Genomic DNA, 57,671 nt, shown 5'->3' with positions numbered 1-57,671 from the left:
AGGACATCGCATGACTCTTTTGTCCCGAAGACATGAATAAACGCCCACTTCTCCGCTCTCTCTTTAAGGGAAGTGGGCTGCTAGCATTCACTTTTTGGTTTTACCTACCTCTGTTATTCCATACGTCTAGCACATCTCTTGCGACCCGATCCCACGTAAATCTTTGCTCGGCAAGCTGTCGTCCGTTTCTCCCCATTTGTCGTTGGAGGTCGCGGCTAGACAATAATTGTTTTAGCTGTACAGCAAACGCTTGAGGGTCCTCCGGCTGCTCGACCAACAGTCCATTGCCTCCGATGATCACCTCAGCATTTCCACCCCGTTTTGTCGTGACAAAAGGCAGGCCGGCAGCCATTGCTTCATAATGGACACGAGCCAGTGGTTCCTCCCATTGCGAAGGACAGACAAAAACGTCCCCCGTCCAAAACCAGTGGTGAATCTGATCTGCTGGAACAAAGCCCGTAGTAATAACCGGAACAGGCGAACGATTCGCTAATGAGCGTACATATGCTGCATAATCACTTATTTTATTTTCACCGTACCAGGACCCTCCAACCAAAACGAGAGCGATGTTGGAATGGTAGGAGCGGAGTTCATTCATCGCACGAACCAGAATATCGGCCCCTTTTTTCGGCGTCAATCGTCCTACAAACAAGATCACTTGTTTGTTGCCCAGATTGTGCGTCGCCCGAAGTTCCTGACGAATTTTTTGGGCCGTTTTGGATCCTTCTACCGGAACGAATGTGTCCAAGTTCACACCTGAATAAATCGTACGAAGCTTGTTAGCGGCTTCGGGATACAGGGAGGCAATGACTCGGCCGACATAATCACTAATGGTAATGATGCGTTCTGTTTCAGCAACGGCTCTAGCAGCTTCCGCTTGCCCTATTTTTACCGGATCAAACATATCATTGTGCATACTTAGAATGATACGTGCGTTCGGGCATACTTCACGAATGATGGGAACCATTCGCGGTCGGTTAAAAACATGGATGACATCATAGTGGTTCGCACTCAGGAAAGCGGCTACTTCGCGTGCGTAAATCTCGAACACACCTTGACCATCTACTCGCACATATCGCGTATTGTGAACTTTTTCATCCTGCGGTAGCGTGGGATCCGACGTTCCCAGGATAGTCAGCTCGTGATGTCTCCCTAAAATATCTGCAATCCCTGCAATATAAGTCTGGATCGCTCCCCCTCGTATAGGAGGGACTGGCAATTTTTCTGTACAGACCATGATAACTTTCATCCGTATTCTCCTTTCCCGTTCCGACTTCTTACATTAGTTGCCTTTTGTCTTTTTTGATTTTGGACGCTGCTTCTTCAACTGATTGTTGATGAGTTTACGGCTTAGTTTCGCCGCCTTGGCAACCTTCTTGTTCTTGTTGGAAGTGTCGGTCCGGGACTGCTGTTTAGACGTCCACACAGTTGCTTTTTTGTTTTTCTCTGCTTGACTTGCAGGTTTTGCTTTTGGTGATTTGGTCTTTACCTCGATAGATATCTTTACTTTGCTTTGAAGCTTACTCGACTTTTTGCTGCTGTTTTTTGAAACGGCAGAGCTGGTTCCCCGCTTTTTGCTTCGACGAACGAGTTTTCGTGGTTCACCTGTAGCGAATGGCGCTGATGGCGTAAAAGGAACATTTCCCGAAAATGCAATTCGAGTTCTGCGGGTAGTGCCACCTTGTTCTGCCTCTGCCCCTTTTTGCTGGCTTTCTTCCCGTGTAACTGGCTTTTGCTGGGAAGTCGGAAGTGAAGCGGCTACCTTATCGCTTGCAGCCTCCTTGACTTTGGACTCTTTGTCTTTAGATCCCTTCACTTTCGAATCTTTATCCTTGGATACCTTGACCTTGGACTCTTTATCCTTAGACACCTTGATCTTGGTAGACTTTTTGTCTTTCGGTTCCTCGACCAAAGACTCTGTTGCTGGAGTGGATACCGCACCAGGTATGAACTCCTTGATACCGGATGCCAACCTTTGCGGTTCAACCACTTCCGTTATTTGGTCATAGTTGCCCGGTTGATATTTGCTGATGTCTTTTGCGAGCTCTGCCAAAGCAGCATCTTTCGTTTTATCCCCCGTCAAAACTCGCTGCAGAATGCCTTCCGCTTCCGTAGACAGAAAGATTTCGGGATCATAAAACATCTCTTTGAGATGCTTATAAAATTCGTTTGGTACTGCCATATCATTTAAGAGCACCTCAAACGATTCGCGATCCAGTGGATTTGCCTTATGATAGGCTTCGATCATGCCGCGCATCCAGGTAACATCCCAGACGCCCATATCATCCATCGTACTGGTTATGAGCTTGCGCAAATCCCGAAACGGCAAATCGTACGACACGCCATCCAGGTCAATGACCCAAAGCCCTCCGGGACCATTTTGCCCATTTGACCAGCCGTAATCTTGGTGCACCAATCCCCAGTGCGCCTCTCCCATTTTGATCATTTTCGGATAGGCAGACGCTTTTAATTTCTCTAAGGCTGCCCATGCCTGCTGTTCATAGTGATCAACGACCGCCAAAATGGATTTACTTGCTGGGGCTTCACTGTAGGCTTTCGCTACTTCCCTCATCCATCCGATTTTTTTGGCAATCTTTTGATAATGATTGGGCCAACGATATAAACGGGAAGAGTTTTTGGCTCCTGCGGGCGGAACATAGCCTTTTGAATGACGATGGAATTCACCGAGACCGTAGCAAAGCTCTTGGGCGCCTACCAAATCTACTTTTGTTGCCGGTTGCAAGGCAATCCAATCGGTAACAATCCAGAGTTTCCCGCCCTTTTCCACATAAAGACTACCATTTCGGGCAGGAATCAGGGCTGGTACCCTTGCCCCCTGTTTAACGACGTATTCTTGGAAAGCCACACTAAAGAGACTACGTTCAGGCGTACGGTGCAGTACCTTTAGGCTACGCGGACCTTTATCTGTCTCGATGCGCCAAATAGCCCCGCCTTTGTCTGGCTTGGAAGTAATGAGCGTACGACTCTTCACCGACATGTCATACTCTTTGATCACTTGTTCTGCGATCGCATCTACTTCCGGTGGCACTGTCAAATCCCAGTCAGCCGGCGTTTCCACATTCCCTTCTCGGGTATCCCATGGCTTAATCACATATTGTTCCATTCCATTCCCCCCACACTTCTGTGGTGATGCCTTCGTCCTTCTCCATAAGCTATTCGCTATGTCCTTTTCTCGAACCGGACAAATATCATTGGGAGTCAGCCAATTCGTTATTCGCACAGGGGGTATAGTCTCGCAAAAAAACAGCTTGACCCCTCGCATGGTAGCGACAGTCAAGCTGTTCATATTAAATCATCAGTAATTCACGTATTTCTTGCTCGGTTAAAGAAGAGATTGCCTCTTGTCCCGGTGTAATGATTTCCTCGATCAAGTTTTTCTTTTTTTGTTGCAGCTCGTACATCTTCTCTTCGACCGTTCCCTCTGCAACAAGCCTGATCACTTGGACGACGTTCTTTTGTCCGATACGATGGGCACGATCAGCCGCCTGTTGTTCGACGGCGGGATTCCACCACAGATCATACAAGATTACGGTGTCCGCACCCGTCACATTCAATCCTGTTCCCCCAGCCTTCAAAGACATGAGAAACAAATCTCGCTCTCCCTCGTTAAATCGGTTACACAAATCCAGTCTCTCTGCTACTGGTGTCTGTCCATCCAGATAGAAAAACGGGACACCATGATACCCCAGCTCGCGTCCGATTATCCCCAGCATCTCCGTGAATTGAGAAAAGAGCAAAACGCGCTTCCCAGCGTTTTTGCATTCACCGATGATCTCGAATAGCTGTTCGAGCTTGGCTGACCCTCCGTCATACTCTTTGACGAACAGGGCTGGATGACAACATATCTGGCGCAGTCTCGTCAAGCCTGCGAGAATTTTGATCCGATTTTTTTGAAAGCCTTTATTGTACAGGTGCTTCACTGTTTCCTGTTGGAGCTGCGCCAAATAGGCGACATACAACTTTTTCTGCTCTGGCAACAGCCTTGCGCTTTGGAGTGTTTCAATTTTGGCCGGTAATTCCTTCAGCACCTCCGCCTTGAGCCTGCGCAATAAAAATGGACGCGTCCGTTTCGCAATCGTATCTCGCGGCAAGTCGAGAAATTCCTTTCGTGCCGGAAAAAGCTCTGGGAAAACAACATCATAGATAGACCACAGCTCCTCTACTCTGTTTTCCACAGGTGTTCCTGTAAGGGCAAAGCGATGTTTAGCTTTTATTCGTTTGACTGTCTGAGCTGTTTGGGTGACATAGTTTTTGAAGGTCTGCGCTTCATCCAAGATCAAGGTGTGGAAGGAATGCTCCTCGAACTTGGCATGATCACGACGCAAGAGCGGATATGAAGTAATGAGCACATCGACTTCTGACAGCTCGTTTACGATCTGATTCCGCTCTTCCTTCGTGCCATCCACAATAACACTCCGGATATTTGGCGCGAACTTTTTGATTTCATTTTGCCAATTGTATAAAAGAGAGGCAGGAGCCACGATAATCGCTGGGAGCTTTTGTTCTCGGATTTCGGGCAGAACGGAGTGAAGAAAGGTAATACTTTGCAATGTCTTCCCCAGCCCCATATCGTCTGCGAGAATTCCCCCAAAGCCGTAGTGTGCCAGTGTTTTCATCCATTGATAGCCAAACTTCTGATAATCTCGAAGTATCCCCTGCAAAGATTCGGGTACGGGAAAGTCCAGATTATCAGGGTTACGCATATTCTCCAAAACCTGGCGCAACGATTTGCCTAGCTGAACAGACTGTCCCTGCATGGGTATATCAAGCAAGCGCAGCCCCCGAAAAGCAGGCAGTTGAAAACCACTTCCCATTTGCTCAGCGTATTGCATGCCCATCTCGTCCAGGAAACGATTGATTTGCTCAAATTCCTTTGTCTCAAGCGGCAGAAGCGCTCCATTTGACAGCCGGTGATATCTGCGCTTTTCTTCTACCGATTGGATAACACTTCGAATCTCTGACTCGGGTATCCCATCCATATCAAAACGAAAATCCAGCCAATTTGTTCGCTCATCGACATCCACTTTTACTTTTGGTGGTAGGTGGAGAGGCTGAATCCTGATTTTTACGGAAGTGGTCGCGAATACCGTTAACAGCTTTTCCAGCTTAGGGACGACGTGGTAAAGGAAGTCATACTCAGCTTCCTCGTCATCTAGGAAGTACCCTCCTTCCGTTCGGGTAAAGGCACTTTCCTCCATTAGCTCTAAAATCTGCCGCTCCTTCTCCCCGTCGCGCATCAAAATCAGCTCACTGCCACGCTGCCCGCCTCCCTCATAGCCTTCCAATGGATTGATGACGATATCGCCATATTGAAACTCAAGCCCCGCCAGCAGCCGGTCTCTTACCCTGTCCAAATACAACTTGGCTTTTAACTGGAATTGCACGACTCGTTCCGAGACGGCCTTTGCAATTTGTACGTTCCCCAGTTTCATCAAAGCCGGAACAATCTGCACCATGAATGGCTCGATTTTTTCTGCTGGAATGTGAATCCGTTCACTGCTGTGAGATTCTAACAAGTGCTTCAGCTCTGCCAAACTGTGGCATTGTTCCTTTGGCAGTCTGTGCCATTTGCCATCTACGAGCAACAATCCGTAAGCTTCCAAGACAGTGATTTGCTTGAATCCTAGGACTTCCAGCTGATATTGATCGGTTTTTGTCTGGTTAAATTCGAAGTGGAGCGGCGGCGGCTCATCTATACAGGCAAACGCTGAATACATTTGGTCATGATGCTGAATGTGAACAGATGGTGCTGTAAGTAGCAAAGCAAATAATCGCTCCCAGGTAAATGGTGGAACTAGAAGAACCCGTTCCCCACCCACATGCTTCTGTTCCTGATAATGGTAGCTTGCAGTCTCTCGATAAATTTTTTCCGTGCGGTAAATTTGCACAAGTTCACGAAGGATGGCTTCATGCTCTGGCAAAAAGCGATGCAAATTTGGATCATAGGTAAATTGGCTAGAGAAACCATACACTTGCTGCTTATCCACCCGGTCTAAAAACGCGCGAATGTCCTTTACGATGTACAATCTCTTTGGCCCTAGCCTCAGCTCTATTCCGATCATGCTTTTGCGAAAGCCGTACGGTACGATTTTACATATGATTTCCAAGGCAAGCGTTGTTCGTGAATCTAGCAACACGCGATTATGGCTTGTCCGAATCGGTCGGTCCACGAACAATCCGAACAGTCCTTCTGTTAGTTGGGGATCAGGCTGTGTTGTTATGCCTTCTTGTTTCGTTGCAAAGGAAGGGGAATAGCTGCCAGGATGCTCGTCTAGTTGCAGATCACGCATGGTTAACAACGAGGCTGCGATATGTTGGCAGTATTGATCGTACGACGCCAAAGTAGGACAACTACACACGGCTGCCATACCAGACTCGTCCAGTTCAATGGTGACTTGATAGTTATTTTTCCCTGCGTTCACTGTCGTTTTGATCCAAGCAGGTTCCGGTTGAAAATGCTCCACGAGCACGTTCCCAGAACGGTAAAAGGCCTTTCCTCTCTCATAAGAAAGGCGACCACACCATTCTTTTATCAATTGATGGCTCACTTGAAAGCTCATTTTCTGTTCCATCCTCATCTTGAAATATGTTTAATATTACAGAATACAACTGAAAAAAGATACGCATGAAAGCGTATCTTTTCCCACACCTATAAGAATCAATTAGGCTTCATCGGAATCTTCGTCGTCAGAATCTTCGTCATCGGATTCTTCGTCATCGGAGTCTTCTCCGGCATAGTCTCCGTCTTCATCTTCTTCATCATCTTCATCGTCGTCATTATTGCCAAAGTATAATTTTTTCGTAGTACCATCCTCGTATTCGATTTTTACTTCCATTTCTTCTGCACCTTCACCGAGTGCCTGACGTAATTGCTCCAACCATTCGTCCATGTTAACCACACCTCCTGGGTATAGATGATCCCTTGGCAGCATTTGCCAACAGGTTTACTGTCGACATTGATACTATATGAAGAGTTTCTTTTTCATGTATGGACAGTTGTCCCGTTCCACACAGTAGACTTTTACACACCTTGTCATTGCAGTTACGCATGTACCTAACAAGCTACTGTTGCCTACGTAACGTTTACATATTTGGAAGTAGACTGGACAAACTTTTGAGGAAATCGACTTGCCTACATCATGACTTCGCTTCGGAAGGGAGAGCTCGTTTTTGAAAAGACGATGGATCAAAAGCTTGTTGATCGGGATTAGCTTGCTGCTTACAAGTGCGTTGTCAGTTGACTCGATTATGGCCTCACCAGATCACCCGTACCATTTTGGTTTTAAAAAGAGCAAGAATGGACAATTACCCTCTATCAATGAGGAAGGTTTTAAAGGCATTGTGGATCGTCACGGCGCGGTTTTTTTAGGGGATACCACGAAAAAAGAGCTTTACTTGACGTTTGATAACGGTTATGAGAATGGCTTTACGCCAAAGATTTTAGACACACTTCTCGCAAAAAAAGTCCCTGCTATTTTCTTTGTGACAGGTCATTTTGTGAAGGAACAGCCCGAGTTGTTAAAGCGAATGGCACAAGAGGGACATCTGATCGGCAACCATTCCTGGAGCCATCCCGATATGACGACCGTATCGAATCAAAAAATCAAAGATGAACTGACGAAAGTAAGCGATGCGGTCCAGCAAGTGACCGGACAAGGTAACATGCGTTACTTGCGACCTCCTAGAGGAATTTTCAGTGATCGCACCCTTGCTGTAACCAAAGATTTGGGCTATACCAATGTCTTTTGGTCGGTCGCCTATAAAGATTGGGATACCAAAGTCCAGCGTGGGGCAAAATATGCCTATGATAGCGTGATGGCCCAATTGCATCCCGGCGCTGTTATTCTGCTTCATTCTGTCTCCAAAGACAATGCAGAGGCTCTCGGGATGATGATCGATGAAGCACGCAAGCAAGGCTATGAATTCAAGAGCTTGGATCAGCTTCCGAAAAAGTAGCGCAAATCCTTCCTTTTGCAAGCAAAAACTCCCGCTGCTTCGCATGTGCAAAGCGCGGGAGTTTTTGGTTTAGTCGCGATCCAGCAAGGATGCTCCAGCAATACCTGGATGCGTCATTTCAAACGGATCGAGAATCAGATCCAGTTCTTCTTCTGTCAGTACATTGTGTTGCAAGCACAGCTCACGTACAGACTTTCCTGTCAAAATAGCTTCGCGGGCAATGCGTGCAGCAGTCTCATATCCGAGATGAGGATTCACCGCAGTGATGACGCCTACGCTTTTTTCTACGTATTCTTTCATGCGCTCGCGGTTTGCTTCGATTCCTTCCAGGCAGTGACGCGTAAAGACATCGAATGCATTGTCCATAATGCTGATCGATTGCAGCAAGTTGAAGACAAGCACAGGCTCCATAACGTTCAGTTCTAGCTGACCTGCCTCGGATGCCAAACAAATTGTGTGGTCGTTTCCGATGACCTGAAAGGCTACTTGGTTGATGAGTTCTGCCATGACAGGATTGACTTTTCCTGGCATAATCGAGGAGCCTGGCTGACGTGCTGGCAAGGAGATTTCTCCCAGTCCAGCTCGAGGTCCTGATGCCATCAAACGCAAGTCATTCGCGATTTTAGACATATTCATCATGCAAACCTTTAGTGCGGCTGAAACTTCTGTATACGCATCTGTGTTTTGTGTAGCATCCACGAGATGCTCTGCACCTGTCAGCGGGAAGCCTGTGATATCGGCAAGATGCTTGACTACTGTTGTAATATAGCGAGGGTCAGCATTCAAACCCGTTCCTACCGCAGTCGCTCCCATATTCACTTCGTACAAATGCTGACGAGATTGCTTAATACGCTTGATGTCGCGCTCAAGCACTCGACGGTATGCTTCGAATTCTTGGCCCAAGCGAATCGGAACCGCATCCTGCAAATGCGTTCTGCCCATTTTAATGACATCATCGAATTCTTTTGCTTTTTGGCCAAATGCATCATGCATCTTATCCATCGTCGCGAGCAGCTTTTCCAACAGGGTGAGTGTAGCAATATGAATCGCTGTCGGGAAAGCATCATTGGTAGACTGAGACATGTTGACATGTGTATTTGGGCTCAAGTGGAAATAATCGCCTTTTTTCTCACCAAGCATCTCAAGACCGCGGTTCGCAATCACTTCGTTGGCGTTCATATTAATAGAAGTACCTGCTCCGCCCTGGATCGGATCGACGATAAATTGATCATGCCATTTTCCTTGCATGATTTCTTCCGCCGCAGCAACAATCGCATTTCCTAACCGCGGATTCAATCTGGAAACTTCCATATTTGCCATCGCAGCTGCTTTTTTTACCATTGCCATTGCATTGATGAGGGAAAAATGAAGACGATACCCGGTGATTGGGAAGTTTTCCGTTGCTCGCATCGTTTGCACGCCATAATAAGCATCTACTGGAATTTGCTTCTCGCCAAGAAAGTCTTTTTCCACTCGAAACGTCTGTTGTTCCATTCTTATCAGACCAGCCTTCTAGGAATAATGGTTGCTACTTCCCCTCCATTCTACCACAGTTTTACGCAGGAAGACTCATCCACCTGAAACACTATTATTTGTTTTTACGTCTTATTATTTGTAGGTACCATCTCATACCAGACAGAATCGAGGGATACCATGAAAAAAATGCTTTTGCTGCTGTTGACGATCGGCTTGCTGCAAGGATGCACGAGTGGCACAGATAGCCCTTCCACTCCAACAGAACAACAGAAGCCACCCGTTGCAGCAAAGCCCGAGACACCTGCTTCTGAGCCGCCTATAACCACGCAGCCACCTACAACGCCTGAGAAGCCATTAACGGAACAACCAGCTCAACAGGAGACTGTCTATGCCAATGACATTTTCCGCAATGTCACTGTGAAGAAAACCGGGCAGGACACGTTTGAAATCAAGGGACAGGCGCGCGTGTTCGAAGCTGTACTCAATTATGTCGTAGAAGATGGTCATAACGAGCTAACGCAAGGTTTCGTGCAGGCTACGACCGCTGCTCCTGATTGGGGAGATTTTACCCATACACTGAAAGTGAAAAAAGCAGAGCCGAACAGCACACTGACACTGATCTTGTTTGAAACTAGCATGAAAGACGGCAGCCGAAGAATGGAACTCATCATTCCGCTCCCGGAATAAGGCCTAATAAAAATCAGACCCTCTCTATGAAAAGAGAGGGCCTGATTGAAAGGGTCTATTATTAGATAGCAGTAGACAGTCAGTTGCCGTATGCCTTGCTGTTACTATTACTCGCTTTGTTCTTCCTTGAAGCATTCCATGCAGAGTGCACCATTGTTCTCGATTTCATACTCAGTCAAGCGAGCCTGACAAGACTTGCATGTTTTTTCCGTGAGCACTAAGTTCAAGACTATATCTCCTCTCAATGATGTAACGTAGTCTATTTATATTATAACCAAAGATTTATATCATACATATAGCTATCTGTTAAAATTTCGTGAATTTTCAAATATAAAAAATAATAAACAAAGAGGAGATCATCATGACCTCATCCTATTTTTCACTTGTCTTGACAGGGGAGCCGTTTCGGCTGTTTTCCCCTTCTCACGTTATCACCTTGATTCTTGTACTCTGTCTGGTCGTGCTCACCTATTTATTTCGGCAAAAGCTCCAAGCCCCGGCAAATCGACTCGCCACTCGTTACGCACTTGCTGGTGTCTTGCTTTTGTCAGAGGTTTGTTATCAGCTTTGGCATGTTTATACCGGCAGCTGGACGTCTGCTTACACATTGCCCTTGCAGCTGTGTAGCGTGACCCTCCTGCTTTCTGCCGTGATGCTGATGACAAGAAGCTACGGGCTGTATGAGATTACGTTTTTTGCCGGGATTGGCGGCGCTATGCAGGCATTGCTTACCCCCGAGTTGTTTTATCCATTTCCGCATTTTCGCTTTGTGCATTTTTTTGTAGCTCACGCGGGAATCGTCCTTGCTTGCCTGTACATGACGTGGGTAGAAGGCTACCGTCCGACTGTCCGTTCGATTTGGAAAACAATGGGCTTTTTAAACCTGCTCTTGCTCGTCGCACTTTTCGTCAACCAATGGACGGGTGGAAATTACTTATTTGTCTCGCGCAAACCGGACAATCCCAGTCTGATTGACTTTTTAGGCCCGTATCCGTGGTACATCGTATCGTTGGAAGGAGTAGCGATTGCGTTGTTTTTCTTGTTGTACCTGCCCTTTGTTCGAAAGCAGCCGCTGGCGAAGGAAGTCAGGAGCGATTTGTCTGTCTGAATTACGCTTGCTGCTCATTTACCCAATCGGTTACAAACTGCAAGAAGCGTTTGGCAGCCGGTGACTGCTTGGAAAAAGAGGTTGCTGCCACCCCGAGCGAACGATAATGCTCCCCTTCAAGCGGGATCATCCGGATATTTGCAGGCAAGCGGAACAAAATCATTTCTGGAAGGATGCTGATCCCGAGCCCATTTTGCACCATCGCAATAATCGCGTGATCATCTCCCACCTCATATTTGATGCGCGGTTCAATCTGATACTGGGCCAGCAAGCGCTGTATATCATTGTCACAGCCCGTCTTTGGCATGATAAATGTCTCTTCGGCTAATCGGCTCACATGCACCCGCTCCTCTTTGTAGAGCGGGTGTTCCTCTGTCACCAGTAAATACATCTGATCCTTTTTCAAAGGAATACATTCCAAATCCTCTGTTGTCGGTAAGGAGACGAAGCCGAAATCAATCTCTCCGCTTTGAATCCAGCTCTCAATTCCATCGTAATACCCTTCCATCAGCTTAATCTCGATCGCCGGATACTGGTCTTGGAACCGCTTGAGGATTCCCGGAAGCCATTGTGTGGATACACTCGTGAACGTTCCAATTCTCACCGTCCCGACCTCCAAGCCATTGATGGCAAACACCTCTTGTTTCATCCGTTCATGACAGCGCAAGGTCTCGCGCATGAATGGAAGCAGTCGCTCCCCATTGCTTGTGAGGCTAATACCTGACCGTCCTCTGGTCAACAGGGTGAAGCCAAACTCCCGCTCCAGACTCGCAATCGTATGGCTGATCGCTGATTGTGTTAGACCTAGTATTTCTCCAGCTTTGGTTAAGCTGCCCGACTCTATGACAGTGATCACTACCTCAAACTTGTTCAAGCTCACTCTTCTTCCTCCCCCTTTACATGAATCTGATTCATGAAAATCATCACAAACATTCATTTTTCTTATTTAAACGATACTCGTATACTGTTTATGGCGCAACACTGATTTGGACCCGCTTCTTCCCGGGCAAGGAGGCTTATCCCATCATGAAACCGCAAGTGAAAGCCGATTTGGCTATGATTTTGGTCACCCTGTTTTGGGGAACGTCGTATGTGTTTATGCAGATGGGATTGAAGGATTTGGAGACTTTCAATCTGATCGGCATCCGCTTTGGCATTGCTTTTCTACTGGCAGCTGCCTTGTTTCATAAACGCTTGCGTGGCACGAATCGAAAAACATTGCATCATGCATTCGTACTCGGTGTTCTCCTTTTCGGGGTTTTTGCCACCATCACGAACGGAGTGAAATCTACGACAGCTTCTCAGGCAGGCTTTCTCGTTAGCTTGACCGTTATCTTTGTTCCGCTCTTATCTATTCTTTTAAGAAACCGTCCGGAAAAAAGAGTCTTTGTCGGCGCTGGACTGGCCATGATCGGTATCGGTCTGCTCACACTAAGCGCTGAATTTCGCATCAGCCAAGGAGACCTTTTGTGCATCGCTGGGGCCCTCTTTTACGCTACACATATCACCGTAACAGGTCGGTGGGCCAATCAATCGGACACGATTCAGTTGGGGATTTACCAGCTTGGCTTTACCGCGCTGCTGGGCATTGTTTTTTCATTCGCACTGGAGACTCCCACATTGCCGCAGACTACAGAGGCTTGGATCGCCGTTCTCGCCCTTAGTGTATTATGCAGCGCAATAGGCTTTGTCGTTCAAACGGTAGCCCAAAAATATACGACCGCCACACACACGGGTGTTATTTTTTCCTTGGAGCCAGTCTTTGCTGCCCTGTTTGCCTTCTTGGTCACAGGCGAAACACTGTCTGTTCGCGGGTACATAGGCGCAGGTCTCGTTTTGATCAGTGTGCTGATTGCAGAAATTGATGTGAAGAGCTTGCTGCGCGGAAAGCAGCTGACAAAAAAACCGACTCACTTATCCTGAGTCGGGTTTTGCGTATGGGTTAGACCAAACTCACTTATCGCACCGTTTTTGAAGAAACGGCCGCTGCATTCGATAAGGTGAAAACCTATGCCGTTCCAGGTGCCGAGCAGACCATGGATCGTCTTGAAGAGCATCTCGCAAGTATGTCTTAACAGTATATCGTTTCAGAAAACAGCGGCGTCCAGGACTTCGCTTTCTTGTCCAGACAGCCGCTGCTCTGATTTGCGGGCTATGTTTTCAAGACGTGTAGCAAACTTTCCCGCCAATGATGGTCATCATGACCTTTGTCGAGAGCAGCTCGTCTGGATCGATAGTAAACAGGTCTTTGGAATAGACTGTCATATCCGCATATTTTCCACGAGACAACGTGCCTTTGACATGATCCTCGTTCGTCACCTGTGCACTGCCCAATGTAAACAGATGAATCGCTTCCTCCATCGTCAGCTTTTCTTGCGGGAAGTATCCTTCGTGGGTTTCTCCCGGTGCTTTGCGCGTGACGGCTGCGTGAATCCCCAACAGAGGATCGATGGGTTCTACCGGTGTATCCGAGCCCGCAGCGCAAATGATTCCATGATCCATCATCGTCTTCCAGATGTACGAGTGTTGAATCCGCTCCTGTCCTACTCGATCCATCACCCATGGGAAGTCTCCTGCGAGAAAACGCGGTTGGATATCTGCGATCCGATGAGGATGCTTCAAGCGGTCCAGCAGGTCCGGCCGCAAGATTTGTGTGTGTATGAGGCGATCCCGATAGGCGACTGCCGGGAACTGATCCAAGCTGTCCAGCACCATTTCCAGTGCTTTGTCGCCAATGGTGTGTACGGCTATGGGCATCCCGAGTCCACGTGCTTGTCGAACCAGCTCTGTCAGCTCGTCTTGCTCATGCACGGGATAACCGCTCGTGCTCGGATCGTCAGCGTACGGAGCTGACAGGTAAGCCGTCCTGCGTCCTAATGCCCCATCTGCAAAAATTTTCACCGCACCGATTTGCACATGAGCGTTGCCATAACCTGCCGTCATGTTTAAGTCGCACAGCTCATGCATATGCGGATAGTAGACAAGCAAATTGCTGCGTAGCGCAAGCTCTTCGCCATTGATGAGCTCATCATAAAGCCGATACGTTTGCGCCAGTCCGCCCAATTCACGCAAATCCTCCGTATGTGCTCCTGTCAATCCATGCGCCATTGCATAGTGAATCGAGCTGCGCAGGCTTTGCTTCAACTGATCGTAGTCAGGTCTTGGAATATGCTTCGTAATCAGGTTGGAGGCAGTTTCTAATAGCATACCCGTTGGCTTTCCGCTCACAGGATCATGTACAATGACTCCCCCCGCAGGCACTTCCATGTCACGATGATAGCCGCATAGCTCCAATGCCTTGCTGTTTACCAAATTTGCATGACCGCATATTCGTGCCAGAAGAATCGGGCAATGTGGTGCAGCTTGATCTAGCTCTTCGATGGCAGGAATACCGCCGCCATCCGCGAACAGATTCTCATCCCAGCCGTAGCCCTGTATCCACGTATTTTCTGGTGTGGCTTGCGCTTTTTCTTTCAAGAGAACCAGCATCTCGTCCTTGGAACGAGCTTTGCTCAAATCCAGCTGCAAAAAGGTGAGACCGAGCCATCCCAAGTGCAGGTGGCTGTCAATCAATCCCGGTGTAGCGGTATATCCTTGCAGATCAATGATCGTTGCATCTGTGCCTCCGTATTGAAGAAGCATGTCCGTATCGCTGCCCAAGTCATGCACAATTCCATCTCGAACGACCAGCGCTTGTACGAACAAATGCCTGGAATCTCCTGTGTAAATGCGTCCGTTCCTAAAAATAGTTGTCGCCATCTCGTAACCTCTTTTCTGTTCGCTTCTGTATTTTCGTATGCCTATCCTCTCTTAATTTGTTTGCTGCTAGTCGTTTTCCTCCCTGAAATGAAATAACGTTCAAAAAATTGCGACCTTCGCTTTCCATTTGGGAAAACATGGTGTTTACCCACTTCCCTGTTGAAAGCGGCAACGGTAGGGCACGTTATGTTCATGTCCTATTTTTGCGCGGAGGGAACGTATGCAACAAAAAACAAAAAAACGCCTTCCACCCTTCCTTCAAATTCAGGAGTCCCCTGGTCTGAAAATGTCGCGCCACGAGCCGTCTCAGCAAAAGCCATCAGGTCGTCTGGACAATCAAGCCAAGCTGCTGCTCCTGGTCAACGCTGTATTCATTGCCGCCGGCGCCCTTTCTGGCACGTTTGTCAACGTTTATTTGTGGAAGGTAAAAAGTCAATTTGCACCGATCGCTTGGTTTACTTTTGCCGCCCATCTCGCGGGTGCTCTGACCTTCTGGCTTGCGGGCTGGTACGTGAAGCGTCTGAACAAAATGAATGTCCTGCGTGCTGGCATGGCCGTTTCTGCCCTTTTTTATTTGCTCGTTCTTCTGGCTGGTCCCAAAGCTGTCTCTTACGCCGTACCGCTTGGGCTCGTTCAGGGTATGGCGAGTGGTTTTTTCTGGCTTTCCTTTAATGTGGTATACTTCGAAATCACGAATGCTGATAACCGCGACCTTTTCAACAGTTGGGCAGGGTTGCTTGCTTCACTTGGCGGCATGCTCGCTCCATGGATATCGGGGTTGCTCATTACGCGGCTACCGGGCAACAACGGCTACTCCCTTATTTTCGGGATCTCTCTTGCGCTATTTGTCGTCGGCGTATTCATCAGCTTTTTTCTGAAAAAGCGCCAATCGGAAGGGACGTATGCCTGGAGCTTTTCCTTGCGTTGTTTGCGGGAGGAGCCCCAGTGGCGCTGGGCGGCAGGCGCTTTGGCTGGTCAAGGACTGCGTGAAGGCGTATTCGGTTTTGTGATCGGTCTACTCGTCTACATTTCCACAAGAAGCGAGATGACTCTCGGCAATTACTGGTTGACTACATCTGCCGTCGGACTTGTGAGCTACTTCCTGATCGCCAAATGGTTCTCTCCTCGCTATCGGAAGTGGGGAATGCTCACTGGTTCTGTCATCATGTGGGGGATTCTCTTCGTATTTTTTTGGCAGGTGAGCTTTACGACACTGCTTATTTTCGGGATTGCCGTGTCCATCGCTTATCCGCTGTTTTCTGTGCCTATGCTCTCCACGATTTTTGATCTGATTGGCACTAACGAAGAGAGCGCACGCAATCGGGTCGAGTATGTCGTGCTCCGAGAGTTCTCTCTGGACGTTGGGCGGCTGGTGGGGATTCTGATCTTTCTGCTGGTAACATCCTTGAGTGTCTCTCCTCTTACACTGAACTGGTTGATTCTGTGTATCGGAATCGGCCCGCTCATCGCGTGGGTGTGCATGACCAAGCTATTCCGTCACGTCCCTGCTGCTAAAAAAACAGACAACTGAACGAAGAGCGCCCCCAAAACAAAACCCGCTTCGGCTGACTTGCCTAGCGGGTTTTGGCACTGATTTATGAAGACAGTCTCCAACCGCCTGTCGCTTGTTGTAGCTTCCACAGCCTTGCATACAAACCGTTTTTCTTCACAAGCTCATCATGTTGTCCCGATTCGACGACCGTGCCATTTTCCAGCACGTAGATGTTGTCAGCATTACGGATGGTTTTCAGGCGATGAGCAATGGCAATAACCGTTCTTCCCTCGATAAGCGTATCGATCGCTTTCTGAATTTGCGCCTCGTTTTCCGGGTCGAGTGAGGCTGTTGCTTCATCCAAAAGAATGATCGGCGCATTTTTCAAGATCGCTCGGGCAATGGAAATACGCTGTTTCTCGCCGCCTGACAGCGTGCTTCCCCCTTCTCCTACGAGCGTATCATAGCCATCGGGCAGCTTCATGATAAAATCATGGCAGCACGCTTGCTTGGCCGCCTCCTCGACCTCAGCTTGGGTCGCATCCCTTTTTCCGAAGCGAATGTTGTTTGCAATCGTGTCCTGGAATAAATACACGTCCTGAAACACCATCGACACGCGAGAGAGGAGTGCCTCTGGGTCCATGTCAACAAGTGGTTGATTGCCCAGCAGAACAGTGCCTTGCGACGGGTCATAAAATCTGGCAATCAGCCGCATCACAGTGCTTTTTCCACTGCCGGACGGCCCGACCAACGCTGTAAATGAACCGACTGGCATGTGCATGCTCACGTTGTTCAGGACATTCTTTTCGAGATAGCCAAAAGAGACGCCTGTAAGCTTCACGTCGTTTTCCGCAGACGGTTGCTGCTCGCCTGTCATGATCGGCTCCGCCAACAACTGGACAATCCGCTCCCCCGCTTGCTCGTGGTAACGGAATTCCGCATAGTTGACGAGTGCAGCAGTCAATGGATCAAAGATGCGCGTTCCAACCAGCAGAAACATGACAAACGTGATCAGGTCTATTCTACCCGCTACGAGCAAATACACGCCGACCATGACCATAAGGGTGAGACCAGCTCTGATAAAAGCAATGGCGGCGAGCACAATCGGTCCCAGCAGGCCTTCGATTCGTATACTCTGCCGCATGAACTCGCGAAAGGATTGCTCCAGCCGTACAAAGCGTTCGCCGGTCAAATTGTACGCCTTGATGACGCGAATGCCGTTCAAATATTCCTGGAAGCGATTGGCGGCGTCAATTTTTGCCCGCATATGCGTCGCTCCGAGCCTGCGTTGAAGTCCCGATGTCATCAGCACCAAGAGAATCGCTATAGGGAACGCAGCAAACAGGGCCAGCGCCATGCGCCAATCCATGAAAGAAAGACCTACGATCGCCATGACAGGCATGATGATCGCCCCCAGCATTTGCGGTACGAGATGGGAAATCCCGTGCTCCACCATCGTGAAATCTCCCATCATCATATTGGCCAAATCCCCTGGGTCTCTTTTGTTCAAGTAACCGAGTGACAGCCTTCGAAGGTGCTCTGCGAGCTTGGTTCGCCCTTCTGCCGCCGTGCTGTAGGCACCGCGAAACTGTGTACGATACGCTGGAATTTCGCATAGAAACAAAAGAAGCAACGAGACTGCCATCCATCCGCATACCCACCAGAGTCGCTCGATGTTCAATAGGGCACCTGGCTGGGCAAACGGCTCAAAAATCAATCGGGCAGCCTCCACGAGCAAGGCAAACGGCACTATTTGCGCAAGGTTGGCAAGTGTCGTGTAAATAACGGGTCTGATTAGCGCCCTTGGTTTACCTGCTGTGATATTGTTCAGCATACTCACCTGCATCCACACTCCCCTTTCCCTCGCCCATTTGCCAGTCCTGCGCATTGGTGTAAGCCTTCCACATCCGGGCATATAGCCCATTTGCCTCTACCAATGATTGATGCTTGCCTCGTTCGATCAGCTTCCCTTTTTCCAGCACCAAAATTTGATCTGCATCCCGAATCGTTGACAGACGATGCGCGATAACAATGACGGTTTTGCCCTTCATCAGCTCTGCCAGAGCCAGTTGCATCTCATACTCATTTTCAGGATCAGCAAAGGCAGTCGCCTCGTCGAGGACAAGAATCGGTGCGTTTTTCAGAATCGCCCGTGCGACCGCCACACGCTGTTCTTCTCCCCCGGACAAGTAGACTCCCCCTTCTCCGATCAGGGTGTCATAGCCTTGCGGGAGCTTTTGAATAAATTCATGGCACTGGGCTGCCTTCGCCGCTGCATAGACCTTCTCTGGCGTTGCATCTGGCAAACCGATAGCAATGTTGTTGTAAACCGTGTCGTAAAACAAAAACGTATCCTGAAAAACGAATGCTACGGTGTTCATCAAATCGGTGCTCGACAGCTCCCGGACATCTACCTGGCCAATGCGAATCGCTCCCTCCGACACATCCCAAAATCTCGGAATGAGATTTGCTACCGTAGACTTCCCTGCACCAGACGGTCCGACCAGAGCTGTCACCTGCCCGTGCTTCGCCAAAAAAGATAGGCGAGAAAGTGCCTCGCCTCCTGTTTTCCCCTCTGCTGCATAAGAAAAAGAGACGTTTTCAAATGCGACATCAAAGCTCTGTGGACGCTGGGAGCTCAGCGGTTCGGCAACGGGCTGCTCTGCCAATATCCGATCCATCCGCTCCACTCCCTCGCCAATGTCACGCAGGGTAGAAGTCAAAAACAAGAGCTTAAACATCGGGGCAGATACACCAGGCGCCATTACGAGGAAAAACAGCAGAACAGACGCAAACGCAACATTTTGCGGGTCTTGACTCAGCATGAACACCCCTACCGGGAGAATGAAGGCCGCAAATGAACTGAGGATCACCTTGAACACCAAAAATCCGTTTTGAAAATCATCCGTATGCTTGACGCAATAGTCCCGATAGGTGATCATATCCGCATAAAAGCGCCGGAAGGAATGAACCGTCTGCCCGAATACCTTGATCGCTGGCATTCCGCGTACATACTGGACCGCAGATCCGTTCATCCGTTCTAGCGAATCGTAGTACCTCTTGATATTTTCTTTCGTTTTCGCCCCGGAAAAGGTAATGATCTGCACGATTAGTCCCAGTATGATCGGCACGACGCAGGCCAGCGCCAACCAGACGTTCAAGTAAAACATCACGCCGACCATGAGCACCGTTGTCACGACTACATGCACCAAATCCGGAAGCTGATGCGCGACAAACGTCTCGACCTTTTCCACATTTTGCTCCAATGTTTTTTTGACGGCACCGGTAGATGTTCCGTTGAGCCAGCCAAGCGGCAAACGGCCGATATGCGAAGCCAATTTGACCCGCATTCCGTATAAAATGCGAAACGCTGCGATATGAGACACCATCCCGCCTGCATACATCATGACCAGACTTCCCACGAGTCCCAAAAGCGCAATAACTCCCCACTGAATCATGTATGCCCCGTCTGCCATAGCGGGAGACGCTGCATGCGTTAACAGCTCGCGTAAAATGAAGTAGACGGATGCATAAGGCACCAGCATGCATATTGCGCTTAAGGAAGACAATATTGCCGAGATGACGAGCAATCCGCGCTTCTCATCCGCAATCTCCAGCAAGCGACGCACGCCTTTTTTGGGCTGCATCCCCTCTTTGCTCTCCATTGTCGTCATTCCTGTTCTCCTCTCTCCTGCTTGCTTCTTTTGTCCTACCCCTTATCATAAGGTGATCTTCTGCCCTCTACCGCCGATTGCCGGATAGATCTTGCCCCTAGCAGGAGTATTTTTACAACAAAAAACCTTTCCCACTTGGAGACTAGCTCCCACAGGAAAGGTTGCGTTGGTTTTTTCGATTATGATTGGGCTACTTTTTCTTTCGCTTTGGTTACGATGTGGTGACCGAGCGGCAGGCCGCGCTGCTCCAGCTCATCAGCTGTCACAATATGGAGCGTCTCACTTTTACACGGCATGGGCATCAATCCGCCCAATGGACTCATCACTCTTCCGATCGTGTCTGTCTCAATGAGCACGTACAGGCCTTTTTCCTCCAATTGTTGCATGAATTCTCCCCAACGCTTGGAAGTAATTTGATCGGCGTGCTTAGTGAATATGACACCCATTTCTTGTGCTAGCATGCAAAATCTCCTTTGTTCTATCCGTCAAATATATGCTTCAAAAGATAATCTAACAATACAGGGAAACCTCCCTTCTGGCAAAATCCGTGTAAGCCAAAAAAAGACGAAAAACGGTTGTTTTTGACCGCTTTTCGTTTCAGGAATCTCACATCTTCTTCGCACACACCGTTTCAGCATGGCACGCTGTTTTTTGCGACTTGCCTTTTTCAAAGGCGCCCTTTTTTCATTATAGATAGCTGAGGGCCTGTTTACCCAGTGCTTCCCAGCTCGTTTTCATGGAGGTATGGGGCACCCGCCGCTGTTTGACTCCGGTAAGCGGATCATTGACATAGGCGTATTTTTCGTCATATCCGACCAGAAGAACCGCATGTTCATCAAAAGGAGCGACCACTTTTTTCCCGTCCTTGTACCAGCTCTCCCATTCCGTAGGCAATCTGAAATCCCCGGTAGTCCAGATGACGACAGGATGCCCGGCTGCAACACTATCCACGAGAGCCTGATACGACCCTCCCGTCAAATTGACCGTCCGTTCGCCCATATAACGTCGCAGCAACTCTTCCAATGGCTTGTTGTAAACAGCAAACCCTTTGCGCGCCCCAGTAATGTCTCCGACAAACCCTTTATTCGGATCTCCCCATTCTTTGATGTCACCGTTTATTTGTACCAATGGCTCCGGATCTTTTTTGACCTGCTCGGCCAACAGCTGCTTATCTACGTTTTGACCCGCATATTGGAGCAACATCGCCAAGCTCGTTACCTCGCATCCATATTTCAGTTCTGGTTTCTGGCTGATGATCGGAACGTCCAGAATCATTTTCGGTGGTCTCGCTTTCTGTTCCGTGTCTAAAGAGGATGGCGTCTTCTCCTGCTGCATGCGTGCGTGCGGAACGGAAAGCTGGGATTGTTCCCTATCCTCCTGCGAAACCGTACAGCCTGAGGTCATTGCGAGCAAGGCAGCCAAAACCAGTTTCCCTGTCCTTTCCAATTCGTTACACTCCTTTGGATGTTTGTCAAAGGGTTCCCGACTGGACAGGGGCTCATGTATGGAGCGCCTAGAAAACCGCTGCCAGCTCCACATGCAGCAGTCGGGCAAAAGGAACCCAGTGAATCTCAGAGCCTGCCCGAAGCTTGAGGCGTCTCGCCGCTTGATCAATATGGATAATGTGGGCAGACAGGCGGCGCGGCTCTCGCCCGTCATAATAGGTCAGCGTCAGGATGCTCTCTGTCTGGAACGCCTGCCATACCAGCTCGCTCAAGGCGCTGAGCTGCTCCTGATCCAGCTCGGGTGGTACATAGCGGCGCTCTTCTTCCTTGATGCGCAAATACATTTCCCGATGCTCCGGCAGCACAAACCGGCTGGCCACGAATACATTTTCCTTTTTGGACACGCGTTTTTCCCTCATTGCTTGTTCTCTCCTCGCTGTTCATATCGGGTCCACAAATGGACGAGCTCCTGACACTCTGCCCGCAATACCTCAATCGTATAGATCGCTTCTCGCACGTACCCGCGTTGTCGATAGTGGACGACATACATATGTCCCTGACGTCGTGAGCTGACGACTGTGCAACCTCGCTGCCGCAAGATGCGGCGCAGCTGGTGATGCTGCCGCTCCGCCCACCGCGAGAGCTCATCGAACATCATCTGATAAGAAAACTTCAACGGCACAATCCGCATCTGCCCCAGATCGGCCATGACCGCCCGAAACAAAATGCCAAATAAAATATACTGGCGTATCAATTCCTGCTCGTCAGACACCATCGGCTCCGTCACTTGTAGTGTCCTCCGATCTTACGTGCGCGCTCTTTCGCCTGTCCCGCTTCCAACACAGAGGCGGCGCGCAGGATGGCGTCCTGACCGTATCGGGTCCGGATATCATCCATGGCTTGTGCCAACGAACGCCGCTTGTGATTGTCCGTGAACAGATTGAGTTGCACCACGTTATCAGGAACAAGCTGCCCCAGATTGACCCCGATACTGCGGACGGGCGTTTCCTGCCAGTGACGGTCAAACAGAAAGCAGGCCGCTTCGTACAAAGTCATGGCATCATTCGTCTGTTCCGTGAGCTTCATCTGCCGTCCAAAGCCCGTTCCAGCAGCCAAATCGGCTCCACGACAGCCCACAGACAGAACGGAGCCCATCAGCTCCTTTTTCCGCGCCCGACGGCACACTTCTTCGCACAGCTCTAAAAGCACCACTTTGATTTCCGCTGCTGTATGGTAATCCCGAGGCAACGTCATGTGATGACCGATCCCTTTTTGTGAATCATAGGAATCCAAAGCCACGGGTGAATCGTCGATTCCGTGAGCCGTGCGCCACAGCACTTCTCCGTTTACTCCCCAATGCCGGGTGAGGATGGCTGGCCTCATATCTGCAAGCTGCCCGATCTGATAGACACCCATCCGATGAAAATGACGCTTCATGCGTGAGCCTACGCCGAACAGCTTTTCAATCGGAAGCTTCCAGAGCGTATCCGCTAACGTTTCCCGTTTGAGCCAAAAAACGCCTTCTTCCCGTTTCTTCGCGAAATTGTCGCAGGCCATCTTGGCCAGTACCTTGTTCTCCCCGATGCCTACCCGACAGTTGATCCCTGTTTCCATCCAGACGCGCTGCCGAATCTGTGCAGCCATCTGCAACGGATCACCAAACAGGTGGACGCTGCCTGTCACGTCGAGAAACTGCTCGTCGATCGAGTACGGCTCCACCTTGTCAGTAAATGCCTCGAATATGCGAGTGATTTGCATGGAGATGCGAATGTACATCTCCATGCGCGGACGAACAACAACGAGCTGGCGACACTTTTGCTGCGCCTGCCACAGTGCTTCGGCCGCGACCACTCCGTATGACTTGGCAATCGGGCACGCTGCCAGCACGACTCCGCTGCGCCGCTCTGGATCACCCGCGACGACAATCGGCTTGTTTCGCAGCTCTGGATTGGCCCCTTTCTCAATACTGGCATAAAAGCTCTGCATGTCGATCAAAAACACGATCCGCTTGTTCGCATTGGACACACGATCATCCCCTAAATAAGAACTTATGTTCTCTTGTTGCTTTGTTCTTATTATAGCAAACAAACGTTCGCTTTTATGCCTGTCTCGCGCAAAAAAAGTTGGTAATTATTTCTTCCCGGATAAGCACACGTCGGTAGGTGTTACGCCAACGAGAGCGAATCCAATAAAGGGTTACTTTTTCACGACAGGAATCCAAATTTCGCTTCGGAAGGCTGGTGATGAGGTGTCTTTATTTTCGTTCCACAAAATCTCTGGACCCTCAGCCTGTTCATAACCGGAGGATAAAAACCATTCCGAATAAACCCGAGCCCAGACATCTTGCAGCGTATCAGGAAAAGGACCCACTGCTTCGAAGACCGCCCAGGTGGAAGCAGGAACTTCAAGTGCTGCCATGTTGTCTGGACAAGCCTTTGCAGTGGCTACGCCGATATAGTGATCGAGTTCTCCATATTCCAGCCGACCTTCTGAAAAGTTCGTGGACGCACTGATCAGTCCAAGTGGTTCGACATCGGATAGCGACTTCAGTTGCTGAATCGTCTCCATATCTAATGAAGCCCACATAGCCGCAATCTCTGGATTGACTCCACGATAAATCAACGGAACTCTTTTTTTCAGGCCTACAATGCGAAATGCCTCTTTTTCTTCCATGCGGTAGTTCATGGCACTGCCTCCTTTAATGGATAGATGAAAGGTCATTCGCGGATAAGCCTTCAAGGATTGGCCGCTGTGTCTGGCTTCTGTCGGAGTGATTCCATGCACATTCTGAAAAGCTCTGGCAAAGGAATCAGCCGATCCGTATCCGTATTTGATCGCAATGTCAATGACCCGCTCGTTGCTGTCCGCAAGCTCAAAAGCTGCAAGAGTAATGCGCCGACGCCGGATGTACTCGGATAGTGGAACACCAGCGAGAAAAGAAAACATCCTTTTGAAGTGATACTCGGAGCAGCAAGCCACCCGAGCGATTTCTTTATAGTCAATCTCGCTCGTCAAATTGTCTTCGATGTAGTCCAGAGCCTCATTCAGCTTTGCAAGCAAATCCATGGTAATGACCTCCCTTTCCCCCTCAGAATAGCAGATGCAAAATCGGGCGATCCGACATTTCGTGCACGATGATGACGGGTCGACCTTGTAAAAAACACCAATGAAAGGAGCTCTGTCACAATGACAACGCCTTCCCCTCTGCTCCCCCAAATCGGAGCTATTTTTGTAGCCGTCAGCGACATCGAGCGCGCACGCGACTGGTACTGCCGTCTCTTGGGCACTCCCGCAGACGGTGAAATTATGTTCGGGCATATATACTGCATTCCCTTGCAGGGCGGACTGACGCTCGTTCTGGACAGCAAAATCTTTCCGAAGCGCATCACAGATGATGCCCCCTTGTTTCATTTCAACACACAGGATATCGAAGCCTCTTATGCATTTCTCAAAGAGAGCGGAGTCGAAGTCGTCGTTCCGATCCAGCATGGCCACTGGTTCAACTTCCGCGATCCCGACGGCAATCTGATCATGCTAAGCCAATGTTAAATAGAAGAGGAGATACACGCATGACCATCCACTTGCGCCGAACTACACCGGCAGACATTCCATTCGTATGCGAAGTAGAAAATGCGCCAGAGAATACCCCGTTCATTATTCCGTGGAGCGAAGTTCGGCACCACAACGCTCTTGGCGACCCGGACATCCTCCATATGATTGCCGAAAAAAAAGAAACAGGCCACCCCGTCGGCTACGTCATCATCGCCGGGCTGACCAATCCTCATCAAAGTATTGAGCTTATGCGTATTACAATCGCAGTGAAGGGAAAGGGCTACGGTCGCAACATCCTGCGTCAGATCAAGCATTGGGCATTCATGGAGCAAAAAGCTCATCGACTCTGGCTGGATGTAAAAGAAACGAACGACCGCGCCCGCAGCCTTTACCTATCAGAAGGGTTTCACATAGAGGGCACCTTGCGCGATTGCCTGAAATCGGGCGATACTTACGAATCCTTGATCATTTTATCAATGCTGGCAACGGAATTTGACGCCTAGGGGGCAAATGTGTCTGGAGTCGTGACATACAGCCATTTTCCGTCGTTGCTAGCTCCCAAAATCGACACGTTTGCTGGCAGTCCTTTCACCAGCACAGATTGTTGCTTACGATCAGCATCGAACAGGAAGAGTGACGACACGGACTCCGCTCCTTGTTCAGCTTTTTCCCAATCGATATAAACCAAATGGTGAGTGCCTGGAATCCATATCGCTTCTGGCTTCATTTCCATCAGTTTGACGTCGCCCTTAAACACCCCTGCATTCCAATACATCTGATAGGCGCCATCCGTCGACTGGATATAGCCAGACCACGCTTCTTTGGGAACCGGTGGATTCCAGCTGATCACCTTGCCTGACTGCCAATCGTAGCGATGACGAAGCTCTTCGAAGCTATCTTCCTCTGTTCTCATTTCAAACGTCGCGTAACGTCCATCATCCATAAAACTGACGGGCTGGACTTGCCCATTCATCTCGTCTGTTGGAACCCATCCTTTGATGACACCAGAGAGGCGCCGTTCTTTTCCAGTCGCCAAATCATACACGACCAGATCGAGATCCTTTTTCTGTTCGGTCTTGCCTACTGCCATCAATACATGCTTGCGATCATGGCTAAAGCTGGCTCCGTGTACGTATCCATCTACCTTGATACGAATGGCAAACTCGCTTTTCGGTACATCTGTCCCTTTCGGTGGATGAGCGAAAAAGAAGCCGCGACGATCTGCCATGAAGTCGCCTGCACCTCTATAGTTGTCAGTGAGCTCCACTGGATAAGCCGTCAGCGCTTTTGTCTGTGTGTCATAAATCGAATACAGCATGGGGAAACGAGCATCGCACTCGCAATATTCTGTAAATCGCTCCAGCAACACATACCGTGCCTCAGGGTCGATAAACTGCATGGGAGTCCTGACGGCAAAGTCCGTCATTTTTTCTTTCACCTTGCCATCGACTGATACTCGCCAAATCTGAGACGGAGCAAACACCACTGCCGCGAAATCATTCGTATCGTCAAATACGGTTCCCTTTACCGTCTTCGCTCCTGCTACGCTTACCACATATTCTGTCCAGCTTCTGTCCTTGGCAAGCGTATCAGGAAGGGTAGCCAGCAATTGCAGTTGACGATCGTGCACCCAGTGATACGTAAAAATCGGTTCCACGAAACCCAAGTCCTCTTCTTTGGTCTCTTTCTGGGCATTTTTTCGTATGGCCTCTTCGACTGTCCCACGGTTCACGGCTTCTTTAAAGAAGAGGGTGTACGCCTGTGGTGCAGGTCCTACGACTGTTCTTCGAGGAGAGCGGAGCTGTGGAGCATCGTTTAGCTGAATGACCACGTCTTCTTTCATCGCCGCGTAGTCGTAAGGCAATTCCTTTTGCTTCCATTCCTTTATCGTTTGGCTTGTCGTATGGGATGGACCAGTCTGAGCAATCCGACTGTCCGTGGAAGTTGCTTGCGCGAAGTCGGATCCTGTCATGATAAGCAATGCGAACACAATGGACGTACTCATTCCTCGAATTTTTCGCAAAGACAAAAAACTCGCCTCGCTTCCTAGAAAAATTTACCTTACAGAGGATAGACGTCGATGGCCTGCTTAAGGTTTCACCCCACAAAAGAAAAAGCCTCCCCACACGCTTGAAGTGGAAAGGCCTTCCTTTCTTAATCGAAGACGACACCGTCCAGTACGCCCTCATTTTTCAAATAGTCACGCAGCCAGTGATACTTTTCGTCCCGCCAGAAAGAATCCTCTGCTACCAGCTTGACAGTCTCCTGTCTCGCTACCTCCAGCGCTTTGTAATCACTTAATAAATCAGCGACTTTAAACTCCGGCAAGCCACTCTGCTTTGTTCCGAAAAAATCACCCGGTCCGCGCAATTCCAAATCGCGCTGCGACAGCTCAAATCCATCCGTCGTCTCGCACATGACACGCATCCGCTCTTTTCCGATCTCGGATTTTGGATCGGCGATCAGCACACAATACGACTGTTCAGAGCCACGTCCTACCCGCCCACGCAATTGGTGAAGCTGAGCAAGACCAAACCGCTCCGCATCATAAATCACCATATAGGTGGCATTCGGCACATTCACACCGACCTCTACGACCGTTGTACTGACCAGGACAGCGTGCTCTGCCGCAAGAAAGGCTTGCATGACAGCATCCTTTTCCTTCGCTGGCAGTCGCCCATGCATCAGGCCCACGCCGAATTCAGGGAAAATGTGTGTGAGCTGAGCATGTACATCAATCGCATTTTGCACATCGAGCTTTTCGGATTCCTCAATGAGTGGACAAATGACGTACGCCTGCCGCCCTTTGCGCAGCTCATCCCGCATTTGCTCCAGCACAGCCGGAAACTGATCATGCTTTTTCCATGTCGTCTCAATTGGTTTGCGCCCCGCAGGCATTTGATCAATCGTCGAGACGTCCATGTCGCCAAATGCCGTAATTGCCAGTGTTCTCGGAATTGGCGTTGCAGTCATAAACAAGACATCAGGCGACAAGCCTTTATTCCGTAAAATTCGCCGCTGCTCCACACCGAATCGGTGCTGCTCGTCCGTAATCACGAGACCAAGACGGGAGAAAAAGACGTCCTCTTGAATGAGCGCATGGGTACCGACTACGACATCGATTAACCCCATTTGCAGAGAGCCGATGACTTCGCGTCTACGTTTCGCCGTCAGCGAGCCAGATAAGAGCGCGACCTGAATGCCGTAATCGGACAAGAGCTTCGTCAACGACTGCACATGCTGCTCGGCGAGAATCTCCGTCGGTACCATCAGCGCTCCCTGATAACCGGCTTTCACCGCAGCAATTAGCGCAATGGCGGCTACGACGGTTTTCCCCGAGCCTACGTCCCCTTGCAGCAGCCGATTCATCGCATGAGGGGCCCGCATGTCGTCCAAAATTTCTTTTACCACTCGCTTCTGCGCATCTGTCAGCGGGAACGGTAAGCCTTTGACAAATTCCCGTACCTCTTCCATCGGAATCTCCAAAGCTACGCCTTCTGTTTGCTGCCGATTGATTTTGCGCAGTGTTTGCATTTTTAACTGAAATAAGAAAAGCTCCTCGAACATAATCCGTCGCCGCGCTTGACGACCATCTTCCGCATTTTCAGGAAAATGAATCGAATGAAAAGCATGCATCCGCGGCATCAGTCGGTAGCGCTCCACGATATCCGCAGGAAGGATCTCAGGAATCTCCTTGCCATATTGACGCAACGCCTGTTGAATGGTTTTTCGCAGCAGGGTATGCGTCATATCGCCGCCAAGCGGATAGACAGGGGCAAGCTCGCCTCGTTTTGTCGCGCGTTCGGAGTCTACTTCTGTCATCTCGCTTACAGTGATTTGTAGCTTGTGCTTGTCCCATTTTCCTGTGACGAGTATTTCCTTGCCTGGCGACAGTCTGCTTTTAACAAACGTCTGATTGAACCAGACAGCCGTCACCACGACACGATCCATGACAACCTTGACGGACAGTCGTGATTTTCTTTTTCCATAAAAACGAACAGAGGGTTCGCCGTACACCGTACCTGCCAGCGTGACCCTCTCTCCGTCTTTTACTTCTGTCAAATCGCGCACACGGTAATCTTCATAGCGAGACGGGAAATACTCCAGCAAATCACCGATGCTGTTGATTCCCAGTCCTGCAAATGCCTTCGCCCGCTCTTCCCCTACCCCGTGCAAAAGGGAGACGGGCGATTGATATGCACCAGCCATCTTACTTCTCCATCCGTACGCCGAACACTTTGGCTTCGATCATGCGTCCCGTTTGCGTAGCAGCAAGACCACCTTGTGCAGTTTCTTTCAGCGTAGTCGGCATGGCGCAGCCGATTCGGTACATGGCATCGATGACTTCATCTGTCGGGATTACGCTCTTGATGCCTGCCATTGCCATATCTGCGGCTACCGTCGCAATCGCTGCTCCCATCGCATTTCGTTTGACACATGGTACTTCAACCAGTCCGGCTACGGGGTCACAGACCAGACCGAGCATATTTTTCAACGCGATCGCCACTGCTTGGGCAGATTCCTCAGGCGTACCGCCAGCCATTTCTACAATTGCCGCAGCGGCCATGGCTGTTGCAGAGCCTACCTCTGCCTGGCAACCACCCGCAGCGCCCGAAATGAATGCGTTATTGGCAATGCAATACCCGATAGCGCCTGCTGTGAACAAATAGTTGACCATTTCCTCGCGGGTTGGCTGTAGCTTGTCAGATACGGCAAACAACGTCCCTGGTACAATGCCGCATGCTCCTGCTGTAGGTGTTGCGACAATCGTACCCATCGCAGCATTTACTTCGTTAACCGCTACAGACATCGAGACGGCATTCAAAAGTGTAGGACCGGACAAAAACGTCTTGGTCTCCATATATGTTTGCAGCTTCTTCGCATCGCCGCCCGTCAATCCGCTATGCGAGCGAATGTCTTCGGTAAGCCCGCGACGCACTGCTTTTTCCATTACATCGAGGTTGGCGTACATATCTTGCATAATGGCATCCCGACTACGCTGGGAAACTTCCATTTCTGCTTCAATCATCACCTCGGAGATCTTCTTCCCCTGGGATTCGGCCAACTCCACTAGTTCAGCCACATTACGAAACATCTGGTTGTTCACTCCTCTAATCCTGCTCGTCCTTTTGCTTAGTTCAATGCGAGCAGGGATACGTCAAAGATATGCGGGATTTGACGAATTTCCTCCAGGACTTCCGGGGAGATCGTCGAATCCGTTTCGATTGCCATCAAAGCACGCGAACCGCGTGTGTGTCGAGACACTTCCATAAGCCCCACATTAATGTTGTGCTGGGTTAGCACCTTTGCCACAGCTGCAATCATCCCAAAGCGATCCTCATGCAAGACCAAGAGCGTCGGTGTATCGAAGCCCAACTGAAAGGAAAACCCGTTCACTTCCAACACTTCGATCTTCCCGCCACCAATGGAGACACCAACGATTTCAATCTGATGCTCATCATCAGACAGCTTGATCCGCGCCGTATTCGGGTGCTCTGTCAAAACATCAGAAGTGGACAACTCCACTTCCATGCCAGCTTTTTCTGCGATCACCAGCGAATTTTTCAGACGCAAATCCGACGTGTCAAAGTCAAGAATTCCTGCCACTGTTGCCACATCAGAACCATGTCCTTGATATGTTTTTGCAAATGAGCCGTAAAAAACAATTTCTGCTCGCAAAGGCATTCTGCCTAACAGCTTGCGAGCCACACGACCGATACGAGCTGCACCAGCCGTATGGGAGCTAGATGGTCCAACCATGATTGGACCGATAATATCAAATACGCTTTTGTACTTCAACCGGTTCTCCTCCTGAATCACAAGGGGTTCAACAAGATTCACTCTCATTGTATCCTACAGCCATTGAAAGCGCTACAGAGGAAACTGTACGTAAAGCAATCATAACCGATTTACGCAGACAACATGCGGTCAAATCAGGATGAATGAAAAAACTCCCACTGAGAAGACGGGGGGCGACAAGGCTAGTCAAGCCGGTAATCCTCTAAGCCACAACCAACATGGTAAGCGTTCAAATTTCATGGATTTCATTTTATTTCTTTGGAAGTGAAATTAGGAATACTTTTACGGGATCTAATTCACGGTCAAAATCGGCTTGAACATCATTTCCTTCGTTTGCTGTTTCTACTATTGGAATTCCATCATGATAAGGAAAGTGAATAAACTCGTTAATGATTGGTTCAAGCTCATCAAGGATTTCAATCTTTCCGCTAAAAGGGAGTCTATCATGAATCTGAGAGATAAGATTAAATCTTAGTTGCGAAGCCTGCCAATCGAACCAAACATATAACAGCATTCCATGATCACTATTTGATTTTAAAATTTGCTGTTGTCTATTCTCTATTACTTTATGGAAAAAGTTCATGAACTCAGAAACTGTGATCTGACTAGCTAACTGCATACTTAAAGAAATAGACCACCTATTAGCAGAAATTTCTTTATTCAAATCATCTTTATGACCGCCAATAAATAAAGAGTCATATACAATATCCTCCAACTCAATAAAAAAATCATCCTTATTCACCAAACCCCCCCTTATTTTTCATCACTTTTAAATTGTTTTAACAGAACCTCTGTATAAAAAAGAAGCCCCCTACCTCAGGGAAGCTTCTCTCTAAACCATATAATCCTTACTTATCTTTCACCATAACGAACCCAAGTAGCCCTGGACCAGTATGCGTACCGATCACGGGACCAATCTGTTCCAGCCAAGAATCCGTTACCGTAAACTCTTGCTTGAGTCGCTCCAAGAGCTCAGCCGCTTGATCTGGAACACTGCTGTGCAGCATGGCGATTTTCACAGGCTCGCCTTGCGCGTATTCCTGCAACGCTTCAAATACGCGATTCAGGGCTTTCTTCGTCCCTCGTACCTTGTCAAAAGCAGACACGTACCCAGCAGCATCCAGTGTCAAAATCGGCTTGATATTCAAGAGCGAACCGATGACGGCAGATGCTTTGCCGATCCGACCGCCTTTTTGCAGGAACTCCAGTGTATCCACAATAAAGTATACCTGCACCTCATCCAAATAACGATCAATCTGATCCAGAATCTGCTCCTTGTTCTTGCCTGCTTGCGCGGCTTTGGCAGCCTCCACGCAGATCATTCCATGAACAAACGAAGCTTTGCGGGAATCGATCACCGTAATGTCGATATTTTCATCCAGCATCGACTTGGCGATCATTGCTGATTGATACGTACCCGATAAGGAACTCGATAAGAGTATGGCAATGATTTGCACGTCCTTGCCATATTTCTCATAGATCGCTTTGTACGCTTCGGCAAATTCAAGCGGAGACGGCTGCGAGGTCGTCGGCATCACGCTCGATTGCTTCAGCTTATCGAAGAACTCCGAAGACGAGATAGTGACTGCGTCCACATACGTTTCCGCCCCAAACATGATTTTCAACGGGACGGCCACGATCCCCAATGACTGCCTCTCAGACGCATCGATATCAGACGCGCTGTCGGTAAGAATCACAATTGGCATTCTCGATCGCTCCTCTCCCTATTCATTCGTGTTCAAAAGTTGGCTTTTTACTCGACAGAAAAAATGAATGGATACAACGGTTGACCGCCTGCCTGAATCTCAACTTCCACATCCGGATATGAATCGGACAAAGCTTTTTCCAGAGCATGAGCCTGATCTTCTGTCGCATCTTCTCCTAAGAATATCGTAATGATTTCGGAGTCTTCATCCACCATTCCCAAGAGCAGCGTCGTTGCGCAAGCTAACAAGTCAGGACCTGCAGTGACGATTTCCTTCTCGGCCATGCCGATAAAGTCGCCTTCTTTGATTTGTACCTCACCCATCTGCGTATCACGAACCGCGTGGGTTACCATCCCTGTTTTCACCTGGGCAATCGCCTTGGTCATTGCTTGCACGTTCACTTCTGGTTCAACATCTGCACGGAAGCTGACCAGTGCTGCCAATCCCTGCGGAATGCTCTTCGTCGGTATGACTGAAACAGGAACTTCAGCGAGGTCGGATGCCTGCTGTGCAGCCATGATGATATTGCTGTTGTTTGGCAGGATGATGATGTGCTGTGCACGGAGCCCTGCGATGGCCTTCATGAAGTCCTCTGTGCTCGGGTTCATCGTTTGGCCACCCTCTACTACCACATGCACACCCATGCTACGCAGAATCGTAGCGATTCCCTCACCAGCAGCTACCGCGATCAATCCGTATGGAAGCAGATCTGTAGCAGGCTGAACAGCTGTTTCTGGCTTCGCCTGTCCCTTGCTCTCTTCCGCTTTGAGAATGTTCGCATGCTGCTCGCGCATGTTTTCTATTTTCAGTCGATGCAGGCTGCCGAATTGCTGAGCGTATTGCAGAACGCTTCCCGGATGCTCTGCATGAATATGTACCTTGACGACTTCATCATCAGAGACGACCAGTAGTGAATCGCCCATCGTATCCAGATGGCTGCGGAACAGGGCTTCAGAGAACGGCTTTTTGTTCGGCTCTGTGCTGTGCGTGACATGAACCATAAACTCCGTACAATACCCGTACGTGATGTCTTCTGTTTTCATGTGGATTTGTGCATTATGCTGCTCAGAAATCAGCTTGTCCAGCTCTTCTTGACCGATTTTAGGTACCGAGCGCTCACGATCAGCAGATAGCTCTTCCCCGCGCAATGCTCGCAAAAACCCTTCATAAATAAACAACAGACCTTGTCCACCTGAGTCGACTACGCCCACTTCTTTGAGAACAGGCAGCATTTCCGGCGTGCGCAACAGCGTAGCCTGTGCCTGCTCGTATGTTTTTTCCATGACAGAGATAATATCATCTGACGTGCGCGCTGCACGCACAGCCATCTCCGCCGCTTCACGGGCAACAGTCAAAATCGTGCCTTCTACCGGCTTCATCACTGCCTGATACGCAGAGTCAACACCAGCTTTCAAGGCATCGGCAAACTGACGGGCGTTAACCTCATCTTTTCCATTGACTGATTTGCTGAAGCCGCGGAATAACTGGGACAAAATCACGCCGGAGTTACCGCGCGCGCCCATTAACAGACCTTTCGCCAAAGCAGCAGCCGATTCAGTGATTCGGGGGGATTCTTTTCGAGTTAGCTCCTCCACACCGGAAGAGAAAGTCAAATTCATGTTTGTCCCCGTATCGCCATCCGGCACAGGAAAGACGTTTAATCCATCCACTACTCTGACGTTGTCGGATAAAAGGTTCGCCCCCAGGTAAACCATCCGGCTAAACAGCACGCCATCTAGACGCGTATGTACCAACTGATGTTCCTCCTTACATATCCCTGTCTGTACGAACTCCCTGCACAAAAATATTAACAGCAGTCACATCAATGCCTACCGTTTGCTCCAAGGTATAGCGAACACGGCGTTGAACGTTGCCTGCCACCTCGGAAATTTTCACGCCATAGCTGACGATAATGTGCATGTCCAATACTACTTCGCCATTTGTGTTATGAACGACGACACCTTTGCTCAGGTTGTCTCTTCCTAACAACTCAGCGATTCCATCTTTCAGCGCTTTGCGAGAAGCCATGCCCACAAGTCCGAAAACTTCCATGGCCGCGCCTCCAGCAATCCGTGCGATCACATCTTCTGTAACATCGATCTTTCCTAGCGATGTATTCATTTCCACTGTCATGCAAGGACTCCTCCTCTGTTAAACAGCTTGACCGTCATAGGTAAGCGTAACCATGCTTCCTTACAATTCTACACTAACACTTAATAGAAATGAAGCGTTTTGTCGATCCTATCAACCCTCCGAGAAAGACTGGGTAAATCATCTTGTCAAGTATTGCAATTGACAGCAATGTTGTGCTAATATAGTCGAGTATTTGTATTTCCCACAAAGGAAATCCCGTTTAGATGTAACAAGGGAGGTGGATCGTAATGGCACGTCGTTGCTTTGTAACAGGTAAATCTGCTAAAGCTGGAAACGCTCGCTCCCACTCCATGCGCGCAACTCGCCGCACCTGGGGTGTCAACGTACAAAAAGTGCGCATTCTCGTAAATGGAAAACCGAAGCGCGTTTATGTAAGTACTCGAGCACTGAAATCCGGTCTCGTAACTCGCGTATAGTTGATCTCAGCTATGCGAAAAAAAGCACCCTCGAGGTGCTTTTTTGCATTTCTCCCGTTTCTCCACTCTTCTCCCAAAGGAGGCTCGGGGCCGAGACTTCACTTTTTCTTGTTGAACGCCTCGATAATGCCCCGAATCATGCCACCCAGGAACTTCGGCAACTTGATGGTGTAAAACCGCATGCTACCCCTCCTCACCGAAATTACTACACACGATACAAATACACGCCGGCCCCTATGAGTGCTAATGCCAATAGGCTATACCAAACCCACGGAGGTGCCCAATACAGGAAAATGGTGATTCCCCCGACAGCCAACGCAACCCCGAGAACACGTCGCAAGGCGCCCCCCTGTCGCAGGCGATAGGAGCGCAATCCCATTTCGCGTAAGCACCTCCTTTAGGTGTTCTCAAAAACGTGCATATTACATCATATTCTGCTGTCGGATAAACATGTATCCTGCCACCTGAAAAAAGTATCTGTCTAAGAAGTAAAAAATCAGGCAACGGAACTCGCTGCCTGATTACATTATGTGGATAGTTTGTACATGATACCGATTTTTTCCTTTTTTACGCAACTCGATTGCGTGCGGGGAACAGCAGCTGCGATGCGCTGCTAAGTACAACTGTCAAAACGACTCCCGCGATGATCATTTCTGGCAGCAGATACGTGATGTTATAAAAGAGGGAATATTTCCAGGCTGGTATACCTTCTGGCGCGTAGCTGCCAAACCAAATGATACCCGATAGAAAATGGCAGACAAATCGTCCAATCACGCCGATGAAAAGGCCACTCCACAGCACCATGATTCGTTGCTTCGTCCCTTCGTAGCCAGACAGGCGAAAAAGCCCAGCGAGACCCAATACACCAAAAGCAAGCGGATAATCCAGCAACAGCTGAATCGGATGGACAACTGTACTGCCCAAGAGCAATTGAAGAAATCCGACAACAAGCCCCGTAATGACACCAGCAGCAAGTCCACGGCGAACAGCGATCAACGCGATTGGCACCATCACCAAGGACACAGAGCCACCCTGCGGCATTTCGAAAACCTTGATCTGACCAAACACAATTGCAAGAGCCGCCATCATCGCCATTTCCAACAAAATGACCAACCGTTGACGATCCAATATAGTCACTCCTCAAAATAGAATAAATAAAAATTTTTTACACGGATAATGTTACTGATTCTAGCCCAAGTCTATGCTCGTGTCAAAGAAAAAAGCCGCTGCCTCATCGGCACTGCGGCTAGTTGTATTACCGAACCTTCTCCAAAAACTGCTGGGCACGTTCACTTCTTGGTTTTTGGAAAAACTCTTCTGGTGGCGTATCCTCCAAGAGACGACCATCATCGAGGAACAAAATACGGTCTGACACTTCTTCAGCAAAGCGCATTTCATGCGTGACGATTGCCATGGTCATTCCACTATCAGCCAGCCCCTTCATAACCTCCAAAACCTCCTTGACCATCTCTGGATCGAGGGCAGAGGTCGGCTCGTCAAAGAGCATGATTTGCGGCTCCATCACAAGCGAACGGGCAATGGCTACACGCTGCTTCTGACCACCTGACAAACGTGATGGAAAGACATCCGCTTTGTCTGCCAGCCCTACGCGCGCCAATAGCTCTCTCGCCTTTTGTTCCGCTTCAGCCGCAGACATGCCTTTTACTTTCATCGGAGCATAGGTCAAGTTTTTCAATACCGTCATATGCGGAAACAGGTGAAAATGCTGGAAAACCATCCCGATTTGCTGACGAATGCCCATCACGTCAGCTTTTGGAGCCGTGATTTCCTGTCCGTTGATTGCAATTGTACCCGTCGTTGGTGTCTCCATCAGGTTGATGCAACGCAATAGCGTTGACTTCCCCGATCCAGATGGACCGATGATGGCGACAACCTCCCCTTTTCCGATGTTCGTCGTGATGCCCTTCAATACATTCAGTTGTCCGAATGACTTCGTAATGTTATCAATCTTAATCACTGAGTCTCATCCTCCGTTCCAGTACGCGAGCTACCCAAGTCAGGATCATAACCATGACATAGTACAGGATACCGGCCATCATGTATGGCTCAAAATAGCGGAAGATGGTGCCTTTGACCACGTTCGCGTTCTGCATGATGTCTGCAAGACCAATCGTGGAAACGAGTGCGGATTCCTTCAAGAGTGCAATCGTTTCATTGACAAGAGCAGGCAAGATATTTTTGACAGCCTGCGGCAAAATAATGTCGAGCATCATCCGGTGATAAGGTACCCCAAGCGCTTTGGCCGCTTCCCACTGCCCTTTATCCACCGCCAAAATTCCGCCACGAATTGTCTCGGAAATGTACGCACCTGAGTTTAATGTAAACGTCAAAACAGCTGCTTCCAGTTGTGAAATATTGTAGCCAGTAAGCTGAGGCGTTGCAAAATACACAAAGGTCAACTGCAAAATCAAAGGTGTCCCGCGAAAAACAGAGGTATAGGCAACCGCGAGCCAGTTCAGCAATTTTACTCTTGAAATTTTAATGAGTGCGAGGATAGAGCCCCAGAAAAATCCTAATACAACCGAAATTAAGGTAACAAGTAGCGTGCCCTTTATCCCTTCCAATATGAAAGGAATATAGGGCACGATTTGTGCAAAATCCAAATTCATGCCCATTCTCCCCTCTTGCTGCTTATACAGTTATTCCTCGTTGTCTGGAGAGATTATTGACCGAACCATTTTTGAATCAGCTTGTCCATTTCTCCATTGTCTTGCATCTTTTTAATCACTTCATTAAATTTCTCTACGTGCGGCGATCCTTTTGGGAACGCAACAGCAGAGCCATTCTTTTCATTTTCTTCAATCGTGGTGAATTGCAGAGAGTCATTGTTTGCCACGAAGCCTTTTGCTACCGTGTCCTCAATAATGGCAGCATCTACACGGCCCGCTTTTACTTCTTCAACAATCTCAGGCAGCTTGTTCAGAGATGTGATCTGCAAGCCGGAAACAGTCTTTGCAAGTTCTTTTGCTGCCCCTTCCTGAATAGAACCGAGCTGTACCGCCACTTTTTTGCCAGCCAATTGCTCAGGCTTGGTCAAATTGCTGTCTTTCTTTGCTACGATCGTATTTTTCGCATCGTAATAGATGGTGGAGAAATCAGCGTTCTTCGCGCGCTCAGGTGTTGCTGTCATGCCCGCCATAACGAAGTCTGCGCGATTCGTTTGCAGTGCCGGAATAAGCCCGTCAAAGTTCATGTCGTTGATTTGCAGTTCGTAGCCGAGCTCTTTTGCAATGTATTTCGCGATATCAATGTCAAAGCCGACAATCTCATCTTTTCCGCTGCTCAGATCGTGATATTCATACGGCTTATAGTCAGCAGAAGTAGCCATGACCAATGTTTTCTTGTCGCCAGCAGAAGGCGCAGGTGCTTGTCCTGTTGCCGTCTGATTGCCTGTGCCGCATCCAGCGATCACGACTGCCGCAAGCATGGAAGTAAGTGCCAGAGAAATAAATGATTTTGTTTTCTTCATGATGAACCCCCGTTGTTATGATTTTTACGCATAAAGCAGTCTATTCGTAGCATTAATTTGCATGAAAACTTATATTTATGCATCACAATGATTATTTTACTCATAATCTGAACAATTTCAATCATTTTTTACTTGCATTTTAAATGCGGAATATACAGAATTTTATATACAAATCTTTATTTTTGTGGCAGAAAAGCAAACAAGGCTTTATAGTGCTAGTAAAAGGATTTACAGGAGGCTGACATGGAGAAAAATTGGACGTCCTATTTTCGGCAGCAGCTCCCAGAAATTATCGAGGAACTGCGTACATATGTAGAGATGGAAACACCCACCCATAACAAGCAAGCTGTCGATCGATTAGGCAGCCTGATCGCAGAACGCTTTCGCCAATTAGGATGTCGGGTGGAGACCTTGCCACAAGAGCAATACGGAAATCAACTGCGAATGGAGTATGGAGATGGCGATGAACAAATCCTCATTCTCGGTCACTTCGATACCGTAAAAGAGATTGGAACATTAGCCGTTGAGCCTTGTCGTGAGGAAAATGGCCGACTCTATGGGCCTGGTACCTACGACATGAAAGCAGGAATCGTTTTTAGCTATTTCGCCCTGCGCGCCATGATGGAACATAATCTTTCGCCCAAACATAAACTCGTCTTTTTTTGGAACACCGACGAAGAGATTGGCAGTGTTTCCTCCGAAATGCTCATTAGAGAGGAAGCAAAAAGAAGTAAATATGCATTGGTACTGGAGCCCGCAGCGGGAGATGGCTCTTTGAAAACAAGCCGCAAAGGCGGCGGAGACTTCATTCTAAAAGTAACAGGCCGCGCTGCACATGCAGGCAATGATCACGCCAAGGGGATCAATGCGATTGCTGAGCTGGCTCACCACGTCCTCGCTATTCAATCGTTTACGAATTATGAAGCGGGCACAACCTTGTCTGTCGGTACCATTACAGGCGGAAGTGCATCGAACGTCGTGCCTGACTTTGCCATGACAGAAATTGATGTTCGTATCCAAAGCCGCGAGGAAAGCGAGCGTATTACCCGATTGATGAGTCAGCTGACCCCTGTCCATCCGGAAGCCAAGCTGTTCGTGGAAGGGGGAATCACCAAGCCTCCTATGGAACGAACTGCTGGTACCGAGCAACTGTTCTTGCATGCTCAGGAACAAGCGCGTCTGGAAGGTTTTGAATTGACGGAGCAAGGTGTAGGCGGAACAAGCGACGGAAACTTCGCAGCTGATGCTGGAACACCAACGCTTGACGGCTTGGGACCTGTTGGTGATGGAGCCCACGCCTCCCATGAGCATATCGTCATTGACGCTATTCCTGGCAGGATTGCCGTCATGCTCCGGATGTTTTTAACCTTGTCATAATAAATTTACAAGTGTATAATTTTATGGAAAATTAAGGCTCCGTCTAGTTAACGACGGAGCCTTATCTGCACTATTTTCGAATGGGCGGTCATATATATTCCTATTCGAACAACAAGGAGAGGGAAAACATGGAATCAATCACCACATCGCCAAGCAATCCCGTAGGATTTTGGCGCCGGCTCGGTGCCGGGCTGCTAGATGCAATCATTGTCGGACTACCGCTACTGCTGATCACCTATATCATAACAGGCAATACCGAAGACAATCTTGTTACCAATATCATCTCCTCGCTGTACAGCCTCCTTGTGCCTGTATTTTGGCATGGCTATACGGTGGGCAAAAGAATTGTCGGTATTCGCATCGCCCGACTCGATGGAGAGCCTGTAGGAATCGGAACCATGCTGTTACGCAACTTGGTCGGAGGGATCGTGTACGTCATTACACTCGGTCTTGGTGTCATCGTCAGCGCTATCATGATTGCTGTTCGTCAGGATAAACGCTCAATCCATGATTTGATCGCCGGTACGTATGTAACCTCGAATCAGCCTTAAATTACCATTCATCTTGCATAGAGAATAGCATGTCCCCTACTAAAAAAGACCGGATATAAGCATCCGGTCTTTTTTCACTTCTATCCATCAAGCACTTTATTGGAACAACACCTTATCAGTTTTTGCATCCATAAACACCATTGTTGTGTAAGGCGGTAGGCTTGCCCGTACAATGATATAAGGTGTGTGCACCGCTGGCATTACAATGTCTTCTGGAGCAGGATTTGTCAGCTCTACATAAACCGTGAGCATTTCCCATCCTTGCTCTGTTCCAACAACCTTCAAACTATAGCCAGAGGTAGGCATTTCACCACGGGAGACCACATACAGATCGCCTTGGCGATGTACCCCCTTCTTCGCTTTTACTTTTCCTACGAATGCTCGTTCAGCCGCTGACAATGTACCTTCTTTTTCGATAGATAATTTTTTCGTTTGTACGTCTACTTGAGAAGCCTTAACCGACTCCGAATGTTTTTGTTCAGCGTGAACAGCAGTTTGTGAAAATGGCAGAATGGTGAGAATGGTGAGAACCGCTACGCTGTTTTTCCATAACGATTTCATACTTGATCAACTCCTGAATTTTTTAGACGGCAACAACATTTCTTGATACTGGCCAGTATCTCTCAGATAGGAAATATTTACCACTATCCGGATGATTTGATTTAATCATTATATTTATTAAAAAGCAATATTTTCCAAAATGTTTTATTTTTGTTAATTAACCTTTACCGCATACCACTTATAATCCTTGTTAAACCAGGAATAATTCGATTTTATTTTATTTGTAGCATGAACTATAATTATTCTTTTATTTTTATTATTAATTGATTTATCATACGATTAATTATAATATTCAAATTATTCCGAGCGGAATATAAACAGAGGAAAGCACAAAAAAGCTGACGCCGATTGCATATCGTCGTCAGCTTACAGCAGCTAAGCGTTATTCTTACTGTCCACGAATCGCAGCGATCGCTTGACCGCGATTTTCCTGATTGAATACCGCGCTTCCCGCAACGAGAACAGTGGCTCCTGCTTCCTCGCACAAACGTGCTGTTTGTGCATTGACCCCACCATCGATTTCGATTTCCACATGCCCCAAGCCACGCTCGTTCAGCATTTTACGCAACTGGGCAACCTTTGGTACAACGCTGTGAATGAATTTTTGTCCACCAAAACCAGGGTTCACTGTCATGAGGAGAACCATATCCAAATCAGCAAGGACTGGCTCGATCGTGGAAATCGGTGTTGCCGGGTTCAATACCACTCCCGCTTTCACACCTTGCTCCTTGATCAAGTACAGCGTGCGATGCAGATGACGGCATGCTTCCTGATGAACCGTAATCCAGTCCGCCCCACTTTTCGCGAATTGCGGAATGTAGCGATCTGGTTCTTCGATCATCAAGTGTACATCGAGAGGCAGCTTGGTCACTGGGCGAATCGCCTCCACAATCAGAGGGCCGATCGTAATGTTTGGAACGAAGTGTCCATCCATTACATCCACGTGAATCCAGTCTGCTCCTCCTTTCTCGACATCGAGAATTTCGTCACCCAGACGGGCAAAATCAGCAGATAGGATAGAAGGTGCGATTTTTACCATGGTTTGTTCCTCCGTTGGTATTCTTTTAGCTCTTCGCGAAATTGTTTGTAGTGCTCGTAGCGCTGTTCACTGATCTCTCCAGCCTCCAGCGCGGCCTGAACAGCACAAGCTGGCTCGCTTACGTGAAGACAGCCACGGAACTTGCATTCCGAGCTGCGATCGGCAAAGTCCCGGAAGGATTCCGCCAGGTCAAGCTCGGAGAAATCGATAAATTCCAGTGAACTGAAGCCCGGTGTGTCTGCCACATAGCCGCCGCCCGCAAGCGGAATCAGCTCGACATGACGAGTTGTGTGCTTTCCGCGTCCGAGCTTTTGGCTGACATCTCCTGTCTGCAGGCTGACACCCGGAAACAGCATGTTGATCAAGGAGGATTTGCCTACCCCTGACTGACCGGCAAAAACCGAAATACGGTCCCGCAAAATCTCACGCACGTCCTCCACACCGCGTTCATCCGCCGTTGAGGTCGGAATCACGCGGTACCCGATCGCTTCGTACTTCTCCACGATTTCGGTTACCTCTTCTTCCGACACTTGATCGGCTTTGGATAATACAATCACAGAATCAATCCCTGCATGCTCCGTGTGCGTCAGGAACTTGTCCAACAGCAACGGACTGAACATCGGCTTGTACATCGAAAAGACAAGTACCGCCTGATCCACATTGGAAATGGGCGGACGAACCAACTCATTCGTCCGTTCGCCCACCTCCATGATATAGCCTTCTTCCTCATTGATCACATCGTAGACGACCCAATCCCCAACCAGTGGGTTTACTTTTGCATCTTTTTTCTTGAAGAGCCCTCGTGCACGGCAACTGTAGATTCGCCCTTCGTCGGCTACATAATAGAAACCGCTGAGCGCTTTCACAATCCGTCCTTCTGGCATTCATGTCCCTCCACTACACTATGGCAAGCTGCTATAGGAAATCGAATACTTTTGTGCCTCCATAAAGTTGTTCATGTTCGGCCCTTTCACCAACAGCCTGATCAACGCATCTTTTTGAGGCGACACTACGTATTGCACGTTGTATTCTTTGCTTTCAGAAACAGTCTCAGTCTGCACAACCTTCGTACCGGTGGCATCCGTTACTTCGATTTGCACTTCCAATGTATCACCCGGCATTACATCGAGATAGACAGGCGAAGTCCCGGTCTTGGCGTCCTGCGGGAATTGTCCATTGCTGACCTCAAGCGGAACCGCTACACCCTTTTGCACATCCATTCCCGGATCGTATGGGTGAGTGCTGAGAACAATGCCTGGTTTGTCGGTCGTATAAGTAGGCACTTCGGTGATTTTCCCGACAGACAATCCTCTCTTGTACAATTCTACTTGTGCAGCTTCTACCGATATATTCCGGACATCCGGCATTTTCACGAAGGCTTTTCCTTTACTAATCGTGACCGTCACATTTGTTTTAGTCGGGAAGACCTTTTCATTTGCGGCTGGAGACTGCTTGATAACCGTCCCTACCTCAGCCTTGTCATCCTCTTCTTCTACGAAAGTGACATTCTCCAGTTTGAAACCATTGCTTTTCAATGCTTCCTCTGCTGTTGCTCGCGGCAACGTAACCAGATTTGGCATGTTGATCTCTTGTTGTCCTTTGCTTACAAACAAGGTCACAACGGAATTTTCCTTTAACCGCATGGGAGGTGCAGGGTCCTGGCGTATCACCATTCCCTTTTCTATCGTATCATCTGCCTCTTCGACGATACGGGCAACCAGCTTGGCATTCTGAATCTCCTTCTCCGCGAGTGACACTTCTCTACCCTCCACATGAGGTACATTCACCTCTGGAACGGACGGGAACAAATTCAAGAGTAAGTTAAATCCGAAGAATGCCAGTACGAAAAACAGTCCGATACCGCCTATCCACAGCAGCGCTTTGACCCACCATTGTTTCTTCGCTGGTTTGACATCCTCTTCTTCTGTGCGCTGTTCATAGCGGCTACGCCCCGCTCCTCCGGTTTTGCCATTGGTGTGGCCTTCGAGCATTTCAGGTGTGATGATCGGCACCACTCGCGTCATCTCTTCATCCACCGGGAACGTTAGCTTTTCTTCGTTTAATCGTTCTGGGAACAAGCAGGTCTCCAAATCTTCTAGCATTTCACTCGCGGATGCGTATCTGAGAAATGGATCCTTTACCAGCGCTTTCAAAATGACATTTTCCACACTCTGTGGAATAGCCGGATTGACCTGACGCGGCTCTGGAAGCGGCTCCTGCAAATGTTTGAGCGCCACTGATATAGGCGAATCACCAGAAAACGGAAGTTCACCCGTCACCATTTCGTACAAGACGATCCCCAGCGAGTAAATATCGGATTTTTCCCCGGTAATCCCACCGCGTGCCTGCTCTGGCGAAAAATAATGGACAGAGCCAAGCATCGCATTTGTATGCGTAATCGTTGCGGAAGTAACGGCTCGCGCAATCCCGAAATCCGTAACCTTCACCCGACCATTTTTTCCAATCATAATGTTATGCGGCTTAATATCTCGATGAATGATCTGGTTTTGATGCGCATGATCGAGTGCATCGCAAATTTGCTCGGCGATCCGCACTGCCTCTTCTACCGGCAGCGCACCACGTTGAATAATGACCTCTTTCAACGTATAGCCTTCTATGTACTCCATCACCATGTAATGGGTATCGCCATCCTGACCGACATCATACACCCCAACCACATTGGGGTGAGATAAGCTCGCCACTGCCTGCGCTTCACGTCGGAAACGATTGACGAAATCTTCGTCCGTACCAAACTGTGAACGCAACACTTTGACTGCCACTGGACGATTCAAAATTAAATCTTTGGCCTTGTATACAATGGCCATACCGCCCCCACCGACGCGGGATTCTATTTGGTATCGTCCTCCCAGTCGTTGACCTTCCATCTCTCTCACCCCTCTTTCTGACCGGCATCAAGCGTATTTCGTACGGCAACCAGCGTTATGTTATCTTCCCCACCGGCATCCAGTGCTTCCTGCACCAAACCGTCCACCTTCGCTTGTAACGATATCTGTTTCTGTAAAGTTTCTTCTATAGAAGGATGACTGACTTTGTTGCTCAACCCATCTGAGCAAATCAAGACGACATCACCCTCTGACCATTCAAACTGCCCAAGATCAATGAGCACATCCGGTTCTGTCCCGAGCGAGCGCATAATAACGTTGCGGTGAGGGTGGACAGAAGCCTCCTCGGCTGTAATCTGTCCACTTTTCACCAGCTCATTGACAAGGGAATGGTCTTCTGTTTTCATGACCAGTCCGTCTTGGTTGTAAAAATACAGACGGCTGTCGCCAATATGCGCGGTAATCACGGAGGACTGGTCGAACAAGGCAGCAACCACGGTTGTGCCCATACCACTGCACTCCGGATGTTCAGTCGCATATTCATAGACTTCTTTATTTGCAAGCAGGACGGCGTTCATCAATTGCTCGCGCACGTCCTCTGCTTCAAGGTCCCCATCTAGGTGACGCAGTTCTTTTACTATTCGCTCAACAGCTAGGCGACTGGCGATATCACCAGCCTGATGGCCACCCATACCATCTGCTACAATGGCGAGCACGCGTCCGTTTAAATCGGTCACACAGGCATAATAGTCCTCGTTAACCTGACGAACGCGGCCAACATGGGATTTCATCGCGATTTCCATGGCATCACCCCACGGTTTCTTTAGCGTGTTGTGCCCTCAATTGTCCGCAAGCAGCAGCAATGTCACTGCCTTGCTCGCGTCTGATGGTCACATTGATTCCTTTTTCCTCTAAAATGCGTTTGAACTGAAAAATCTCATTGCGTGGCGTGCGCACATAATCACGCTCTGGTACGTAGTTCACCGGGATCAGATTCACGTGACAAAGCATATCGCCAATGAGTTCGGCCAGCTCCTCTGCATGCTCGGGCTGATCGTTTTTCCCGCCGAATAGACCGTACTCAAAACTGATACGGCGCCCTGTCTTGTTAATGTAATGGTGGCATGCTTCCATCAGCTTAGCGAGCGGGAAGCCGCGGTTGATCGGCATAAGCTGGCTTCTCAGCTCCGTGTTTGGAGCGTGCAGAGAAATCGCCAGGTTCACTTGCCCGCCTCGTTCAGCAAACTCGTAAATCTTCGGTACAATTCCACTGGTGGAAACCGTAATGTGACGAGCACCGATATTCAAGCCACGGTTATCGTTGATGACGGACAAGAACGCCATCAAGCTCTCGAAGTTCTCGAATGGCTCCCCGATCCCCATCACGACAACATGACTGACACGCTCACCTTCCGCATCCAACCTGCGTTGTGCCGTCAATACTTGAGAGACGATTTCACCTGCATCCAGGTTACGCTTTAGTCCACCTAGTGTAGATGCACAAAACGTACATCCGATACGGCAGCCCACCTGTGTCGTGACACAAATGCTGTTTCCGTAGTTATGACGCATAATTACTGTCTCAATCGCATGTCCATCGACAAGCTGGAACAAAAACTTGATCGTCCCATCCTGCGACTCCTGATGCGTGATTTCCTTGAGTGGCTCCATGCGGAATGTATCCGCCAGCTTTTGGCGCAGCTCCTTGGACAAATTGCTCATCTCGTCAAAAGAAGTGACGCGCTTTACATATAGCCAGTCAAAAATTTGTTGCGCACGAAATGCTTTGTCGCCGGCACTAACCAGCCATTCCTTCATTTCATCTTGCGTCAAACTGTAAATAAGCGGCTTTGCGCCAGTAAATGTCGTTAATGGCATTCTATCTCCACATCCTCAAAATCATTGCTTGCCTAAATCCATTCTATCATTGTACCTCGTGGGGCGTCTCGCTTCAAACGGTTTTGACATCCAGATTCATAAATGCGTCACTTTTCCTAGTGTAAACCAATCTGAGCGCCCTCAAACAAAGGCAAAGGAGTGGCATTTTCCACCTGCTGGTGCGCCACCCCTTGTTTGTACGTCCATTTCCTTATCCTCTTCGTTTCAATCGCGCGATAAAGAATCCATCACTCTCGAAATGATGAGGCAAAATTTGTACGCAGGCTCCGGTTTCATCGACATGCTTTCTGACAGCCTCAGGCAGGTCTTGTGCCAGTGTATCATCGAATACGAAATCAGGGTGTTCTTCGACAAAACGGCGAACAATCTCCTGGTTTTCTGCTGGCTCAATCGTACATGTGCTGTAAACCATGACACCACCCTGAGCAAGCATCGGCGCCAATGTCTTGAGCAGTTCATACTGTAACTGAGCAATCGCACGGACATCTTCCGGCGTTTTGTTCCATTTAAGATCAGGCTTGCGACGAATCACGCCAAATCCGGTACATGGCGCATCCAGCAGGATTCGATCGAAAGTTCCCAGCGCTTTTTCAGGTAGGTCCAGTGCATCGCTAACGATTGGCTCGATGATCGTAATCCCGAGTCTTTTCGCTGCACTCGCAATCAGATCGCGTTTGTGCGGATGCACGTCACTCGCGATGATTTGCCCACGGTTTTCCATCATTTCCGCTATGTGCGTTGTTTTTCCACCCGGTGCCGCGCAAGCATCCAGTACGCGCATGCCTGGTTCGGCAGCAAGAGCTGGTGCTACGAGCATAGAGCTCTCATCCTGAATCGTGAAGTAGCCTTCCTTGAACAAGCGTGAGCCTGCTGCATGTCCGCCCTCCATCAGAATCGCATGAGGACTGACCGTCGACGCTTGTCCCTCCAGCCCTTCTTCCGCCAGCTTGTCCAGCAATTGATCCTTCGTCGTTTTCCATGCATTGACTCGGACAGAGCTATGCGGCGTTCTGTTGTTGGCTTCGCAAATCGCAATGGTCGTCTCTTCGCCATATACCTCAAGCCACTGACGCACAAGCCATTCTGGATGAGAATGGGCTACGGCGATTTGCATGGCACGGTCGCCTTTTGGCTGACGCCCCCACACATCCGGCTGGCGCAACACATTGCGCAAAACACCGTTGACCATCGAAGCAATCCCTTGATGACCGCGTTTCTTGGCAATTTCAACTGCTTGGTGTACAGCAGCGCGCTCAGGAATACGGTCCAAAAAACGAATTTGATACAAGCTGAGACGCAACAAATTGCGGACCCAGATCTGGACCTTTTTATTCCCGACAAAATGGGACAGAACATGATCCAGCGTCAATTTGCGCTGAATGGTACCGTACACAAGCTCTGTCACCAACCCAGCATCTGCTGCACTGAGATTTTCCCGGTCCAGGACATTGCGCAGCTCAAGATTGCTGTAGGACTTATGTTCTTCTACCCTGTTCAAAACATCGAGGGCGATATCGCGAGCTCCCTTTTTTGCCACGGACTATTCTCCTACCTTTGTGCCGATTTCAATGCTGCTGCCCGCTCCACGCAAAAAGTCGAGTGCGCTCATACGTTTTTTGCCTTCTGGCTGCAATTCGGTTATTTTCACTGCGCCGCTACCGCAAGCGACAACGATACCGTCTTCCTCGCGGGCGATGATTGTTCCCGGCTCTTTTCCTTCACCGGACATAGGCATCTTTTCTACCCACCACAACTTCCAAATCTTGCCTTCGCATGTAGTAAATGCGACTGGCCACGGATTCAAGCCGCGGACTTGGTTGTAAATCTGTTCCGCAGAACGGCTCCAGTCAATTTTTTCGTCTGTACGCTTGATATTCGGGGCAAAAGTCGCTGCCGAATGATCCTGTTGCTCTGCTACAAGCTCACCAGCCAACAGGGGCGGAACGGTGGCAATCAACAGCTCAGAGCCTGCCGCAGCCAATTTGTCATGCAAAGTTCCCACGGTATCGCGCTCCTCAATCGGAACGACTACCTTGGACAGCATATCCCCTGCATCGAGCGCTTCCACCATGTACATGATGGTCACGCCTGTTTCCGCTTCTCCCTCGACAATCGATTTATGAATCGGGGCACCCCCGCGATATTTTGGCAAAAGAGAGGCGTGCACATTGATGCAGCCATATTTCGGGGAATCGAGCAGTTTCTTAGGCAAAATTTGTCCATACGCCGCGGTAATGATGAGATCAGGCTCGAGCGCCAACACTTCATCAAGCGCTTCCTCTGCCTTGATTTTCTCCGGTTGCAATACCAAAAGCCCATGACGCAAAGCCGCCTCCTTCACGGGGGGCGGCGTCAGTACTTGCTTGCGTCCAACGGGACGATCGGGTTGTGTTACGACTCCAATCACGTTGTAACCTGCTTCGAGCACAGCCGTAAGACTCGATACAGCAAAGTCAGGCGTACCCATAAACAGGATGCGAGCATCTTTCAAATGGTTATTCCCCTTCCTGGTTCGGGTTTACTTTGTACACCTTGTCAGCTACATCGATAAAGAGGACGCCGTTCAAATGATCGATCTCGTGTTGAGCGCAGCGTGACAACAGGTCGTCTGCCTCGAGCTCAACCACATTCCCGTTACGATCATGACCGCGCAGCTTGATCCACTTGTGGCGACGAACGTCTCCTTGCAGGCCAGGAATGCTTAGGCAGCCTTCTGGATAATCGTATTGCTCCCCTTCATGCTCGATGATTTCCGGATTGATCATTTCAATCAGTCCATCACCGCAATCCATCACGATGACACGCTTGGAGATGCCCACTTGTGGAGCAGCCAAGCCTACACCGTCTGCATCGTACATCGTGTCTGCCATATCATCAAGCAGCTTGTGCAAGTTGGAATTAAATTTGGTTACGACCATTGCCTTTTCACGCAAAATCGGATCTGGATGTTTTACAATTGTGCGAATCGCCATGTGTTTCATATCCTCCCTAAAGCAGTACGTAAGGGTCGACGTCAATCGTCATCAATACTTTCTGCTGTTTGTTCCATTCTTCAAACGCAGCCGTCGCCTGAGCGAGCAGGTCTGACAGTTGCGGTTCATCACGATATTTTAGCATGATCTGAAAACGAAATCTATCCTTCACCCGGGCAATGGGCGAAGCCACAGGGCCCAAGAGGATCGTCGTCTGTGCCAAACGCTGCCGCAAATAGTCAGCCATCGTATGCGCACCACGGATCACAACAGGTACCTCCTCGTGGCTGAACGTAATTAATACGAGACGGAAGTACGGCGGGTAGCCTGTTCGTCTGCGCTGCATCATTTCATCCTGATAAAATGCGGGATAATCATGCTTGGTCGCATGAACAATGCTGTAATGCTCCGGCGTATACGTCTGAATCACGACATCTCCGTCCAGCTCATGCCGTCCTGCCCGTCCACCTACCTGCGTCAAAAGCTGAAATGTCTTCTCGGCTGCACGGAAGTCAGGCAGATGCAAGGATGTATCCGCGGCAATGATTCCCGCCAGCGTCACGCGTGGAAAATCAAGCCCCTTGGCAATCATCTGCGTACCGAGCAAAACGTCGCCTTGACCCGAGCGGAATTTGTTTAGCAGCTCTTCGTGAGAGCCTTTTCGCGAGGTCGTGTCCACGTCCATTCGGATGACCCGGATTCCAGGGAAAAGTTTTGCCAGCTCGGCTTCCACCTTTTGCGTTCCCGTACCAAAAAAGCGTATATGCTCACTTTGACACTCCGGACAATGCTTAGGCTGTGCGATGGTGTATCCACAGTAATGGCAGCGCGCCGTATGATTCGTTTTATGATAAGTAAGCGAGATATCGCAATGAATACAACGCATCGTATAACCGCAGGAGCGGCACATGACAAAGGTAGAGAAGCCTCTTCGGTTAAGGAAAATGACCATCTGTTCTTCTTTTGCCAATCGATCCGCAATCATCTCATGCAGCTTCCGGCTGAACATCGAACGATTCTGGGCCTGAAGCTCCTCGCGCATATCCACAACATGTACCTCTGGCATCGGACGATTCCCGACACGCTCCGGCATGCGCAACAGCTCGTAGCGGCCTCGCGTAGCCAGTGCATACGTCTCCAGAGCAGGAGTCGCGCTTCCCATGACAAGTACACCCTGATTCTCTTTCGCTCGCCACAGGGCTACTTCCCGTGCATGATAGCGCGGCGTCTCTTCTTGCTTATACGAGCTCTCATGCTCTTCATCAATGACAATCAAACCAACATTCCGAAACGGAGCAAAGATGGCAGATCGGGCACCTACCACCACTTTGACTTGATTTCGAATGATCTTGCGCCACTCGTCATAACGCTCTCCTTGTGACAACGCACTGTGCAAAACAGCTACGTCTGCACCAAAACGGGCTTTGAAGCGCTCCACCATTTGGGGAGTCAGTGATATTTCCGGAACGAGAAAGATCGCCTCGCGCCCTTTTTCCAACGTGCGTTCGATCGCTTCGAGATACACTTCTGTCTTACCGCTTCCGGTAACGCCGTGCAGCAAGTAAGAAGCATACGTTCCTGACTCAATCGATTGCAAGATAGGGGTCAGTGCCGCTTCCTGTACGGGAGTAAAGACGGGTTTTTGCTTATCCTGGAATCGTCGATTGGCGTACGGGTCCCGGTACACTTCCACTTGTTCAATAGCGATCCAGCCTTTTGATTCCAGGCTTTTTAGCGGAGAGCGGGTAATTCCGTATTCATCCCGCAGCATTTGTACAGATAAGGATTGCTCCTTGTGCATGAGCATCAGTTGAAGGACACGGCGCATTTGCTCTGCCCGTGCCGGCAACGAGCCAATCGCTTCTTCCAGCTTACCCTCATCCAATAAGCTTCGGACAAATGATTGCTGCTTGCGGGTAATTCTGTCCCTTACTTGATACTCCGTAGCGAGCAAACCGCTCTGTATCCAGCCTGGAACGAGCAAATACTCCTCCGCAAATTGTTTCTCCACTTCTGAGAGCGGAATTTGCCGTTTGCGAAACAATTCCCATAGAAGCCCCGATCTCCCGCATGCCTCTTCGTCTAATGCATCTGTCGCCGTCAGCCACTTCTCCGACTTCCCTTTCAGCACAGCCGGAAGCATCGCCTGTACAGCCGTTACCCACGGACACAAATATTGCTTGGACATCCATTCGCTCATCTTTAGCAGCTCTGGCGTAAGAGGAGGAGTATCGTCTTGTACCTGTACGACATCCTTTAGTCGCGAACGATCTGGTATGGCTTCATCATCCTCTACGATCCCGATGACATAGCCTTGCAGTTGACGGGGACCAAACGGAACAACGACGCGGCTGCCAATGCGAATCAGTGGACGCAACCAAGGCGGAACATGGTAATCAAAAGGTCGATTCGTTCGATTGACCGGAACGTCCACGATAATTTGGGCAATCATGACAGGTCTCGGAGCGGTCTATGCTCTTGCACGGCAAGAACAGCATCAAACAGCTTGTCTGCCACAGCCCGCTTGCTCAATTTATCCAATGCCAATTGCTCTCCGCCACGGGTTAGCAAGGTCACGATATTTGTATCGCTCCCCATACCTGCTCCCTCAAGCAATACATTATTGGCTACGATCATATCGAGATTTTTTCGCTCCAGCTTGGACTGGGCATGCTGTAACACATTTTGGGTCTCTGCTGCAAAGCCTACGACAAATTGCTTCGTTTTCCGCTCACCAATCGTCTTTAAAATATCGGGTGCTTTCTCCAGCGCAAGTTCGAGTGGACCATCACCCTTTTTCATCTTATGTTCAGCTACATGCTTTGGTCGATAATCGGAAACGGCTGCTGATTTGACGACGATGTCACAGTGCGGCAACTGCTCCATGACGGCATCAAACATTTCTTGTACCGATTCTACCGCGATGAATTCTACTCCATCAGGACGTGCCAGGTTAGTCGGCCCACTGATGAGTGTGACCTTCGCCCCTCTGTCTCGTGCCGCTTCCGCGATAGCGTAGCCCATTTTTCCGGAAGCATGATTGGTTATGTAACGAACGGGATCAATTTTTTCACGAGTCGGTCCCGCCGTGATTAGTACGTGCTTGTCCTGCAAATCTTTTTCTCGGACCGTCTGTCTTGTCTCATCGGAAGCAAACCATTGTCGCACAGCTTCGACGATTTCCTCGGGCTCCGCCAAACGCCCTTTGCCAATCCAGCCACATGCCAAAAGCCCGACACCGGGTTCAACAAACCGATAACCATACGCGGTAAGCTTATCCATATTGGCGATAACCGCAGGGTGATTGTACATATTGACGTTCATGGCAGGCGCGACCATGACAGGCGCTTTCGTAGCCAGTACAGTCGTCGTCAGCATATCATCCGCAATGCCATTCGCCATTTTGCCAATCACGTTAGCCGTTGCTGGCGCGATCAATACGAGATCAGCTCGATCAGCCAGTTCAATATGGCTAATCACATGCGGGTCTGACTCCGTAAACGTATCTGTATAAACAGGCAGGTGAGACAAGGCTTGAAACGTCAAAGGCTGAATAAACTGTAAGGCGCTCTCTGTCAAAATGACATGCACCAATGCACCTGCCTGTGTCAGCTTGCTGGTCAGTGCAGCAGCCTTATAAGCAGCGATGCCGCCAGATACCCCAAGAACAATTCGTTTTCCTGCAAGCGAATGCATCTGCACTCTCTCCTTTCTCCCCTATCCGAAATCCGAAAAAAACAACCTCGTGAGGTTGTTTTTAAAGGTGAATGCTTATTTGCGACCGTCCAAAAACTCATGAACGAGCTCGTCGGAAATGAACTCTTCCAGTGCCAAACCTACAAACTTTTTGGATTTTGGTCTCACCACTTGAATTTCGCTGTTTTCGCGAAGCTGACGCGCGCGCTTGGATGCGACTGTTACCAGGATGTACTTGCTCTCTGCCTTTTCGGTCAATTCGTCAATAGATGGATACAACATAATTCTATTCAACCTCCTGTAACCATTTGCGATATTTGTGAACCTGACGATCTTTTTTCAGATGCTCCGCTGTAATAATCGCTTGGATACGATCGCAAGCCGATTCGATGACGTCATTGACGACTACATAATCGTAGTGATCCATGAGCTCGATTTCAGCACGCGCCACTTCCATACGTTTGCGAATGATCTCTTGTGATTCTGTCCCTCGTCCCACGATCCGGTTTTCCAGTTCGTTTAAATCAGGCGGAGCCAGGAACAGGAATGTACCTTGCGGGAAACGCTCTTTCACTTGAAGAGCACCCTGAACTTCAATCTCAAGAATGACATCGCGCCCCTCATTGAGCATATCGTCCACGAACTGACGAGGTGTTCCGTAGTAATTTCCTACGTATTCTGCCCATTCCAGAAGAGCATCTTCTTCAATCATCTGCTTGAACTCTTCCTGGCTTTTAAAAAAGTAATTAACTCCTTCCACCTCTCCGGGACGCGGCTGGCGTGTGGTAGCGGAAACAGAATACACCAGATCAGGCATCACTTCACGAAGCGCCTTGCATACTGTTCCTTTTCCCACACCAGCTGGTCCGGAAAGAACCAAAAGGAGACCACGATCAACCATACTCATTGTTTACACTCCTACTTTATTCGTCCGATTCGTCATCCTTCGTTGTCAAGCGCTGCGCCACTGTTTCTGGCTGTACCGCTGACAAAATCACGTGATCGCTGTCTGTAATAATGACCGCACGTGTACGTCTCCCATAGGTCGCGTCCACCAGCATGTTGCGATCGCGCGCTTCCTGAATGATCCGTTTGATAGGAGCGGACTCCGGACTTACAATTGAAATAATGCGGTTGGCATTGACGATGTTGCCAAAACCGATATTGATTAGCTTGATTGCCATGACGGCCCAGCCCATCCTTTCATGCTACTCAACATTCTGTATTTGCTCCCGCATCTTCTCCAGTTCTGTCTTGATCTCGACAGCCAAATGCTGAATGCGCAAATGATTCGCTTTTGAAGCAATCGTATTCGCTTCCCGATTCATTTCCTGGAGCAGAAAATCCAGTTTTCGACCAATTGCTTCTTCTTTGCCTAATTGATTGGCAAACTGTTGGCAATGACTGTCTAAACGGGTCAACTCTTCACTAATATCACTTTTATCAGCGAAAAAGGCAACCTCTTGCGCTACACGAGCAGGGTCCAATTCAAAAGGTGTCAAACCGGCCCACTCACTTACGCGTTGCTCAAGTCGGCCCTTGTAATCTTCCCTACAAAGTGGGGCCAACTGGGAGATCTCCCGCGTCCATGTGTTGACGGCAGTCAGGCGACTGGCTAGATCAGCGTGCAGCAGTTTCCCCTCGGTCTCTTTCATCGAAACGAGATCCATTGCCGCGCCCCTGACCAGGTCTTGGAGCCACTCTGCCAGCTCCTCCACATTGTCCTCTGACTCTTTGGTATGTATCACGCCAGGAAAGTGTAACAGATCCTTGACGGTTAAAGGCGTCTCTAGCGAAAAACGCTGAGTCATCTCGCGGGAAATGGAGACTAGCTGTTCAGCTACATCCCAGTCAATGTCCATGACCGCAGCAGAAGAATTTTTCCCTTCCACTGAGACAGTGACATCGACACGCCCTCTTCTGACATACTGTGCGACCAGCTTACGAATCGAATCCTCAAGCATATTTAACGCTTTGGGCAGGCGCACGACAATCTCAGAAAAACGGTGATTCACCGCACGAATCTCGACTGTTGCTCGAATGGAGCCTTTGCTATCTTCTTTTCTACCGTAACCAGTCATGCTTCGAATCACAAGTTTTCACTTCCATAGACGCAAAATCGTTAATTTATTATAGGAGACAACTCTTGGCAGTGTCAACCGAAGCAACCCCACCACGATGAGATTCCTCCTTGCTCCGACTTATGCTACACTGTGACTGGCAGCTCTCTATCTATTATTCTAGCCATTTTTTTGATCTGAGGTGACCTTTGTGGCATTTGATGGCGTAGTAACCCGCTCCGTAGCGTGGGAATTACATAAACTGGTAGGAGGACGCATCTCGAAAATCCACCAGCCGCACCATAGCGATATTGTTATGCAAGTACGGACACAAGGAGAAACGGTAAAGTTCCTCCTGTCTGCAAACCCGACCTATCCGAGACTTCATATCACGACAGAAGAATTCACGAATCCACTGGAAGCTCCGATGTTTTGCATGCTATTGCGCAAGCATTGTGAGGGCGGCGTAATTGAATCTGTGCAGCAAATCGGGATGGAGCGAATCATTCACATCGACGTGCGTACCCGGGATGAGCTGGGTGACACGGCGGTCCGCCGAATTATTGTAGAGATCATGGGCAAGCACAGTAACATCATCCTCATCGATCCCGCGACCGGAATGATTTTGGATAGCGCCATGCATGTGACGCTCGCCATTAGCCAGTACAGACAAGTTACGCCTGGCAGACCTTACGTCTCTCCTCCAAGCCAAGATAAACGCGACCCTCTCACTGTAACCGAGCAAGCGTTTATTTCTTCCCTCGACTGGAACGGCGGTCGTTTGGACAAGCAAATCGTAGAAGGCTATACCGGGATCAGTCCGTTGTTGGCAAAAGAAATTTTGCACAGAGCCGGCCTCGCGAATCGCGAAACACTCTGGGCTGCCTTTTCACAGGTGATGAAGGCAATCAACAATCATGAGTATGTCCCTTCCATTGTTGAGGCAAACGGAAAAGCGTATTTTCACGTCGTTGAGCTGACACATCTCTCTAGCGGGGTCACCACCCCCTATCCTTCTGTCCAAGAATGCTTGCAGGCATTTTACGAAGGAAAGGCGCTCCGTGACACCGTCAAGCAGCGTGCGCACGATTTGATTCGTTTTGTCACCAGTGAGCGCAATAAAAATGAAAAGAAAATCGAGAAGCTCGAGCAAACACTGCAAGATGCGCATGAAGCAGATCAATTCCGTCTGTACGGTGAATTGATCACCGCCAATATGCACCAAATGAAGCGAGGGGATCGCGAGCTCGTCACAGTCAACTGGTATGACGAAGCGGGAGATACTATCACCATTCCGCTCGACCCGTTGAAGACCCCGTCGGAAAATTTGCAGTCGTATTACAAGCGGTATAACAAGGCCAAAAATAGCCTTTCTATCGTAAGTGAGCAGATTGAGCAAGCGAAGGCTGAACTCTTGTATTTGGATGGAGTATTGGTTCAACTGGAACATGCCACCTTAAAAGATGCCGAAGAAATTCGCGAGGAGCTCGTGGAGCAAGGCTACATGCGAGATCGTAAAAAACGCGGTCCGCGCAAGAAAAAAGATACCAAACCAGAGCTGGACACATACCTTTCATCGGACGGCATTGAAATTTTGGTCGGCAAAAACAATAAACAAAATGAATACTTGACCAACAAGCTCGCATCGTCGCAAGAAACATGGCTGCACACCAAGGATATCCCCGGGTCCCATGTCGTCATTCGCGCTCGGGAATTTTCGGATGAGACATTGCTTGAAGCAGCGAATCTGGCGGCTTATTTCAGTCGTGCCAAAGAAGGAAGTCAAATCCCCGTCGATTACACACTCGTCAAGCATGTAAAAAAACCGAGCGGTGCCAAGCCTGGCTATGTGATATACGAGCAGCAACGAACGCTGTATGTGACACCGGATGAAGCATTGATCCGCCGTTTAAAATCAAACACCCCTTCTACGAATAG

At 49.1% G+C, this 57,671-nt stretch carries 55 protein-coding genes and 1 pseudogene (1 of these 56 running past the window's edge); 12 read left to right on the top strand and 44 right to left on the bottom strand.

Annotated elements, in window-relative coordinates; translation table 11 throughout:
- Positions 1–100: 100 nt before the first annotated feature.
- From C7R91_RS02120 to C7R91_RS02105, 4 genes are all read right to left on the bottom strand, one after another.
- Positions 101–1,249 (bottom strand): glycosyltransferase family 4 protein, encoded by a 1,149-nt coding sequence (locus C7R91_RS02120; RefSeq protein WP_047068112.1) that lies wholly within the window; start codon positions 1,247–1,249, stop codon positions 101–103.
- Between the two features lie 33 nt (positions 1,250–1,282).
- Positions 1,283–3,124: a CotS family spore coat protein gene (locus C7R91_RS02115; RefSeq protein ID WP_047068114.1), complete on the bottom strand. Its 1,842-nt coding sequence runs from the start codon at positions 3,122–3,124 to the stop codon at positions 1,283–1,285.
- 184 nt (positions 3,125–3,308) lie between these two features.
- Positions 3,309–6,581, bottom strand: coding sequence for a DEAD/DEAH box helicase (locus tag C7R91_RS02110; protein WP_047068116.1), 3,273 nt, complete (start codon positions 6,579–6,581; stop codon positions 3,309–3,311).
- A 102-nt stretch (positions 6,582–6,683) separates the two neighbouring features.
- Positions 6,684–6,911, bottom strand: a complete 228-nt coding sequence (locus C7R91_RS02105) for a hypothetical protein (protein ID WP_047068118.1) — start codon at positions 6,909–6,911, stop codon at positions 6,684–6,686.
- A 280-nt stretch (positions 6,912–7,191) separates the two neighbouring features.
- Between C7R91_RS02105 and pdaA the strand changes: the two genes are divergently transcribed.
- Positions 7,192–7,977: a delta-lactam-biosynthetic de-N-acetylase gene (gene pdaA, locus C7R91_RS02100; RefSeq protein WP_047068120.1), complete on the top strand. Its 786-nt coding sequence runs from the start codon at positions 7,192–7,194 to the stop codon at positions 7,975–7,977.
- Positions 7,978–8,046: 69 nt separating this feature from the next.
- Here pdaA and aspA read toward each other — a convergent pair whose 3' ends face one another.
- The gene (gene aspA / locus C7R91_RS02095) at positions 8,047–9,471 is read right to left on the bottom strand and encodes an aspartate ammonia-lyase (protein ID WP_047068122.1); all 1,425 of its coding nucleotides are present in this window, start codon (positions 9,469–9,471) and stop codon (positions 8,047–8,049) included.
- A 159-nt stretch (positions 9,472–9,630) separates the two neighbouring features.
- On the opposite strand from aspA, the gene C7R91_RS02090 reads away from it, so the two are divergent.
- A complete protein-coding gene (locus C7R91_RS02090; RefSeq protein WP_047068124.1) occupies positions 9,631–10,140 on the top strand; it encodes a Gmad2 immunoglobulin-like domain-containing protein in 510 nt (169 codons plus the stop codon).
- A gap of 361 nt (positions 10,141–10,501) precedes the next feature.
- Complete coding sequence (locus C7R91_RS02085; protein ID WP_047068126.1) at positions 10,502–11,248, top strand: YwaF family protein; 747 nt, start codon at positions 10,502–10,504, stop codon at positions 11,246–11,248.
- Position 11,249: 1 nt separating this feature from the next.
- On the opposite strand, the gene C7R91_RS02080 is transcribed toward C7R91_RS02085, so the two are convergent.
- Positions 11,250–12,128: a LysR family transcriptional regulator gene (locus C7R91_RS02080; protein WP_047068128.1), complete on the bottom strand. Its 879-nt coding sequence runs from the start codon at positions 12,126–12,128 to the stop codon at positions 11,250–11,252.
- Positions 12,129–12,274: 146 nt separating this feature from the next.
- Here C7R91_RS02080 and C7R91_RS02075 point away from each other — a divergent pair, with 146 nt between their 5' ends.
- Both C7R91_RS02075 and C7R91_RS29615 read left to right on the top strand, forming a co-directional pair.
- Complete coding sequence (locus C7R91_RS02075) at positions 12,275–13,171, top strand: DMT family transporter (protein WP_047068130.1); 897 nt, start codon at positions 12,275–12,277, stop codon at positions 13,169–13,171.
- 23 nt (positions 13,172–13,194) lie between these two features.
- A pseudogene (locus tag C7R91_RS29615) lies at positions 13,195–13,323 on the top strand (polyketide cyclase); the annotation flags it as partial.
- Between the two features lie 85 nt (positions 13,324–13,408).
- Here the strand turns inward: C7R91_RS29615 and C7R91_RS02065 are convergent.
- Complete coding sequence (locus tag C7R91_RS02065; RefSeq protein WP_047068132.1) at positions 13,409–15,007, bottom strand: amidohydrolase; 1,599 nt, start codon at positions 15,005–15,007, stop codon at positions 13,409–13,411.
- Between the two features lie 220 nt (positions 15,008–15,227).
- Between C7R91_RS02065 and C7R91_RS02060 the strand changes: the two genes are divergently transcribed.
- On the top strand, positions 15,228–16,538 hold the full coding sequence (locus tag C7R91_RS02060; RefSeq protein ID WP_047068135.1) for an MFS transporter: 1,311 nt from the start codon (positions 15,228–15,230) through the stop codon (positions 16,536–16,538).
- Between the two features lie 64 nt (positions 16,539–16,602).
- Here C7R91_RS02060 and C7R91_RS02055 read toward each other — a convergent pair whose 3' ends face one another.
- From C7R91_RS02055 to C7R91_RS02020, 8 genes are all read right to left on the bottom strand, one after another.
- Positions 16,603–18,345 carry an ABC transporter ATP-binding protein gene (locus C7R91_RS02055; protein ID WP_236697798.1) on the bottom strand — a complete coding sequence of 581 codons (1,743 nt, stop codon included), beginning with the start codon at positions 18,343–18,345 and terminating at the stop codon, positions 16,603–16,605.
- Positions 18,308–20,146 carry an ABC transporter ATP-binding protein gene (locus tag C7R91_RS02050; RefSeq protein WP_047068617.1) on the bottom strand — a complete coding sequence of 613 codons (1,839 nt, stop codon included), beginning with the start codon at positions 20,144–20,146 and terminating at the stop codon, positions 18,308–18,310. Before C7R91_RS02050 ends, C7R91_RS02055 begins: the two co-directional genes overlap by 38 nt.
- 206 nt (positions 20,147–20,352) lie before the next feature.
- Positions 20,353–20,634, bottom strand: coding sequence for a hypothetical protein (locus C7R91_RS02045; RefSeq protein ID WP_047068137.1), 282 nt, complete (start codon positions 20,632–20,634; stop codon positions 20,353–20,355).
- Between the two features lie 226 nt (positions 20,635–20,860).
- Positions 20,861–21,577: a C39 family peptidase gene (locus C7R91_RS02040; protein ID WP_083995019.1), complete on the bottom strand. Its 717-nt coding sequence runs from the start codon at positions 21,575–21,577 to the stop codon at positions 20,861–20,863.
- Between the two features lie 109 nt (positions 21,578–21,686).
- Positions 21,687–22,037: a YolD-like family protein gene (locus tag C7R91_RS02035; RefSeq protein WP_047068140.1), complete on the bottom strand. Its 351-nt coding sequence runs from the start codon at positions 22,035–22,037 to the stop codon at positions 21,687–21,689.
- A complete protein-coding gene (locus C7R91_RS02030; RefSeq protein WP_047068143.1) occupies positions 22,034–22,405 on the bottom strand; it encodes a YhjD family protein in 372 nt (123 codons plus the stop codon). Before C7R91_RS02030 ends, C7R91_RS02035 begins: the two co-directional genes overlap by 4 nt.
- Positions 22,402–23,643 carry a DNA polymerase IV gene (locus C7R91_RS02025; protein WP_047068145.1) on the bottom strand — a complete coding sequence of 414 codons (1,242 nt, stop codon included), beginning with the start codon at positions 23,641–23,643 and terminating at the stop codon, positions 22,402–22,404. The genes C7R91_RS02030 and C7R91_RS02025 overlap by 4 nt, the downstream gene beginning before the upstream one ends.
- Before the next feature lie 171 nt (positions 23,644–23,814).
- The gene (locus C7R91_RS02020; protein WP_047068147.1) at positions 23,815–24,684 is read right to left on the bottom strand and encodes an AraC family transcriptional regulator; all 870 of its coding nucleotides are present in this window, start codon (positions 24,682–24,684) and stop codon (positions 23,815–23,817) included.
- Between the two features lie 120 nt (positions 24,685–24,804).
- Here C7R91_RS02020 and C7R91_RS02015 point away from each other — a divergent pair, with 120 nt between their 5' ends.
- Positions 24,805–25,167 (top strand): VOC family protein, encoded by a 363-nt coding sequence (locus tag C7R91_RS02015; protein ID WP_047068149.1) that lies wholly within the window; start codon positions 24,805–24,807, stop codon positions 25,165–25,167.
- Positions 25,168–25,187: 20 nt separating this feature from the next.
- Positions 25,188–25,673 carry a GNAT family N-acetyltransferase gene (locus C7R91_RS02010; RefSeq protein ID WP_047068151.1) on the top strand — a complete coding sequence of 162 codons (486 nt, stop codon included), beginning with the start codon at positions 25,188–25,190 and terminating at the stop codon, positions 25,671–25,673.
- Here the strand turns inward: C7R91_RS02010 and C7R91_RS02005 are convergent.
- The 8 genes from C7R91_RS02005 to C7R91_RS01970 form a co-directional block, all read right to left on the bottom strand.
- Positions 25,670–27,199 carry a hypothetical protein gene (locus tag C7R91_RS02005; RefSeq protein WP_236697799.1) on the bottom strand — a complete coding sequence of 510 codons (1,530 nt, stop codon included), beginning with the start codon at positions 27,197–27,199 and terminating at the stop codon, positions 25,670–25,672. The two genes, C7R91_RS02010 and C7R91_RS02005, sit on opposite strands and share 4 nt — an antisense overlap.
- Positions 27,200–27,324: 125 nt before the next feature.
- Complete coding sequence (gene recG, locus C7R91_RS02000) at positions 27,325–29,379, bottom strand: ATP-dependent DNA helicase RecG (RefSeq protein WP_047068153.1); 2,055 nt, start codon at positions 29,377–29,379, stop codon at positions 27,325–27,327.
- Between the two features lies 1 nt (position 29,380).
- Complete coding sequence (gene sdaAA / locus C7R91_RS01995) at positions 29,381–30,265, bottom strand: L-serine ammonia-lyase, iron-sulfur-dependent, subunit alpha (protein ID WP_047068155.1); 885 nt, start codon at positions 30,263–30,265, stop codon at positions 29,381–29,383.
- Positions 30,266–30,303: 38 nt separating this feature from the next.
- Entirely contained in the window at positions 30,304–30,969 is a 666-nt protein-coding gene (gene sdaAB, locus C7R91_RS01990; RefSeq protein WP_047068157.1) for an L-serine ammonia-lyase, iron-sulfur-dependent subunit beta, read from the bottom strand.
- A gap of 250 nt (positions 30,970–31,219) precedes the next feature.
- Positions 31,220–31,711, bottom strand: a complete 492-nt coding sequence (locus tag C7R91_RS01985) for a hypothetical protein (RefSeq protein ID WP_047068159.1) — start codon at positions 31,709–31,711, stop codon at positions 31,220–31,222.
- Positions 31,712–31,817: 106 nt separating this feature from the next.
- On the bottom strand, positions 31,818–32,675 hold the full coding sequence (locus tag C7R91_RS01980; RefSeq protein WP_047068161.1) for a DegV family protein: 858 nt from the start codon (positions 32,673–32,675) through the stop codon (positions 31,818–31,820).
- 47 nt (positions 32,676–32,722) lie between these two features.
- Positions 32,723–34,429, bottom strand: a complete 1,707-nt coding sequence (locus C7R91_RS01975; RefSeq protein ID WP_047068163.1) for a DAK2 domain-containing protein — start codon at positions 34,427–34,429, stop codon at positions 32,723–32,725.
- Positions 34,430–34,442: 13 nt separating this feature from the next.
- Positions 34,443–34,808 carry an Asp23/Gls24 family envelope stress response protein gene (locus tag C7R91_RS01970; protein ID WP_007728362.1) on the bottom strand — a complete coding sequence of 122 codons (366 nt, stop codon included), beginning with the start codon at positions 34,806–34,808 and terminating at the stop codon, positions 34,443–34,445.
- A gap of 248 nt (positions 34,809–35,056) precedes the next feature.
- On the opposite strand from C7R91_RS01970, the gene rpmB reads away from it, so the two are divergent.
- Positions 35,057–35,245 carry a 50S ribosomal protein L28 gene (gene rpmB, locus C7R91_RS01965; protein WP_005831020.1) on the top strand — a complete coding sequence of 63 codons (189 nt, stop codon included), beginning with the start codon at positions 35,057–35,059 and terminating at the stop codon, positions 35,243–35,245.
- A gap of 98 nt (positions 35,246–35,343) precedes the next feature.
- On the opposite strand, the gene spoVM is transcribed toward rpmB, so the two are convergent.
- The 6 genes from spoVM to C7R91_RS01940 all read right to left on the bottom strand — a co-directional run bounded on the left by spoVM (position 35,344) and on the right by C7R91_RS01940 (position 38,735).
- Positions 35,344–35,427 (bottom strand): stage V sporulation protein SpoVM, encoded by an 84-nt coding sequence (gene spoVM, locus C7R91_RS01960; RefSeq protein ID WP_005831022.1) that lies wholly within the window; start codon positions 35,425–35,427, stop codon positions 35,344–35,346.
- Between the two features lie 23 nt (positions 35,428–35,450).
- Positions 35,451–35,624 carry a hypothetical protein gene (locus C7R91_RS29220; protein ID WP_007728365.1) on the bottom strand — a complete coding sequence of 58 codons (174 nt, stop codon included), beginning with the start codon at positions 35,622–35,624 and terminating at the stop codon, positions 35,451–35,453.
- 188 nt (positions 35,625–35,812) lie between these two features.
- A complete protein-coding gene (thiT, locus tag C7R91_RS01955) occupies positions 35,813–36,373 on the bottom strand; it encodes an energy-coupled thiamine transporter ThiT (protein ID WP_047068166.1) in 561 nt (186 codons plus the stop codon).
- 127 nt (positions 36,374–36,500) lie between these two features.
- A complete protein-coding gene (locus tag C7R91_RS01950; protein ID WP_047068168.1) occupies positions 36,501–37,223 on the bottom strand; it encodes an amino acid ABC transporter ATP-binding protein in 723 nt (240 codons plus the stop codon).
- The gene (locus C7R91_RS01945; protein WP_047068619.1) at positions 37,216–37,875 is read right to left on the bottom strand and encodes an amino acid ABC transporter permease; all 660 of its coding nucleotides are present in this window, start codon (positions 37,873–37,875) and stop codon (positions 37,216–37,218) included. The genes C7R91_RS01950 and C7R91_RS01945 overlap by 8 nt, the downstream gene beginning before the upstream one ends.
- Positions 37,876–37,928: 53 nt before the next feature.
- On the bottom strand, positions 37,929–38,735 hold the full coding sequence (locus C7R91_RS01940) for a transporter substrate-binding domain-containing protein (RefSeq protein ID WP_047068170.1): 807 nt from the start codon (positions 38,733–38,735) through the stop codon (positions 37,929–37,931).
- A gap of 243 nt (positions 38,736–38,978) precedes the next feature.
- On the opposite strand from C7R91_RS01940, the gene C7R91_RS01935 reads away from it, so the two are divergent.
- Both C7R91_RS01935 and C7R91_RS01930 read left to right on the top strand, forming a co-directional pair.
- Entirely contained in the window at positions 38,979–40,112 is a 1,134-nt protein-coding gene (locus tag C7R91_RS01935; protein ID WP_047068172.1) for a M20 family metallopeptidase, read from the top strand.
- A gap of 128 nt (positions 40,113–40,240) precedes the next feature.
- Positions 40,241–40,663: an RDD family protein gene (locus C7R91_RS01930; protein ID WP_047068174.1), complete on the top strand. Its 423-nt coding sequence runs from the start codon at positions 40,241–40,243 to the stop codon at positions 40,661–40,663.
- Positions 40,664–40,759: 96 nt separating this feature from the next.
- Here the strand turns inward: C7R91_RS01930 and C7R91_RS01925 are convergent, their stop codons facing one another.
- The 15 genes from C7R91_RS01925 to C7R91_RS01855 form a co-directional block, all read right to left on the bottom strand.
- The gene (locus C7R91_RS01925; RefSeq protein WP_047068176.1) at positions 40,760–41,224 is read right to left on the bottom strand and encodes a protease complex subunit PrcB family protein; all 465 of its coding nucleotides are present in this window, start codon (positions 41,222–41,224) and stop codon (positions 40,760–40,762) included.
- A 388-nt stretch (positions 41,225–41,612) separates the two neighbouring features.
- Positions 41,613–42,263: a ribulose-phosphate 3-epimerase gene (gene rpe / locus C7R91_RS01920; RefSeq protein WP_047068178.1), complete on the bottom strand. Its 651-nt coding sequence runs from the start codon at positions 42,261–42,263 to the stop codon at positions 41,613–41,615.
- A complete protein-coding gene (rsgA, locus tag C7R91_RS01915) occupies positions 42,257–43,147 on the bottom strand; it encodes a ribosome small subunit-dependent GTPase A (RefSeq protein WP_047068180.1) in 891 nt (296 codons plus the stop codon). Before rsgA ends, rpe begins: the two co-directional genes overlap by 7 nt.
- Before the next feature lie 18 nt (positions 43,148–43,165).
- Positions 43,166–45,148: a Stk1 family PASTA domain-containing Ser/Thr kinase gene (gene pknB / locus C7R91_RS01910; RefSeq protein ID WP_047068182.1), complete on the bottom strand. Its 1,983-nt coding sequence runs from the start codon at positions 45,146–45,148 to the stop codon at positions 43,166–43,168.
- Between the two features lie 5 nt (positions 45,149–45,153).
- The gene (locus C7R91_RS01905) at positions 45,154–45,909 is read right to left on the bottom strand and encodes a Stp1/IreP family PP2C-type Ser/Thr phosphatase (RefSeq protein WP_047068184.1); all 756 of its coding nucleotides are present in this window, start codon (positions 45,907–45,909) and stop codon (positions 45,154–45,156) included.
- Between the two features lie 4 nt (positions 45,910–45,913).
- Positions 45,914–46,984 carry a dual-specificity RNA methyltransferase RlmN gene (gene rlmN, locus C7R91_RS01900; RefSeq protein WP_047068187.1) on the bottom strand — a complete coding sequence of 357 codons (1,071 nt, stop codon included), beginning with the start codon at positions 46,982–46,984 and terminating at the stop codon, positions 45,914–45,916.
- A gap of 211 nt (positions 46,985–47,195) precedes the next feature.
- Positions 47,196–48,542 (bottom strand): 16S rRNA (cytosine(967)-C(5))-methyltransferase RsmB, encoded by a 1,347-nt coding sequence (rsmB, locus tag C7R91_RS01895; RefSeq protein WP_047068189.1) that lies wholly within the window; start codon positions 48,540–48,542, stop codon positions 47,196–47,198.
- A gap of 3 nt (positions 48,543–48,545) precedes the next feature.
- The gene (gene fmt / locus C7R91_RS01890) at positions 48,546–49,496 is read right to left on the bottom strand and encodes a methionyl-tRNA formyltransferase (protein WP_047068191.1); all 951 of its coding nucleotides are present in this window, start codon (positions 49,494–49,496) and stop codon (positions 48,546–48,548) included.
- Positions 49,497–49,500: 4 nt separating this feature from the next.
- The gene (gene def / locus C7R91_RS01885; RefSeq protein ID WP_015891995.1) at positions 49,501–49,977 is read right to left on the bottom strand and encodes a peptide deformylase; all 477 of its coding nucleotides are present in this window, start codon (positions 49,975–49,977) and stop codon (positions 49,501–49,503) included.
- A 16-nt stretch (positions 49,978–49,993) separates the two neighbouring features.
- Positions 49,994–52,429: a primosomal protein N' gene (priA, locus tag C7R91_RS01880; protein ID WP_047068193.1), complete on the bottom strand. Its 2,436-nt coding sequence runs from the start codon at positions 52,427–52,429 to the stop codon at positions 49,994–49,996.
- Positions 52,426–53,673, bottom strand: coding sequence for a bifunctional phosphopantothenoylcysteine decarboxylase/phosphopantothenate--cysteine ligase CoaBC (gene coaBC / locus C7R91_RS01875; RefSeq protein ID WP_047068195.1), 1,248 nt, complete (start codon positions 53,671–53,673; stop codon positions 52,426–52,428). The genes priA and coaBC overlap by 4 nt, the downstream gene beginning before the upstream one ends.
- A gap of 75 nt (positions 53,674–53,748) precedes the next feature.
- Positions 53,749–53,955 (bottom strand): DNA-directed RNA polymerase subunit omega, encoded by a 207-nt coding sequence (gene rpoZ / locus C7R91_RS01870; RefSeq protein WP_016742004.1) that lies wholly within the window; start codon positions 53,953–53,955, stop codon positions 53,749–53,751.
- Between the two features lie 4 nt (positions 53,956–53,959).
- Complete coding sequence (gene gmk / locus C7R91_RS01865) at positions 53,960–54,580, bottom strand: guanylate kinase (protein ID WP_047068199.1); 621 nt, start codon at positions 54,578–54,580, stop codon at positions 53,960–53,962.
- A gap of 16 nt (positions 54,581–54,596) precedes the next feature.
- The gene (gene remA, locus C7R91_RS01860; RefSeq protein ID WP_015891999.1) at positions 54,597–54,857 is read right to left on the bottom strand and encodes an extracellular matrix/biofilm regulator RemA; all 261 of its coding nucleotides are present in this window, start codon (positions 54,855–54,857) and stop codon (positions 54,597–54,599) included.
- Between the two features lie 24 nt (positions 54,858–54,881).
- The gene (locus C7R91_RS01855; protein WP_047068201.1) at positions 54,882–55,766 is read right to left on the bottom strand and encodes a YicC/YloC family endoribonuclease; all 885 of its coding nucleotides are present in this window, start codon (positions 55,764–55,766) and stop codon (positions 54,882–54,884) included.
- 178 nt (positions 55,767–55,944) lie between these two features.
- Here C7R91_RS01855 and C7R91_RS01850 point away from each other — a divergent pair, with 178 nt between their 5' ends.
- Positions 55,945–57,671 carry the 5' portion of an Rqc2 family fibronectin-binding protein gene (locus tag C7R91_RS01850; protein ID WP_047068203.1) on the top strand. Its footprint extends 13 nt past the window's final position, so 1,727 of the gene's 1,740 nt are visible here — the first part of the coding sequence; it begins with the start codon at positions 55,945–55,947; its stop codon lies off the right edge, out of view.

The organism is Brevibacillus formosus (assembly GCF_003013405.1).
Taxonomy (GTDB): Bacteria; Bacillota; Bacilli; order Brevibacillales; family Brevibacillaceae; genus Brevibacillus; species Brevibacillus formosus.
The sequence above is the reverse complement of the archived record's forward strand: the minus strand, read 5'-3'. Positions and strand labels throughout refer to the sequence as shown.

Bases quoted from the DNA above. Each gene is read 5' to 3' on its own strand.
- C7R91_RS02105 (WP_047068118.1), bottom strand. From the start codon at position 6,911: ATGGACGAATGGTTGGAGCAATTACGTCAGGCACTCGGTGAAGGTGCA.
- C7R91_RS02010 (WP_047068151.1), top strand. From the start codon at position 25,188: ATGACCATCCACTTGCGCCGAACTACACCGGCAGACATTCCATTCGTA.
- aspA (WP_047068122.1), bottom strand. From the start codon at position 9,471: ATGGAACAACAGACGTTTCGAGTGGAAAAAGACTTTCTTGGCGAGAAG.
- C7R91_RS02045 (WP_047068137.1), bottom strand. From the start codon at position 20,634: ATGCTAGCACAAGAAATGGGTGTCATATTCACTAAGCACGCCGATCAA.
- C7R91_RS01970 (WP_007728362.1), bottom strand. From the start codon at position 34,808: ATGACAGTGGAAATGAATACATCGCTAGGAAAGATCGATGTTACAGAA.
- C7R91_RS02050 (WP_047068617.1), bottom strand. From the start codon at position 20,146: ATGCAGCCCAAAAAAGGCGTGCGTCGCTTGCTGGAGATTGCGGATGAG.
- C7R91_RS29220 (WP_007728365.1), bottom strand. From the start codon at position 35,624: ATGGGATTGCGCTCCTATCGCCTGCGACAGGGGGGCGCCTTGCGACGT.
- gmk (WP_047068199.1), bottom strand. From the start codon at position 54,580: ATGAGTATGGTTGATCGTGGTCTCCTTTTGGTTCTTTCCGGACCAGCT.
- rlmN (WP_047068187.1), bottom strand. From the start codon at position 46,984: ATGCCATTAACGACATTTACTGGCGCAAAGCCGCTTATTTACAGTTTG.
- pknB (WP_047068182.1), bottom strand. From the start codon at position 45,148: ATGGAAGGTCAACGACTGGGAGGACGATACCAAATAGAATCCCGCGTC.
- C7R91_RS02020 (WP_047068147.1), bottom strand. From the start codon at position 24,684: ATGGATTTGCTTGCAAAGCTGAATGAGGCTCTGGACTACATCGAAGAC.
- C7R91_RS02015 (WP_047068149.1), top strand. From the start codon at position 24,805: ATGACAACGCCTTCCCCTCTGCTCCCCCAAATCGGAGCTATTTTTGTA.
- spoVM (WP_005831022.1), bottom strand. From the start codon at position 35,427: ATGCGGTTTTACACCATCAAGTTGCCGAAGTTCCTGGGTGGCATGATT.
- priA (WP_047068193.1), bottom strand. From the start codon at position 52,429: ATGATTGCCCAAATTATCGTGGACGTTCCGGTCAATCGAACGAATCGA.
- C7R91_RS02055 (WP_236697798.1), bottom strand. From the start codon at position 18,345: ATGCAGGTGAGTATGCTGAACAATATCACAGCAGGTAAACCAAGGGCG.
- rsgA (WP_047068180.1), bottom strand. From the start codon at position 43,147: ATGCCAGAAGGACGGATTGTGAAAGCGCTCAGCGGTTTCTATTATGTA.
- C7R91_RS02085 (WP_047068126.1), top strand. From the start codon at position 10,502: ATGACCTCATCCTATTTTTCACTTGTCTTGACAGGGGAGCCGTTTCGG.
- sdaAA (WP_047068155.1), bottom strand. From the start codon at position 30,265: ATGTTTCGTAATGTGGCTGAACTAGTGGAGTTGGCCGAATCCCAGGGG.
- C7R91_RS02035 (WP_047068140.1), bottom strand. From the start codon at position 22,037: ATGAGGGAAAAACGCGTGTCCAAAAAGGAAAATGTATTCGTGGCCAGC.
- rpoZ (WP_016742004.1), bottom strand. From the start codon at position 53,955: ATGTTGTATCCATCTATTGACGAATTGACCGAAAAGGCAGAGAGCAAG.
- C7R91_RS01905 (WP_047068184.1), bottom strand. From the start codon at position 45,909: ATGGAAATCGCGATGAAATCCCATGTTGGCCGCGTTCGTCAGGTTAAC.
- remA (WP_015891999.1), bottom strand. From the start codon at position 54,857: ATGGCAATCAAGCTAATCAATATCGGTTTTGGCAACATCGTCAATGCC.
- C7R91_RS01925 (WP_047068176.1), bottom strand. From the start codon at position 41,224: ATGAAATCGTTATGGAAAAACAGCGTAGCGGTTCTCACCATTCTCACC.
- C7R91_RS01980 (WP_047068161.1), bottom strand. From the start codon at position 32,675: ATGCCAATTGTGATTCTTACCGACAGCGCGTCTGATATCGATGCGTCT.
- coaBC (WP_047068195.1), bottom strand. From the start codon at position 53,673: ATGCATTCGCTTGCAGGAAAACGAATTGTTCTTGGGGTATCTGGCGGC.
- C7R91_RS02060 (WP_047068135.1), top strand. From the start codon at position 15,228: ATGCAACAAAAAACAAAAAAACGCCTTCCACCCTTCCTTCAAATTCAG.
- recG (WP_047068153.1), bottom strand. From the start codon at position 29,379: ATGGCTGGTGCATATCAATCGCCCGTCTCCCTTTTGCACGGGGTAGGG.
- C7R91_RS02090 (WP_047068124.1), top strand. From the start codon at position 9,631: ATGAAAAAAATGCTTTTGCTGCTGTTGACGATCGGCTTGCTGCAAGGA.
- C7R91_RS02120 (WP_047068112.1), bottom strand. From the start codon at position 1,249: ATGAAAGTTATCATGGTCTGTACAGAAAAATTGCCAGTCCCTCCTATA.
- C7R91_RS01935 (WP_047068172.1), top strand. From the start codon at position 38,979: ATGGAGAAAAATTGGACGTCCTATTTTCGGCAGCAGCTCCCAGAAATT.
- C7R91_RS02040 (WP_083995019.1), bottom strand. From the start codon at position 21,577: ATGACCTCAGGCTGTACGGTTTCGCAGGAGGATAGGGAACAATCCCAG.
- C7R91_RS01930 (WP_047068174.1), top strand. From the start codon at position 40,241: ATGGAATCAATCACCACATCGCCAAGCAATCCCGTAGGATTTTGGCGC.
- C7R91_RS01940 (WP_047068170.1), bottom strand. From the start codon at position 38,735: ATGAAGAAAACAAAATCATTTATTTCTCTGGCACTTACTTCCATGCTT.
- rpe (WP_047068178.1), bottom strand. From the start codon at position 42,263: ATGGTAAAAATCGCACCTTCTATCCTATCTGCTGATTTTGCCCGTCTG.
- C7R91_RS02110 (WP_047068116.1), bottom strand. From the start codon at position 6,581: ATGAGCTTTCAAGTGAGCCATCAATTGATAAAAGAATGGTGTGGTCGC.
- C7R91_RS02075 (WP_047068130.1), top strand. From the start codon at position 12,275: ATGAAACCGCAAGTGAAAGCCGATTTGGCTATGATTTTGGTCACCCTG.
- def (WP_015891995.1), bottom strand. From the start codon at position 49,977: ATGGCGATTCGCACAATTGTAAAACATCCAGATCCGATTTTGCGTGAA.
- rpmB (WP_005831020.1), top strand. From the start codon at position 35,057: ATGGCACGTCGTTGCTTTGTAACAGGTAAATCTGCTAAAGCTGGAAAC.
- C7R91_RS01945 (WP_047068619.1), bottom strand. From the start codon at position 37,875: ATGAATTTGGATTTTGCACAAATCGTGCCCTATATTCCTTTCATATTG.
- C7R91_RS02115 (WP_047068114.1), bottom strand. From the start codon at position 3,124: ATGGAACAATATGTGATTAAGCCATGGGATACCCGAGAAGGGAATGTG.
- C7R91_RS02065 (WP_047068132.1), bottom strand. From the start codon at position 15,007: ATGGCGACAACTATTTTTAGGAACGGACGCATTTACACAGGAGATTCC.